This is a genomic window from Streptomyces sp. NPDC048419 (assembly GCF_043200415.1).
Classification (GTDB): Bacteria; Actinomycetota; Actinomycetes; order Streptomycetales; family Streptomycetaceae; genus Streptomyces.
Window position 1 is genome coordinate 1 of the sequence record NZ_JBICXT010000038.1, and the last position, 56191, is coordinate 56191.

Below are 56191 nucleotides of genomic sequence, written 5' to 3' on the forward strand. Positions count from 1 at the left end.
CGACCCCAAGCCGTTCATCTGGACCAAGACAGCCGAAGAGATCCTCGACTCCCTCGCCCGCCTCTGCCGACGGATCTCTGGCGCAGGACACTAGCGTCGAGTCTCATGATCGTATGGCTCAATGGCACCCATGGCGCGGGCAAGACGACGACCAGTGCGCTCGTGCAGCAACTGATCCCAGATTCACGGGTGTTGGACGCCGAGAAGGTCGGCGAGACACTCATGGACATCACGCCGGGGTTGCCCGCCACGGACAACTTCCAGCACTGGCCGCCATGGAGGCCGCTCGTGGTCGAGACCGCCCGACGCGTTCTCGACTACACCGGCGGCACTCTGGTGATTCCCATGACTGTCCTGGTCGAACAGTATTGGCGCGAGATCAGCTCGGGCCTTGCTCAACATGCCATTCCGCTCCGGCACTTCGTCCTCCACGCCGCCCCGGACACCCTGCGCGGGCGCATCGCGGACGACACTGTTCTTGGCCCCGACTCCCCGTTCCGTCTCCAATACCTTGAGCCCTACGCCGCGGCGGCCCGCACGTGGCTGCATGCCGAGGCCGAGGTCGTCGACACCACACACCTCACACCCGCACAGGCCGCCCGGCAGATCGCAGAGGCCGTCAAGAGGTGAGAACGAACGACCCTGCCGGCGTCAAGCCTCGCAGCCGCCAAGCATCCGGCCCGAAGGCCGGAGCATCCTCGAAGAAGACCGGTGATGTCCGCCGCGCGCTCGACGTCGCCCGAGGCCATGCGCAACCGGCCGTTGCGGTGTCCGGGCCGGCGGTCGGGGACGGCGCGGATCGAGGGCCGTGGCCGCGAGTCTGGCTCTGTAACAAAACCCACAACTCAGCAGGCGCTTCGCCCTCACCGGGCTGATGCTGGGACAAGGAGCAACGGCGTCGAGCTGCGGTCCTTGCTGCGCTGGTGACAGCCCCGCGTGTACGGCAAGCACGAAGGGGCAGAACTCATGGAACGACGTGGATCCCTGGACCCTGGAGCCCACCGTGCGTCACGATGCCGATCAAGGCCCGGGAATCGAGCGGGTCGTCGAAGCCCAGAGTGCCCAGATCCACGGCCTGGAATCCAAGGTCGGGCAGCTGGAAACCGCCGTGGAATCGCACGCCGTCATCGATCAGGCGACGGGCGTCCTCATCGCCGTCGGACGACTCTCCCCCGGTGAGGCCTGGGACGTCCTCAGGGAAACGTCCATGAGTACCAACATCAAGCTCCGTCACGTGGCCGAACTCGTCGTCGCCTGGGGCACCACCGGCCACCTTGCGACCGACATCCAGGGTGAGCTGGCGCGGAGGCTGGATCCACCGCGCAGCTGAGTCACCCGCGTCCGCCCCTCCCGCCACGCCCTCCTCGTTGCCGGCAAACACGCACCGGCCGTTCACCGGTCCTCCCGTGACCACCCGACCCAGTTCGGAGACTCAGATGCAGTTCAGTCAACAGGCTCGGACCGGACGCGAGCTGGTCCAGTACGAGAGGGCGGGCGCCTGGATCGTCGTTGCTCACGGCGACTACGACGCCAACTCGATCGCATCCATGGCGAAGGCCCTGGAGACGGCGGCCAAAAAACACTCCCGTGTCGTGCTCGATGCGGCCGGCCTCACCTTCGCGGATTCCACCTTCCTGAACCTGCTGCTCCGCATTCATCAAACGACCGCCCTGTGCGTCGCCTCGCCCGCGCCGCAGCTTCGACGCATTTTGGAGATCACCGGCGCCGACACCGTCCTCGACGTCCGTACGACCATCGAAGACGCAGTGGCATAGCCGCTACGGAACGCTCAGCCTGTCAACCGCCGTCCCGTGTCCGGACGCCGCCCGCAGGACGAACCAACTGGTCCGGCACCCTCGGCTTCGACCTGGCCACTTCTCTGAACCAGTGGCTGGTCACGCTAGGTCGCCGGCTGTCACATTCCTGCGTCAGTTGGCTGGGTGAGGATCTCGCGGCACATCTCGACGCACTCGGAGCAGATCCATACGTTGGGCCCGGTGACCAGGGGGCGCTCTTCACTGCGGGCGTGACCGCAGAACGAGCAGCGGTCCGTCTGTTTCTTGCCCGGCCTGCTGCGGCGGGGGCGGCGGCCGAAAGGGGTGCGCGGGACGTTGATGTAGCAGTGCAGCAGCCGCTTGATGTCGGCCACGTCCACGCCGAGGTCGTTGAGGACGCGGCGGGCGCGGGAGCCGGGGTTGGTGGCGATGACCGCGAGCAGTTGCGGCGTGGTGACGGCGACCGGCGCGCAGCTCGGGGCGCGCTCGGTGGCCAGCTGCTCGGCGCCGGCCAAAGCCGCTTGGGCCTCGGCGGAGAACTCGATCCGGCCTTCGCGCGAGGGTTCGGAGGGGTAGCTGAACAGGCGGTGGCTGGCGTCGCGGATCTTGTCGCGGCTGACGCCGAGCTGCTCGAGGGTGGCGGCGGCCACCCCGTCGGTGAGGAGGCCGAGCAGGATGTGTTCGGTGCCCGCCTCGGCGAGGCGGCCGGCCTCGGCGGCGGCCAGCGCGGCGGCCAGTGCGGCCTCCAGGTCACGGCCTCGGATGAGTCCGACGGTCGGGGGGGTCTGGGCGACACGGTCGGCGTACCGCTGGCGGGCGGCCTGGCGGGAGACGCCGAGGCGTTCGCCGATCACGGTCCACGAGTATCCGGCCTCGCGGGCTTGCCGCACGGCTTGGTCGACAGCCGCATCGGAGCGGCCGGAGACATCACGCGTCAGCGCCAGGACGGCGTCGAGCAGGTCGAGCGGATCGTCACCGATGGCACGTGCGTGGCCTGCCTGGATGAGCTGGTCCACGGTGGGCTCAGAACTCATGGTGACAACGGTAGATTGTCAATCCTGCTGTGACAACCCCCGGTTGTCACGCGTTCTGAACGTGGATGATGCGGCAGATGCCGGTCCTCGGTGCACGTGCTCGGGTCGGCGGCCTGCGCACGGTCGGCCGGCATGTGCAGGGCAGCGCGGGCGGCGCGCAACTCCGCCGCGGCGCTCGACGTCCGCGAGATGCTGCGCGATCAGGTCCGCTCCGTGTACGCAGGGCGCCTCGAGGCAGTCGCGTACGGCCAGCATGGAGCGGGCTACCGCCTCGCACGCTCATGAGCGGGAGTCGCGTCAGGCAAGGACCGCTGCCACTAGTGCGGCAGCCACCGTGAGCACCGCAACGGGCAACATGACCATACGCAGCCGCCCCCACAGGCCCGGCAGGTCACGGCCTGCGCCAACCGGCGCCTGCCCCTGTTCACCTCGTTCCGGTCGGCGCTGACCGCGGCGCCCGCGCCCCTGCCTGGATAGGTCCAGCCAGTAGATTTCGGCCGGCCGAGCACAGACCAGGTTGCCGTCGCCCTCGCTCACACCACTCACGCCGCACCAACGACGGTCCCCCGCCACAGGCGACCAGCACACATCGGCCCGCAATACACCCGCCGCAGAACCGTGATCAGCCCGGTCGACTGTCCGACAAACGCCCCGCGACAACCCCCCGAAGCCTCGGCACGGCGGCACCTGCCGGCCTGAACTGAGCGTGCGGAGGTAGCGGGTTGAGAGCCTGTGCACGTGTTCTGCGGGAAGGTCGCGTTGACCAAGGGAACTCAGTCAGCGTGCGTCTGGCCAGGTGAGTGTCGCCTGGCTGTCCCTGTGCGGCCCGAACGCCCGCAAGGAGTACGGGACCAGCTGGTGGACCGCGCGCACTCCCTGCCACCGTGGTGGTCGGCCTCAACATCGGCGTGCTGCCGCCACCTCCCGCTTCCGTACGGCATTGAGCGGGCCCTCTCGGCGACATTCAGCCGCCTGCGTCACCTCGTTTGGGGATCGGCGACGGAGGCGTGCCACGAGTTCGGTAGTCACCCCAGTCGGCGCACACCCCGCGTAAGTGCCTGCTATCTGGGCTTGCCACCTGTCAGCGAAGGCGCCGGCGTTGCCGGCTCGGCGGGCCCGGCCACCGGGTGAGGTCGGTGGTCGGCTTCCAGGCGCGCAATCTGTTTCGCAGTGAGGGTGATGTCGACGGCGGCGATGGCGTCCTGGAGATGTGCGAGCTTGGTGGCACCGACCAGGGGTGCGCTGACGGTGGGTTTGCTCAGCAGCCAGGCGATGGCGAGTTGGGCCGGAGGCAGGCCGAGTTCGTCGGCGAGGGTGCGCAGGGTGTCGACGGTGTCGAGGTCGGCTTCAGTGTAGAGCTGGTCGGCGAGGAAATCGGTGCTACTGCGGGTGGTGGGGCGTTTTTCGGTGCGGGACCGGCCGCTGGCGAGCAGGCCGCGGGCCAGGGGCTGTAGGGGAGGATGCCGATGCATGCCGTGCCTCCTCTCAGCTGTGTGGGGTGGTGGACACAAACAGCGGGGTGACCGAGAGCGTCAGGTGTGCCGTGGTGCCGTCGCACTCGGCTTGTTGGCGTGCGCCGAAGGCATCGACGACGTGGGCGGTGGGGTGGGGCCACGGCCGGCGCACATGGGTCGGGGGCTGGTCCTCGCCGGTGAAGGCGTCCCCGCCCGTCCACAGCACCTGCACCGGGGCACGTCCCTCGCGCTGCACCTCGAAGGCGAACACCGGCTGTCCGTCATGGCCGTGCCCGACAGCGAGACGGTGGACTGCGGTGGCGCCTTGGAGTTGGTCGGCGAGCAGCGCGAAGGTGTGTGCGGCCGGGCGGTGGCGGGTCAGCTGCATACCTTCGTACTCCATGAGCGCGAGCTTGCCGAAGAGGAAGCCCATGAGGTTGAACCGGTCGCTGTAGTCGGGGATTTCCGGTGCGAGGTTCCAGCAGGCAGTTCTGGTCAGCCCCTCAGCCAGGGCGAGGATGTTGCGGGTGACGATCTGGCGCCGGTTGATGCGGTCCCGCTTGGCCGCCAACTCGGGCGGACAGTCCTCAAGGAACATCTGCAGCTGCGGCGGCAGTTCGGGCGCCTGGGCGCAGAGGGCGCGCATCGTGCGGCGGTCGGGCGGCTCGGCGGCTTCCTCCTCACCGGCCGCGGTGGAGTGCGATTCGGCACCTTCGGCGGTGAAGGCTGCCATCATCGTCTGCTCGAACACCTGCTGGGCCTCGGGGAATTCGAAGAGGGTCGGCCCGTTGTACTCGCCGGCCGCCACGGGCCGCTCGTAGCCGTGACGGCGCATCATCGCGCGTACCTGTGCCACCTGGTTGGGGATCGCGTGCGGGTCGCCGTAGAGGTGGACGGAGAACAGGTCGAAGGCATCCTGTCCGTGGTCAAGGACATGGTCGAAGAACTTGCGGGCGGCGCTGTCCTCTGGGCTTGCCAGGACGTCGTAGCCGCAGCCGCCGAGTACCACGGTGGCCGCCGGGTCGCCGGCGCGCACCGCTTGGTGGAAGACGTTCAGCTGCTCGACATACTCCGCTGCGGTGCCCGCCCATAGCAGGCCGGTGTTGCTCGGCTCGTTGTTGCACTGCCAGTACTCCACGCGTCCCTGGCAGCGGCCCACCAGTTCCCTCACGAACCGCCCGTACTGGTCGACGTTCGTGGCCGGGGAGGAGGGCAGGAAGTCGGTGGGCTGCCGGGTGGCCCACGGGGAACTGGAGCAGACCGTCACCCAGGTCTCGGCCGCTGGGTCGAGCTGATCAAGGATCGCGTCGACGACCGTCCAGTCGAATCGGCCCGGTTCCGGCTCGACCTGGCCCCAGTAGACGTAGACGCGGACCAGGCCGCCGCCGAGCTTGCGGATCTCGGGCACGAAGCTGTCAGGCTCGCCGAACATGCCGTAGCTGATGCCGCGGACTATGCCCAACCGGATCCCGGCCGGGCTCTCAGGTGTGCCCGTCTCCTGCTTCATGGCTTCCGTCATTGCTCCGCCCGCCTTACGTATATGACATATACTCTAGATAGAGACTATATACTCAACGGCGTGAAGGAGACTCCGGACAGCCCGCTGCCGCCCCTGGTCTGGACTCAGCCCACGCCCCGGCGCCGCAGCAGTCCACTGGAGCGGGACGACATCGTGCAGGCCGCCATCGCGCTGGCCGACGAGGGCGGCACGGACGCGCTCACCATGGCCGCCGTCGCCAGGCGACTCGGCTCCTACACGCCCATGGCCCTCTACCGCCACGTGCTCAGCAAGGACGGCCTGGTCGACCTCATGCTCGACCACGTCACCGGCGAGATCCCCCTGCCACCGGAGCCCGGCAACGACTGGCGCGCCGACCTGCGCCAGGTGGCGCTCGACAGCTGGAACATGGTCAAACGCCACCTGTGGTACGCACAACTCGTCCCCACACGCCCCCCGCTGGGCCCGCACATGATGCGCCGAACCGAGTTCATGCTGCAGGTCCTCATCCGCCAGGGCACGACCGTCCAGGACGCCATGACCTACGTGGCACTCCTGGACCGGCACATCTTCGGCAGCGCACAGCAGGAAGCCGAAGAACTGGCCATGCGGCGCCGCTACGGACTGCACACCCCCGAGCAGTTGACCGAAGCGATCACAGCGGCACGCGACCTGGCCGCACAGAGCGGACGCCACCCGGCGCTGACCGCGTGGATGACCACCCCCTCCGGGCCCGGCATGGACGAACAGTTCGCCCTGAGCCTCGGCTTCATCATCGACGGCATCCACAGCCGCCTGCCCGGCCAGGACCGCAGCAGCACGGCCTGATGATCGACGCCCGTTGCCTCTCAGCGTGCTGCACGGGACTACCCCCGGCCGGCCACGACTTCGAGCGCACTGTCAGCCCAGGGTCGCGTGCCCCTCACATCGGCACGTCGAGCGCCCATCCTGGCGTCACCGATGCGGCCGGGCCTCCTTCGCCGTACACGCCCATCCACGTCGACGGCCCCACTTTGAAGCGATCCGTCATGCTTGCTCGCCCGGACACGGCCCAGGCGAGCTGCTGAGCGGGCCGCAGTCATTCGGGGATGACTGCGGCACCGCCCCATGCACAGTCCCGCAGCACGTCCGGAGGAACACGTCACCGCTGGAACCTGAACTGCGTGTGCCCCCGCAAGTCGCTCTCAGGCTGGGTCAACCGGGTGAATCACCGCGGCGCCTCCTGCGTTCGCCGGGTGCTCCTCGCGGGTCTTCCCGGGGGCGGCGCGTTAAGGGGATCGCCGCAGGTAGTGCGGCGGGCATGTCCAGAGTGGGGATGGGGAACTCGGGGTGGAGCCCGGGCCGGCGGCGTTTCCTTGAGGGGCCGGCCTGGTCATAGGTTCCCCTGGTTCGGACTGCGTGCTGGGGGAGCCGCGCTCCGCCTGCTCTGCGTGATCCCGATGGTGTGGGGCGGTGACGTACAGATGAACGGCGCATCGCGTCAGCCGCGCCGCCAGCCGGATGCCGGACCTGATAGTGGTCATGGTCGGCGGCGGATGCGGTACGTCGTGCTGGGCAGCCGTCCTGCGCGCGGCGTCGGGACCGTGGCCCGTGCGCGCAGGGCCGCGACGTCGGTGCGGGGCGCCGAGGACGGCGTGACCGTGCTGCACGGGCTGAGGGTGGGTGCCGCCTATGCGTGGCGGCTGCTGGTTCTCGGGGCGGCCGTGTACGCGGGTTTCGTGATTCTGGGGCGGTTGCAACTGGTCGCCGTGGCATTGTTCCTCGCCCTGGTCATCACCTCCGTCCTGCGCCCGCTCGCCGATCTGCTGGCGCGGTGGCTGCCCAGGGCTCTGGCGGTGGTGGTGAGTGTCGTAGGAAGCCTAATGGTGGTCCTCGGGTTGCTGGCGCTGGTCGGCGAACTGGTGGCGAGCGAGTGGAACCGGCTGGGGCGGGAGTTCAGCGGGGGCATCGGGCGCATCGAACGGTGGCTGCAGGGCTCTCCCTTCCATGTGAGTCCCGCGGTGACGTCGAACCTTCAGGACAAGGTGAACACTTTCGTCTCCGAGCACCGTTCCGTGCTGATCAGCAACGCTGTGAGCGGTGCCGGACAGCTGGTTGAGGTGCTGACCACGGCGGTGCTGGCCCTGTTCTGTTCCCTGTTCTTCATCCATTCCGGCGACCGGTTCTGGCGCTGGTTCCAGGAGTGGCTCCCCCAGCAAGCGCGGGACCCGTGCAACCGCGCGGGCCGTGCGGCCTGGCGGACCTTCGCCGGGTACACGCGCGGCATCTTCATCGTGGCGGCCACCAACGCGGTGCTGGTCGGCATCGCGTTGTTCGTGCTGCGGGTGCCGCTGGCCCTGCCGCTGACTCTGCTGGAGTTCTTCGCCGCGTTCATCCCGCTGGTGGGATCCCCCATCGCGCTGGGCGTGGCCACGGTGGTCGCCCTGGCCGCGCGCGGGCCGGTCATCGCGATCGTCGTGCTCGCACTGATCGTCGTCGTTGGCCAGATCGAAGGCCACGTGCTGCATCCGCTGGTGATGAGCTGGGCGGTCCGGCTGCACCCGGTCGTCGTGGCCCTCTCCGTCATCGCCGGCGGCACCTTGGCCGGGGTGATCGGCGCGGTCGTGGCGGTGCCGATGGTGTCGGTGGCCTGGGCGGTGCACGGCGAACTGCGCACCCGACCTCGCTCGGGTCGACGGCGGCGGGCGCCGGGCTGAGGCACTGGCCCGGCAGGTGCCATCTCGGATACGCCGGTCCCATCCATGTACGGATGACGCCGAACGCGAGTGGCGGGGCCGTCGCCGTCAGAATGCAGCGGTGCTCCACGGGCAACCTCCGTCATCGGTGTGGTCGTCGAGCATCGCGGCTGGGGCCAACCGTGACGAGGAGCAGACGTTGACGTGGTCAACAGTGTCTCGGACGCCTGCGGCTGGGGCCGGTATCACTGGATGGTCTGCCGCATCGGCGCGGAGGTGCGGCGACCGTTCTCGATCTTCTTCAGGACGCCGCCGAGCAGGCCGCCCCGGGCTCCGGGCTCCGGGCTCCGGGCTCCGGGCTCCGGGCTCCGGGGGATCAACCCGCCGTACCAACGGGGAATCGCGCCGGCTCAGCGACACACCAGAACCAAGCGCGCCGCCAGAACTGCCAGGGCTGCCTGCCCGACATTCGCTCGCGAAAGCGCGGCGCGGTTCCGCGGGATAGCTCCATGCCTCGTTCCGCGGAAATGCCCTGAAGCTACGCCCACGGGAGTATGCGCGATACCGACTCTCGGTGGATGATCTCGGTCCGGGACGGGGCGATGCTGTGGGCCGGGACGATGGGCGATCTGCCTTGCTCGCCGCCTCCGCCTCATCCGTGACCGTGCCAGCCGCCTGGGTTGCCGGCCAGTGACAGAACGGGAACTCGCGTGGAAGCCGACCCCCAGGCCAGGCCGACCGAACCGCCACCGGCGGATTCCGACGGCGCACCGCGCACGCTCCCACGGCGCCGTCCGTGGCCCAGGCGGTGGTGGCGACGCGTAACGCTCATCTGCTCCGTCCTGCTCATGGTCGTCACCACGGCGTCCTTGACCTACAACGCGTTCACCGCGAGGCGTGCCCAGCCCCCCAAAGGGCTGCGATACGTGCAGGCCGCCGATATCCGCACCCGGTACCGGACGTGGGGCACGAGCGGCTCGCCCGTCGTCCTCGTCCACGGCGCCTTCGAGCAGGTCGACACCTGGTCACGACTCGCACCGCTCCTCGCGCGCGATCACCGGGTCTACGCCCTGGACCTGACCGGAGACGGCTACAGCGAACGCCGCGGCCCCTACACCGTCGACCACTTCACCCGACAACTCGTGGGCTTCCTCACTGCCATGCACCTCGGCGGACCGGGCGAGCGCCCCCTGCTGGTGGGCCACTCCAGCGGCGCCGCAGTCGTCGCGGACGCCGCCCTGCGCGCCCCAGGACGGATCGGCGGCGTGATGCTGCTCGACGGAGACGCCCTCAACACCGGCGCCGGTCCACCCTCGGCCTTCAAGTACGTGCTGATCGATCCGTACCGCACAAGCCTGCTGCGCCTTGGTCTCGGCGTCGACGGGTTGATCCGCTCCGTGTACGACGCCCAGTGCGGACCGGCCTGCCCGCCCCTCAACGCCGCCGGCTTGGATCAGTGGCGCCGGCCGTTGGAGGTGCCGGGCGCCGAGGCCGCCCTGTGGAGCATGCTCGGCGAGGGCGTGCCCGGCCTCCCCGCCGGCGAGGTGGCCCGGCTCGCCGGCGTGCACATCCCCAAGTCAGTCGTGTTCGGTGCCCAGGACGACGTGTTCAGCAAACAGACCCCGCAACAGACCGCCCAGCGCATCGACGCCCCACCCCCCACCCTCATCCCCGGAGCACGCCACCTGACCATGATCTCCAGCCCTCGGCAGGTCGCGGCAGCCGTGGAATCCCTGGCACGCGTCTCGTGAGCGCGACCGCCTCCAGCCGCCCACACACGGCTCGGCGGTCGGCCTCGATGCGAGCCGCGACAACCCTGGCCTATCCGTGGGCGGACGAGTTCCTCCTCGAGGACGTCCGGGACTCACACGAGGGCATGGGCTACATCGCCGCGGCCCACGCCCGCCAAATCCCGGCTCGCTCCCAGGAATTCGAGGTCTTTCGCGCGCGCCGAAACCCGGAGAGCAGGTCGAAGTCATGATCAAGCACGGCCGTGCCGGCAACGTGCGCGGCGTTCATCGCGGTACGGGACTTGGCTCGGCGTACGGCTGGACGCGTGCCCCGTGTCATCGCTCCTTGACCCTTTGCCGTCGCGGATTGACCGACCACGGTTCGACTGCGCAGACCGCGGCCGCTCTGCCTCGATGACGTCCAGTGCGACGCCGTTCGACGCCATTTGCCGGACCAGCAACAGGAGTGGCAGACCAGGAATTACGTGAGCGACCGTTGAGCCGTGACCGACAACATCGCAGCAGGATCCCCCGCGTCCGACATCCCCTCCCCTGCCGACAGCTATGTCGGCGACCCCGCGGTGCGGGCGGAGTGGGACCAGCGGTACGCCGAGCGACAACAGTTGTGGAGCGGGCAGCCCAACGGTGCGCTCGTGGCCGAGGTCGACGGGCTCACACCTAGGCGTGTGCTCGACGTGGGCTGCGGCGAGGGCGCGGACGCCATTTGGCTCGCGCGGGGCGGCTGGGAGGTGACCGCGCTCGAGGTCTCGGCCGTGGCGCTGGAGCGGGCGGCCGGACACGCGCGGGACGCCGGTGTCGCCGTTGACTGGATGCACGCGGCACTCACCGAGGCGGCGCTCCCGCCAGCTTCCTTCGACCTGGTCTCCGCACAGTACCCGGCTTTGCTGCGCAGCCCCGACGCCGCGGCAGAGCGAGCGCTCCTCGCGGCCGTCGCGCCCGGTGGCGTGCTGCTGTTCGTTCACCACGCGGGAATGGACACCCAGCAGGTGCACGACAGCGGCTTCGACCCGGCCGACTACGTCTGGCCCTCGACGGTCGCCGATCTACTCAACGACGACTGGGAGGTAGAGGTGGACGAGCAACGGCCACGCGTGGCACCCGACGGTGGCGCCGGCGCCCACCACACCGACGATCTGGTGCTGCGGGTGCGCCGGCTGCGCTGACACTCTTGGCTCGCAGCAGTGTTACCGAGCTGCCGGAGCCGGCTCCGGCAGCTCCGGCGGCTCCGGCACACGGTAGGCAGGAGCGATCTTCACCGGGCGACCTCGACCGCACTACGCAGGAATGCCGCAAGCTCAGGGGGTGCACCCTCGCAGGAGCTCGACCAGGCGAGAGCCTCGCCCGCTGCGCACACCGCACCAGGCGTCATCCAGCGGATCAGGTGTCCCCGGCCGCGGGCGGCAGCACTGTTTCAAGCGCCAGACGCACCGCTCCACGAGGCGGCGCACCCTGGCGGATCGCCGTCGTGATCGTCCGGGTCACAGGGTTGGCCAGCTCCCGCGTGGCGACGCGATAGCGGCCCTCGCTCGGCGCTGTCCCCCGGATCATGTGACCGTGATGGCGCCATTAGTTCTCCCGGGCCGAACTGCGCCCGGTTGCTTGGCGTTTGTGCCCCTCGCGCATGGGCAGGACCGCTAGTGCGGTGTCCGCGATGTTCCGCAACGTCTCCGACTCCAGGCCGGCCTTGCCCACCGCCTCGATACCGCGGACCACCGTCAGCAGCAGTGCCGCCAACCGCTCCGGATCCGCAGCACTGTCGATGTCGCCGTGGCGCTGGGCGGCGCTGATCTCCGTCCGCAGCAGGGTCAGCAGCGCCGTCATGGTCTCGGCCGACCGCCCGGCGACCGTCGGATCGTGCTGGGCCAGTTCCGCCGCGCCCTTGGCCAGCAGGCACCCGCGGCGCTCGGTGTCGGAGGCGGAGTTCTCCGCCATCAGGTGCACGTATGCCGACAGCCGGGCCAAGGCCTCTGCGTCCGGGCCACCCGTCAGCCGCCCTTCGGCCACCTCGACGACTGCGGTGCACCAGTCGCCGAACACTCGGTGGAACAGCTTGCCCTTGTCGCCGAATGCGCCGTACAGGCTGCCCTTGCCCAGGCCGGTCGCCTGGGCGATGTCGTCCATTCGGGTTCCTGCATAGCCGGTCGCCCAGAACTGTTCCCGGGCCCGCTCCAGGACTTGGCGTTCGTCGAATGCGCGTGGTCTCGGCATGATCTCAGCCTATCCATTCTTGACTCGATCGTCCATTACTGCCTATGTTGTGGACGATCCATTCCATAACTGAAGGGGTTCAACATGCCAGGCGTGCTGCAGGAGAAGGTGGCCGTGATCACCGGAGGGACCAGCGGGATCGGGCTGGCCATCGCCCACCGCTTCGTTCGGGAGGGCGCACGGGTCTTCGTGACCGGCCGGGACATCGACCGCCTCGAAGCGGCAGTCAAGGAGCTGGGCCCAGCGGCCACCGGCGTACGATCCGACGTCTCGGTCCTGGCCGACCTCGACGCGCTCTACAGGCGGGTCCGCGAGGAGGCCGGACGCATCGACGTGCTGGTGGCCAACGCGGGAATCGTCGCGGACGCCGCGCTCGGCGCCCACACCGAGACGAACGTCGACCTCACGCTCGCCGTCAACGTCAAGGGCCCGCTGTTCACCGTTCAGAAGGCGCTTCCGCTGCTGGCGGAGAACGCCTCCATCCTGGTCGTCGGCTCGAGCAACAGCGTGCGACCCAATGAGCAACTCGAGGTCTACAGCGCCTCGAAGGCGGCGGTGAGCAACCTCGTGCACAACTGGGCCCGACAGTCGCGGGAGCGCCGATTCCGCGTCAACGTGCTCAGCCCTGGACCCACGCGAACCCCTGGCCTGCTGGGCGCCGCGGGGCCGGGCGTCGACCAGTTCGCCGAGGCCGTCGTGCCACTGGGGCGACTGGCCGACGCCGAGGAAATCGCCGAGGCAGCCCTCTTCCTGGCTTCGGACGCCTCGTCGTTCGTCACGGGTGCCGAACTCTTCGCCGACGGCGGCTACACCCGAGCCTGAACGACGGCCGGGTGGTGCGCATCCGCTTGCCTCGAAGCGATGGGGCGCACTCCCGGCCGTGCGTGTGCGTCGTACGAGCCCAGTGCGCTCGAAGCGACGGGAGTGGGGCCGCGGTCTCTGCGCGCGGTCTACCTGGTAGGAGGCGAACGCGCGGCCTCCGTGACTGGTGACCGTCTACCCGCGCTCAGCGCCCGTCTGAGATGCCGCTTGCGGCATGCAGGCACGCTTGCGCCAGTTAGTGCGATCTCGTAATATCCGAAAACGTGAAGTCCGAAAGCGTTTCATCGGGACGGTCGCTGTTGCTGACCTTGCAGCGTGCGACCCACGCCACCTTGCAGCTGATCGCTGCCGAACTCGTCGACCTTGACCTGACCGCCTCCGAAGTCAACGCATTGGCCAACCTCGCCGACGGTCAGGGACGAACCGTGTCTCAGCTGGGGGCCGCAGTGGGCGCCCGACCTACAACGCTGACCAGCGTGCTGGACCGGCTGGAGCGCCGTGGTCACATCACTCGCGGTACGCGAGCCGGTGATCGCCGCTCGGTGTTGATTGAACTCACGAAGTCCGGGCGTGCGACGGCGGCGCTGATCAGCCAGACGCTGGCCGATCTCGAGAGCCGCGCGTTGGAGGGCGTGCCCGCTGAGGCGCGCGCCGGTTTCTACGCCGTTGCGGACGCATTGATCAGGGAGGGGGCATGACCACTGACGATGACGGCGCGGATGAGGGGGCCTCGCCGTTCACCGAGCTCATGGGCGAAGTGATGGCCACCGCCGAGCGGTTCGGACACCGCCAGCACGTTCACCTGACCTGGCTAGCCGTTCGACGATACGGAACCAACGCGGCGGTGGATCTGATCAGCAGCGGTATCCAGCGCACCGCCCGATACGCCGGCGTGCCACAGAAATACAACGCCACCGTCAGCCGGGCCTGGGTCGAACTGGTAGGCCACCACGTGGGCCAGACAGACACGGCCGACTTCGACGCTTTCGCCCACCAGCACCCGGCACTGCTCGACAAGAAGCTGCTCACTCGCTTCTACCGGCCCTCGACACTCGCCGACACCCGAGCCAGGTGGGGCTGGGTCGAACCCGATCTCGCGCCGTTCCCCTGGCAGCGTGCCGACCGGTCCCATCAGCAGGCTTTCAGGAGTTCTTCGCCCACGTAGCCCGGCGACAATTGCGGGTGAGCCTGCGGGTCATGAGTGGGGCGCGGCGAGCCAGTTGGCCTCTGCGTCCGCCTCCGTGCGTGGCGCCCCACAACGTGCGCAGGTACTGCAGGCGGTGCAGACGCGACCGAGGTAGCCAGTGACGGATCGTTCCGATCATGGCCATGAGCTGAACGCTGCGGCGTCCGGTCGGGACCGGAGGACGTCTGCGTTGCGGAGGTCGGCGAAGTCGGCGTGGGCCTGCTCGACGGCTTCGGGGTATGCCTCGCGCTTGGCGTGCTCGGCGAGCGCCCGGTGGATGCTCGCCACCGAGGGGTTCTGCCCCTTCCGCTTGCCGGTAGGGATGATCAGGTCGGGCAGGATCTGCTCGACGGACTCGCCGCCCGCGCGGCGGCGCAGCACGGTGTGCAGCATGTCGTCGGTGATGACCGGGGGCCGGCCGCCGTGCTTGCCCTTGCGGGACGCGGTGTCGAGTCCTTCGAGCGTGGACTCGCGGATGTTCTCCCGCTCGGTCTCGGCCATCGCGGCGAAGGACGCGAACAGCAGCTTGCCGGGCCCGGTGGGGTCGTAGATGCCGGGCAGCGGCCCGGCGAGCATCTCCAGGATGAGGCCGTGGGCGGTGAGGTGGTCAGCGAGACAGTCCAGCCGGCCCGGACCTCGTCTCGTGAGTCGTCGTTCAGCACCGTATGCGTTTCAGGTGACAGATGCTCAGCGATGGCTGAGCCCGTCGGTCAGTCGATGCCTTCGATGATGCGGAAGTCGCGTTCGAATCCGTCGGGGAGGGCCACCAGCGCCTTCTGGTATGCCTCGCTCTCGTATGCCGCGACGGCCTGTTCAAAGCTGTCGAACTCGATCAGAACGACGCGTTGCGTGATTCCGGCCTCGTGGGCGACGACCCGGGCGCCACGGGACAGGACGCGCCCGCCCGCAGCCCGGACAGCCGGACCGGCCAGCTTGTTGTAGGCAGACAGCCTCTCAGGGTCGGAAATGACGGGGTAGACACTGACCCAGTAGCCCTTGGCCATGGAGACCTCCTGTGTTCGGCCGGACATGTCCGACTTCGAATTGACGCTCAGATTGCTCGATCCCGGCGACGGAGCACCGGGCATTTGTGAGGACGTGCTGATCCGGCCTGGTTCGGCTCTGCCACCCGCCGCTGCCGGTTCGCGTCCCGGCGAAGTCTTCCTCAGCTCCCCGGGCGCCTTCGGCGGCGGAGGAACGTGCCGGAGACGGAAACGAAGACCTCCCGGTCGACGGGGTCGGCCATGGCGGGCATTCCAGCCCGTCTGCGCAGGACGAGACGCGGCCTCATCCGAACCTCGCCGGGTGCCCGCCACTCGCTGATGCCATCGGCGTCAGAAGCAGACTGAGGTCGAACGCCGGCGCACTGTGGGTGATGGCACCGACGGATATTCGAGGCGTCTGGATTCATCACGCTGGACACGGTAAGGGCCGTCGCGGAGACCGGAGTCGACGCGAAGTCGGGGCCCTTCCGACCCTCGCAGCGTCACGATGTGCCGCACGTCTTCGATGGGCATGTTGTCCAGCATGATCCACTCGACTCCCGCGCGCAGCGCCTCGATGGCCTGGGCTGTCGCCTCGACCTCCACCTCGACGGCGACACCGCGTGTATTACACGCGTGTACTGCCGCGATCGCGGCGCTCACGCCGCCCGCCGCGGCGATGTGGTTCGCCTTGAGCAGGACCATCGCCGCGAGGTCGAGCCGGTGGTTGCTCACTCCGCCGGCGGCGACCGCGGCCTTCTCGAGCGCTCGAAGAGCGGGCGCTGTTTTGCGCGTGTCCAGGATCCGTGCCGGAAGCCCGGTCACCGCGTCCGCGAGGGCCGCGGCGGCGGTGGCGATGCCGGCCATGCGTTGCAGGAAGTTCAAAGCTGTCCGCTCGCCGGTGATGATCTCTCGCGCGGGTCCTGCCAGCGTGAGCAGGGCCTGCCCGGTGTGGACGCGGTCGCCGTCCTGAACGTGCTCGGTGACGACGACGCCGCTGCCGAGCTGCCGATATACCTCGGCTGGGATCGCCGTGCCGGCGATCACGCCGTCTTGGCGGGCGACGACGCGCGCATGGGCGCGGGTGCCGTCCGGCACCGCCCAGCGGGTGGTGATGTCGTCCTCGGCGCGGTCTTCGGCCAGGGCGCGGCGCACGGCGTCCGCCATGGCGTCGACGGCGACCGCCGTCTGGTGCGCCGCGTGCGGGGCTGGGGCACGGCGTTCGGGGCGAGAGATGCATAAAGCATTCATATAAATATTGTATGCTTCACGCATGAGCCGTCAAGACGCCACTGGTGGCGTGTCCACTGCGATCGGGTCGGCCCTCTACGGGCTGGCCACCAGGGCTGTGAGACGCCTTCCACGCGATATGAGCATCACGTCCGCCGCCACCCTGGCCACCCTGCACGGGACCGGCCCGCGACGCATCACCGATCTGGCCGTGATCGAGGGTGTCACCCAGCCCGCGATGACCGTGCTGGTCCGGGTCATGGAGGAGTCCGGACTGGTCGAGCGGAAGGGCGATCCCTCCGACAAGCGGGTCACGCTGGTGTGTCTGACCGAGGCGGGCGCGTCGTACGTTCGGACGCGGCGCCAGGCGGGCGTCGATGCGTTCGCGCGGCTGATCGACGAACTCGCCGACGACGAGGTCGAGGCCCTGGTGGCGGCGCTTCCGGCGCTGGCGCACCTGGCAGAGCTCGAAAGCCAGGACCGCGAAGGGCCGAAGCGGTGAGAGGGCGCACCCCTGAGCGCTCCGAGGCGCGGCTGCTGGTCCCCGCCCTGATGTTCATCGCCCTGGTCGTGGCGGCGGTCGCCAGCCTCGGGACGCCGCTGATCACGAGTGTGGCCACCACGTTCCACGTCTCGCTCGACAGCGCGCAGTGGACGCTGACCGTGGCACTGCTGAGCGGCGCCGTCGCCACGCCCGTCCTCGGCCGGCTCGGAGCCGGCCCGCACCGACGGGCCACGATCCTCGCCACGCTCGCGATCGTCGTCGTCGGCAGTGCGCTGACCGTGCTGCCGCTGCCGTTCGCGGGGCTGCTCATCGGCAGGGCGGCCCAAGGCGTCGGGCTCGGTCTGACGGCGCTGATGATGGGCGTGGCCCGGGACCATCTTTCCGAGGAGCGCAGCACGACGACGATCGCCCTGATCTCGGTGGTCTCGATCATCGGCGCCGGCGTCGGCTACCCGCTCACCGCACTGCTCGCCGAGATCGGCGGCGTACGGGCCGCCTACAGCTTCGGTCTGTTCGTCACCGCTGTCGCCTTCCTGACCGCGTGGCGTTCCATACCCGCGGCTCCCGAAGGCCGCTCCGCTCACGTGACCGTGACGGGCGCGCTCGTCCTCGCGGGTGGACTGTTCCTCGTCCTGTTCCTGGCCGGCCAGCGGAGCCTGTGGAGCCGTCACCTCGCCATGGCGGTGATCCTCGCCGTCGTCGCCGTGCTCCTGCTGTGCGTCTGGACCGCCTCCGAGCTGCGCAGTAAGGCGCCCCTGGTCGATGTCCGGGCAGTACGGCGCCCGGCGGTCGCCGGAGCGAACATCGCCATGTTCGTCGGCGGAAGCGGCATGTACCTCCTGCTCACGCTCATCACGCGGTACGCGCAGACGCCGCAGAGCGCCGGCTACGGCTTCGGGCTGACCACCTTCGTCGCCGGGCTGGTCCTCGTCCCGTTCTCGGTGCTGGGGTTCGTCGCCGGCAAACTCACGCCCCGGGTTCGGACGCTGATCGACGCACCCGTGCTCCTGGCCGGCAGCGCCGTCATCGTCGGCGGCGGGTTCGTCCTCTTCGCCGCGGCCCGGTCGAACCTGGCCGAACTGCTCGTCGCGATGGGTGTGCTGGGCTTCGGCGTCGGCGGCTTCTCAGCCGCCATGCCCGGCGTCATCCTGGCCGTCACGCCCAAGAGCGAGACGTCGAGCGCGATGAGCTTCAACTACGTCGTCCGCAGCGTCGGGTACTCCCTGGGCAGCGCGATAGGCGGCCTGGTCCTGGCCACCGGCACCGACGCCGGTCATCTTTTCCCGAACGACCACGCCTACACCACCGCAGCGCTGATCGGCATCGCCGCCATGGCGGTCGCCGCCCTGACCGCCACCGCCGCCAACGCCGACCCGAGATCAACCCCACCACGGCCACGGCCAGCGTGCCGAGTCGGGGCCGGTCGTGATCGCGGTCGTCATCGTCGAGGAAGAAGAATCGCTCCAGCTCCGGACGCGTGGGCACGGCGGTGAACGTCCCGTACGCCTCGGTCTGCTCATCGGTCAGAAACTCCACCGGCACGAGCCGGACCGTAGCGAGCGGCGATGAGCAACCGGCGGCTTTCCGTGAACCCCAGAAGCAGCCGGATTTGGTGTGCTGGGGCTGTTGCGAAAGTGGATCTTGTTCATTGATGATCACGTGCTGTGGGACGTGGTGATCTGACGAATGGCCAGTCGGCCCGGATGGAGCCGTTGCTGCCGCAGGGCATCACGCCGGGCCGGCCGCAGGTGTGGACCACGCGGCAGCTGATAGACGGCATACGGTGGCGGACCCGGACGGGTGCTCCCCGACGAGACATGCCCGCGCGGTATGGGCCATGGGACCGGGTCTACGACCTGTTCGGGTGCCCCGGCCCGGACGCGGACGGCCCCGCAAACGTCCGGACCGGGTGCCGGCCGACAAAGCGTACGGCTCCCGTCGCAACCGGTCCCACCTGCGTAGACGCGGGATCAAGGCAACCATTCCGGTACCCGCAGACCTTGTCGGCAACCGGCAGAATCGCGGGTCCCGCGGCGGCCGTCCGCCGAAGTTCGACCGGGACGACTACAAGCAGCGGCACACGGTTGAGGGCGGGATCAATCGCCTCAAGCGCCACCGGGCCGTGGCTACCAGGTACGACAAACTCGCCGTGCGCAAGGAAGCGACCATGTTGATCGCAGCCCTCACTGAGTGGCTGTGACCTGCACTTTCACCTGGCAGTCCGAGGGCTACGTGCCTCTGTAGGTAGCGAGTCGGTGTTTCTCGCTGTTGGGTATGGGTGTGCCGAAGAGCGATGACTACGCGAGAACCCGTGCTCGACTGACCGTCTGGGGCTGCCTTGCCGGGCTGGCTGTGGTCCTGGCTATTCCGATGACCATACTGGTGACCGTCCTCCTGTTCGGGATGCCGACCCCCTAGAGCTGTCGGTTTGCCCCGCGCACACCCTCTCGTTGTACAGGTGGCGGATGGAGTGGCCTGTCAACACCCGTCGCGTTAGTGAGTAGCTGCGCCCCGGTCCAGGACTCGCATGCTGCCTGAGACCGCCGCCTGTTGTCTGCCTGCTTCAAGTGGCGATTGAGGGGTATGCGATTTCGGGCGAGGACAGGGCTGCTTGGGAAGTAAGGCGGACCGTATGGATCAGACCGCGGGTGATGCTGAGCGGGAATCGCTGGTCGGCGAATCCGTTTCGGTTGCGGAGGCGTTCGAGGAAAGCGAGCACATCGCTTCCGCTCGCGCTCTGGCCCGGTCCTTCCTGACGCATGTGCAGGCTGTTCACGGGCTGCCGGTCTCTAGCCGCGCGATGGGCATGGTGCAGCTGGTGGTGAGCGAGCTGGTGACCAATGCCCGCAAGTATGCGCCGGGTCCGTGTCTGCTGACCTTGGAAGTCAAGGACGGCGCCGTTGAGGTGAGTGTGTGGGACAGCAGTACGGCCCTGCCCGCGATCCTGGCGCCGGATCCTCAGCGGGTGGGCCAGCACGGGCTGGAGATTGTGATGGCCGTGTGCCAGAGCTTGCAGTTTCACCGGGAACCGGTGGGCAAGCGGATCACCGCGGCCGTGGTCCTGGCCGATGACCCGGGCGGGGACGTCGCCGGACGTCGGCTGTGACCAAGGTCCGAGCCGGTGGGGCGGATTCCGAGCGGGCCGAACTCGTCGAATGCGAAGACCCGGCCGGGGAAGACTTCCAGGACGTGCTCGATCCGGTCCAGCTTGGCATCGCGCTCGGGGTTCGTGGCTCCCTTCACGTCTTGGTGCGCTGGAAAGTGATACCGCGTCAGGCGAGCAGGCGGCACAGGGCTTCGCGGCCGATGCGGATCATCCGGCCGTGGGCCTTGCGCAGGTACAGCACTGGGCGCTGTTGGGGTACAGCCGATGTGGCCAGGCGCGTTCGGGTGAACGCGCCCGGACGGGAATGCGTGTCGTAATGGGGCAGCGAGGGGTCGGCGTCGAGGCTTGGGCGGTGCGGTCGTCGGCCGGACGGTCGGCATCAGGAGGCTGAAGCGCATGCTTGTTCTGGGCCGTTCGCAGGTCGAGTCCCTGCTCCACATGGATTCGCTGATCGATGCCCTGGCTTCGGCGATGGCGGACCTCAGCGCGGGCCGCGCCTCGGTACCCGACCGTGTCGCCGCTCTGGTGCCCGAACAGGACGGATTCCTGGCGGCCATGCCGGGCTTCCTGCCCTCGGCCGGGATGCTCATGACCAAGCTGGTCTCCCTCTTCCCCCACAACGACGGGGCACACCTGCCGACCCATCAGGCGCTGATCGTGGCGTTCGATCCGGATACCGGCGAGCCCGCCGCCCTGCTGGACGGTACCGCCATCACCGCGGCGCGCACCGGCGCCTGCTCCGCCTTGTCGGCGCGACTGCTGGCCCGCGAGGACGCGAGCGTGCTGGCCGTGCTGGGCACCGGCGTCCAAGCCCGCTCCCACGCCCACGCGATCTGCCGGGTCCGACCGATCCGGCAGATCCGCGTGGCCGGCCGGGACCAGGCGAGAGCCGCCGCCCTGGCCGAGGAACTCTCCGCCCTGCTGGAGGCCGAAGTCCAGGCCGTGGCCGGCTACGCCGAGGCACTCGACGGCGCGGACATCGCCGCCGCGACGACGCACGCCGTCGAACCCGTGATCCGCCGTCCCTGGCTGACACCCGGGGTACACATCACGTCCGTGGGATACAACCCGGCCGGGCGCGAGATCGACGACGCCACCATCGCCGAGGCGCTGGTGTGCGTCGAATCGCGCCAGGCCGTGCTTTCTCCGCTCCCCGCGGGCAGTAACGACCTGCTCACGCCGATCCGCGAAGGCCTCATCACAGCCGACCACGTGCATGCCGAGCTGGGCGAACTCATCTCCGGCAGCAGACCGGGGCGCACCGCGCCGGAGCAGATCACTCTCTACAAGTCGGTCGGCGTAGCGGTCCAGGACGCCGCGGCCGCCGCCCTGGTCGTCGCGGCCGCCCGCCAGCAGTCGATCGGCGAGGAGATCACGCTGCGGTGACGCCGCCACGGCACGCGATCGCCCCACCGCGCGGCGGCCGGATCGGCGACGCGCGGCTCACCGGCTGAGCGCATTCACCCGTACGCGCCTGAGCAGCTAAGCGGTGGGTCAGTGGTCGGAATAGCTGAAGTCGCCCACGGTCCAGGCACTGATGTCCTCGATCGCAACGCGGTACATTCCGCCCGTCTCCGGGATCCCCACCGCGCCCTGCAGAATCCGCGCGAGATGGAAATGCAGATGCGTGGGCGGCCCGTCCTTCTTCGCGGGACCGTCGAAGACCGCGGCGAACTCGCCCAGGTGGGCGGACTCGGTCAGCACCTCCGCCACCCGCTGCCTCCACATGGCTTCGGGAGCCAGTCGACCGGTGATGACAGCACCACCGGTGACCACGGTCAGGGACATCTGACTGCTCTGCCCTGACTCCACAAGGGCGGCGATGTCAACGATCAACTCGTCAGCCTTCAGCATGAGATCAGATTCTATCCACAGCGCTCCCACCGCGCGGCTCGGGTGGCGGCACTACGGGGCAGGACAGGTCTGTACGGTCTCGTCGCCGTCGGCCCCTCACTCCACGCGCCGCACTTGCACTGCGGGCCGGACCTGCCATCTCTAGACCGACCGACGGGGAATACCTCATCGTCGGGTACGCAAAAATCTATGCTCGCCGAAGTAGACATTGGGTGCTTGGATCATTATTGTTTCTCTCGTAGTCGAGATCGAGCGAGGCCCGGCAGACACGAACTGCCAGGCAGCAGTACACGCATGACGGTCCGATGGTGGAGCCTCGAAGCCAGGTTGTTGCACGACGGCGACGGGACTGACGACCGGACCGGGTGGCCCGCAGTGATCAGGGGCCGCCGCCATCAAGGCCGCGGTCGACGCGGTTGCGGTACCAGCAGTGCTGTATCGAGCGGTTGCCTCGGTGAAGGCGTCGGGCTGCGGACGCGCGCGCCGGGGTGCGGTAACAAGCAGTGCGTAGTCCCCGTTTGGTAAGTGATTGGTTCAGAGGGAAGAACGGAGGAGTCGAGCGCCATCCAGGATCGCCCGGGCCAAAGACGTCAGCCCGGGTACCGCAGGACATCGATAGGCAGGTGGTCTCCGGTCACGCATCCGCGATCCTCGCACCCCCGTTGGCATTTCGGGCGGCTGTGCGGAAACAGAAGGCCGGCGCAACAATAGGGCCGGCAGATGGTGTTGCAGTTCCTTCGGGGCCTTGGTGCCGTACGGCACCAAGGCCCCTCGATGCGTTCCACAAAGAGGTGAGACGACAGCGGACGAATCGCTGGACCGACTCGAGGACGACGACTGTCCCGCTTACACGATGGCCGGGCCGCCGAGTTGCATCGCGGCCCGCGCGTGAACTCGTCGACCAGAGCACCCCGATCGAAGCCGCTTGCCGGATCATCATCGGCGAAGACCAGCTCGAAGAAGCCCAGCGCATCAACGCCGAATACCGGCGCACCAGTTGATCGTCCGTGCGATCGGATCGGCAGGGGTCCGGCCCGGCCGCGGCGGCCGAGCCCGCCCTTCCCGTGCCGGATGCCCGAAATCGGACTGGGGTCGGTGAGGGAGCTCTCCCGGATGCCGGTCAGGGAGGAGTCGATGCCCAGCATGAGCGCATGGGTGACCGGCTTCACGAGCGGGACGGCGGGGTCCTGCACGATGAGCACAGCGCAGGGCGGCGTTGGCCTACCGGTCGCCTCCACCGTTGAGGCGGCGGTACTGCCGGCGGGCACACACGGAGCGCGCGGCGTCCAGCGATACCTGCAAGCAGGCCACCGGTACCCACCGACCGGCACACCCTGTCATCCCGAAGGAATGCGGAACTCGAATTCGGGACGGTCCCACGGCACGGCGGGCGGGTTCGCGAACGCGGTCCCGGTCCGCACCGCACCGACGCGGTGGTAGAAGTTCTCGGCGGGCAGGTGCGACACGACCTTCAGACGGTCGATCCCGGCGGCACGGGCCTCGGACTGCATGTGCGCGACGAGTAGCCGTCCAATGCCCCGTCCTTGCACGTCGTCGGCGACGAACAGCAGGTCGAGCTCCGGTGGAGCAAGGATGAGCGAGTAGAACCCGAGGATCCGGCCTCCGTGCTCGTCGGCGCCGACGGCCACAAAGGCGCGGTGGGCCTCGATGTAATCAGGACCGACCCGGTAGCCCGCGACGGCGGCTGCGTACTTCCCCTCGTAGGCGCCTGATCCACGCACGAGGCGTGTGAGCCGTTTGGCATCCCGCGCGACGGCCCTCCGTATCGTGATCGGCTGGCTGATCGGGGATGTGCGTGAACTCATCAGGTGAGTATGTCCCACCAGGGAGCGCCCTCGTCAGGCGGGCCAGCCGCTCGCGCAGGCAAGCACGGGCGCATCGTCCACCTGGTCCACCCCGCGCACACCACGATGGACTGCGCGCAGTGCGGGGCGAGAACCAAGCACGCACTCCCCCTGTACGAACGGACCTTTGCCTGCACCGCATGCGGAGCCCGACCCGCCTGCTGGATGCCGCGCACCAACCGCTCGGCGGTCCCATCGTGCAACTTGAACACACACGTCAGCCGCACCATGCATGATCTGATCGCCACCCGATCATGGCTGACGAACACAGCCTCGACCGGCTCATCTCGCTGGTGAGGATGCGGATGAAGCGGATGCAATGCCGCCCCCGCCACGAAAGCCGTTCGGGCACTCCGGCTCGCCACGCCTTGCGGTCGTCCTCAGGAAGAGTTGCCTCTCGCTTTCAGCGGGCGATCGAGATTGCGAAGGGCGCGAATCCGCTGGATCGGATCACGTGGGGTACGAACAGGATCGCGGCCTCGGCGGCCCGCGCGGTCTCGATCCCGCCGAGGTCCGTGATCCACTCCTGCTGCCAGCTGAGGTCGGCGAGAAGCCCGCGTACGACCCGCTTGGCCTCCGGGTCCTTGCCGGAGAGGAAGGCGGTCGGTGTCTGGGTGAGCGCGGCGGGCGCGGTCATCACCGTGTAGAGCATCGTGTTGAGCGTCTTGACGACGCGCGTGTCGGGGAGAGCTTCTTGAACTTGCTCCGCGAGGCTCGAGCCGGGGTAGAGCAGCTCGGCCGGCAGTCCGTCCGGTCCGTCGACGGTGGCGTTGGAGACGTCTACGAGAATCGTGCCCCGCAGTTCCTCGCGCAGCGCGATGAGCCGCTCCAGCGAGCCGGCGCCCGGGGTGGCGTTGACGACGATCTGCGCTGTCCGGGCGGCGTCGGCGGCAGAGCCTGGTGAGCGGTCCGCCACGGTCACTTCGTGCCCGGCCCGGGTGAGGGCCAGAGCGAGGCTGCCGCCGACGCGGCCGTTTCCGAGAACGGCGATCATGGTCATGCTGATGTGGTCCTTCCGGTGCTTGTGGTTCTCGTGGGAGTCAGCGGGAGAGAGCGGTGACGGCGTCGGCGTGCACGCCGGGCCCGGCGGCCAGGAAGCTCTCGCTCTCCGGGGTCCAGGGGCGGCCCTCGGCGTCGGATATCCGCCCTCCGGCCTCGGCGACGAGCAGCGCCCCGGGAAGCAGGTCCGCGCGGGCCCCGGCGAACTGCCAGAAGGCGTCGATCCGGCCGGCGGCCACGTTCAGCAGGTGCAGGGTGGCGGGCACGGATGTCCGCACCACGAGCGCGTCGAAGAGCATCGCGGTGATCGAGGAGCCGATGCGCCGCACGACCTTCTCGTCCTCGTCCGGCCTGGCCTGGCTCGTGGCCACGAGGCTCAGGCCGAGGTCCGTGGTCCGGGACACGTGCAGCGGGCGGCCGTCGAGGTGGGCGCCGGCGCCGGCGAGCGCGGTGTAGGTCTCGCCGGTCAACGGCAGGTGAACCACGGTGAGCACCGGCTGGTTGTCGCGCACGAGAGTGGCGGTCACCGCCCACTCCGGCAGGGCGTGCAGGTGGTTGACGTTGCCCTCGGCCGGGTCCAGGACCCACCACTCGCCGGGGGGCAGGGCCCCGCCCGCGAGCTCGTCATCCACCAGGCGGGCGTCCGGGCGCAGGAGGGTGAGGCGGGGGCGCAGGACGTCGAGGGCCGCGTCGTCGTTGGCGGCGAGCGCGCGCATCAGCTCTTCGCGGGTCTGGTGGCGGACCACGTCGCCGAACCGCTCCCGCAGCGCCGAACCCGCCGCGCGCACGGCGTCCGCGGTCTGCGTGAGCAGGTCGGCGTCGGACGCGACGCCGGCGGTCGCGGCAATTCCGGTGGGCTGAATCGACTCGGGCATGGCGGTGCTCCCATCTGAGCAGGGGGTGATGAGGCGGACCAGTCGAAAACCGTGTTTCTTTTCGTGCCCGCATCTCGAAGGTAGGAGGGCCCATCGTTAACTGCAAGTGCATGTAAAGCACGGCTAGGATGAGTCTCATGCAATTGGATTTGAACCTGCTCGCCGCGTTCGATGCGCTCCTGGAGGAAGGCAGCGTGGCCGGAGCTGCTGCGCGCCTGCACGTCACAGCCCCCGCGATGAGTCGAAGCCTCGGACGGATCCGCCGTACGACGGGGGATCAGATCCTGGTGCGTACCGGGCGCACGATGACCCCGACGCCGTACGCGATCGCCGTCCGGGAACAGGTGCACGAGCTGCTCCAGCAGGTCCAGGGCGTCCTGGCACCGAGCCGCGAACTCGACCTCACGACACTCGAGCGCACCTTCACACTCCGCTGGCACGATTCACTCGTCGCCCTCAGTGGCCCCGCGCTTCTCGCGGCCGTACGCGAGCAGGCGCCGGGCGTGCGTTTGCGCTTCATCGCGGAATCGAGCATCGACACCCCCGAGCTGCGTCGCGGCGAGATCGACCTGGAGGCGAACGCGAACCGCCCGGCCGCACCCGACATTCGCGCCGAGCGGGTGGCTGAGACCCACCACGTCATCGTCGTGCGGCAGGGGCACCCGCTCACCCGGGTCAAGGCTGTCACCGCCGCGCGGTACGCCGCGGCCGAGCACATCACCGTCTCGCGCCGCGGAAGGCTCGGCAACGCCCTCGACGACGCTCTCGCGCGGCACGGCCTCACCCGACGGGTAGTGGCGACCGCGCCCACCGAAGGGACCGCGTTCGAGTTCGTGCGCGGCTCCGACCTCCTCGTCACCGCCCCCGAATCGACGACGCGTTCCGCGGCCACGGTTCTCGGTCTGACCCTGCTCCCACTGCCGTTCGAACTGCCGCCGGCCGCGGTCTACCTGTCATGGCATCAGCGCTATGACACCGACCCCGCACACGTCTGGCTACGCGATCTGGCGCGGACCGCGTTGGCGCCCCGACGTAACGCGAACCTTTAAAGATCTCCAGCCGGGCTGCAGACCGGCCGTCCGCCCCACGCGTGCCGTACGTGAAGTCGCCATGATGGCATCCCGGGTGCACGAGTACGGCCGCTGTGGCGCTACGGTATGCGGCAGTCGATCGCGCGTTCTACGATCGCTGACCAACAAGGGGGTTCCATGAAGCACCGTCGCCCGCGCCCACGTAGCAGAGTGATCGCCAGAGCGGTCGGTTCGGCGGGTGCGCTGGCCGTCACGCTGGGTGTGGGGATGACGCCGGCGATGGCCGCCGGGAATACGTCCAAAACGCCTACGGCCACCGGGTTCTCGCCCGACGATCCCGAACCGAAGGCGAACTGGGCGCCCGAGAACGACGAGGGGCCGCAGACCCAGAAGTCAGTACGCCCTGAGGCGTTGACGTCCAGCCGCACGGCCGCGTCCCCGCTGCAGCTCAAGATGCCCGCGCCGACAGGGCCGTACAGCGTGGGCATGGTAGGCCTGCATCTCGTCGACTCGTCGCGTACGGATCCGTATGTGGGCGGCAAGCGCGAGGTCATGGTGTCGCTCTGGTACCCGGCCACCTCCACGTCGGGGCACTATCAAGCGCCGTGGCAGCCGTCGATCTCCGGGGCCCATTTCCTCGCCTCGCGCGGGCTGTCGCCGCAGCAGGTGACGCTGCCGAGGACCGCGGGCCATGTCCTCGCCCCGGTGAAGACGTCGCTGGGCAAGCTGCCCGTCCTGCTGTACTCGACCGGGCTGCACTCGGACCGCTCCATGGGCACCGCGCTCGCCCAGGATCTCGCCAGCCGGGGCTACCTCGTCGTCACCGTGGACCACACCCACGACGCCAACGAGGTGCAGTTCCCCGGCAACCGGCTCGAGGTCAACAGGATGCCGTCGGGCTCGCACTCCTCCGACACGCTCAAGGTGCGCGCGGCCGACATCAAGTTCGTCATCAACGCCCTCGGGAAGATCAGCAGTGGCGGCAATCCGGACGCCGGCCACGCGACGCTCCCCGCCGGACTGGCGAAGTCGGTGGATACGTCCCGAATCGGGATGTTCGGCTGGTCGCTGGGCGGCGCGGCGGTCGACACCGCCATGCAGCTCGACAAGCGGATCGATGCCGGTGCCAACCTGGACGGCCAGTTCTTCGGGACGGCGCCGAGCAAGGATCTGGACCGTCCCTTCATGCTCTTCAGCTCGGGCACCCACAACCGCAACAACGACGGTTCGTGGCGCACGCTGTGGTCGCATCTGAAGGGATACCGGGTCGACGTCCAGCTGCATGGCGCGGCGCACCTGTCGTTCAGCGATCAGGAGTGGATGGTGCCGCAGGAGGCGGGCCTGCTCGGGCTCTCGAAGGCTCAACTCCAGCAGCAGTACGGCACGATCGACCCGAACCGGGCGGTCCAGGTCCAGCGCGTCTACCTCGCCGCCTTCTTCGACCAGGAGCTGCGTCACAAGCACAGCACCCTGCTCGACGGGCCCGCCGACAAGTACCCGGAGATCTCTTTCGTCCGTTGACCGGACGAGCCGACCGGACAGTTGCCAGGAGACCTGAAGGGCCGGTTCCGTTCGCGGGCCCGGCCTTTCGGCGTGCCGAGGGGCACGGGTCCGCAGGCGCCGCCGGGCAGGGCTGCCGTTGTCCCATAGGACACATGGGGCGAACATGTGATGTTTATGTGACAGCCGGGGGCTAGGATGTTCGTTCCATCGAACATTCGGGCGCTCGGCGCCAGTTGAGGAAGGATCCGCTCCCCTGCCCTCCGCACCCCGGGCGCCGCGCCGACACCGCAACCGTCGCCGCGCCGATATGCCGATGCTTGGCGGGGTGCGCCCGCCTATAGCCTCACTTGTCGTACTCCTCCTGGTTGTCGCCTTCCTGACCGTGATCGGTATCGACGGCGTCCGCGCCGCGCCCATCCCGCAGGCCGTTCTGAACGGGGAGCAGCAGATCGCCGCGGACACCGCGCAGTCGCTGCGTACCGCGATCGACGCCGAGGCGCGCACGGTCCGCGGTACGGCGCACGCGTACTCGGCGACCAGCACCTCGACCCCCGCGACCACGCTCAAGGCGCTGACCTCTGCCCGGACGACGGTCCTCGGCGGTGCGCTGCTCGACCGGCACACCGGCAAGCTGCTGGCGACCGGCGGCAGGACAGTGCCGCTGGCCGGAGTGAACGCCACAACGGCAGCCGGGCACGGGACGATTGCGCCCCGGCTGGTGACGTCGGGCGGCACGCCGCAACTGCTGTACTTCGCCAGGGTCACCCTGCCCGCGCAGCAGGAGGACCCCGACCAGGACCAGTACCAAGCCCCGGACCGGGCCGAACGGCAGTGGCTGCTGGTGGTCACCGAGGCGCTCCCGGCCCTCGCGGCGTACGGCGACGGACGCAGGGCCGAAGTGCTGGACCCGAGCGGCGCCGCGCTCGCCACCGCGGTCCACGGCACGGCACAACCGGCCGCCGGCGCCGGTGGTCTGCCCGCGGCGGCGACCCGCGCGGCGCACGGATCCGGAAGTGACACCGACGCCTCCGGAAGCCTGCTGGGCGCCGCCACCAGCAGCCGGCGCGCCGTGGCCGGCTGGGCCCAGGTCGCCTCGGCGACCGGTCCGGGCGACACCGACGACCTCGGTCTGGTGGTCCTCACCTCCCACGCGGCGCCCGCCAGGACCGCCGCCGCCGATTACTCGCGCTTCGCGCTCGAGGCCGCCGGGGCGCTGGCCGGGCTCGCGCTGCTGCTCGGGCTGGCACTGCACTTCTCCGTGCAGCGCCCACTGCTGCGGCTGTACCTGTCCGCCGGCCGCCTGGCCCGGGGGGCGAGCCAGGACTGGCCGACCGCGTCGGCGGAGCTGTCCCGGCCGGTTCCGGTGCATGGCTTCGGGGAACTGGCCCGGATCGGGCGGGCACTGGACTCACTGCGCCGGCAACTGCTCGGCGAGAGCGGCCCGCAGGAGTTCCCGGCCCGGCGTGGACCGGGATACCGGGCGCTGGCCGTGATCGGCGTGGTGGTGGTGGGCTGCTGGGCGGCGCCGATGGTCTTCCTGCTGAACCGGGCGGACACCGTGACCGCGGTTCCGGCTGCGGTCCGCGCCGACCAGCAGGCGCGCACCGAGATCGCGACGGGCCGGATCCGGCAGTCCCTCGACCAGTCGTACACCGACCTGAGCGCCGCGGCCGCAAGCCTGCCGGGCGGGAGCCGGGCTGCCCAGACCGAGGTGCTGCGGCGCTGCCTCGCCGACCACAAGCAGTACCGCTCGCTGTATCTCCTTGACCGCTCGGGCGGCATCACGCTGCGGGTGGGCGGCACACCGCTGCGCACCCTCGTCCACGTGCCCGGCGGCGGCGGTATCACCACCGTCAACACCTCGGGCCGGATCCCGGCGATCGCCGCCTACGCCCAGGTCCAAGCCGCCAAGGGCAAGGCCAAGGCGGCCGGTCTGGTCCTGTTCGGCGAGATCGACGTGAAGGCGCTCAACTCCATCCTGCCCAGGCCGAAGCTGGGCAGCGTCTGGGTGACGGACGGCCACGAGAAGGTGCTGGCGGCAAGCGTGGGCTACCGCGCCTTCCAGTCACTGCCCGACTCCGGCCTGTCCCGTCTCGCCCGCTCCACCCAAAGCGCCCCGGGGACTCCGGGCACCGCGACCTCAGCGGTGCACCTCACCTCGTCCGGCCCCTCGGTCGACGCCGCCGCGCCGCTGGCGCAGAGCGGACCGACGGCCCGCCTCGGCTGGCACGTGGTGACCGCGGAGCCCGCGGCAGCGCTCCAGATCCCCGCGGTGCAGGCCGAACAGCGCACCATGCTCGCCGGCATCCTGGGCCTCGCCGTCGGCGCGGCCTGCCTGGGCTGGCTGCACGTCGTGGTGATCCGCCCGCTGCGCGCCGTCGCCGTACTCGTCGAACGGCTCGCCGGCGGGGACCGCCGTACCGTGCTGCATCCGGTCAACCATGACGAGATCGGCTCGGTCACCCGCAGCCTGGAGCTGATCCGCCAGGCCCTGGCGGAACGCGACCGGGCGGCCAGATCCGGTCACGCCGCCGGGGCCTCCCGGTCCCTGCGTGAGAACACCCTCCAGCGGTAGAAGGACGGAATAGACGTGCTCTTCCTCTATGTCATCGTCCTGCTGTGCTGCGCCGGGCTGTGGATCGCCGGAATCGTGGAGCAGCAGCGGCACTTCGCCTCGCTGGAGCAGATACCGACGCGGGTGCTGGTCAACGGCATCCGCGGCAAGAGCTCGATCACCCGGCTGTGCGCCGGCGCGCTGCGCGGCGGCGGCCTGGTCACGGTGGCCAAGACCACCGGCACCGCGGCCCGGTTCATCCACCCGGATGCCACCGAGGAACCGGTGTACCGCAAGTTCGGCATCTCCAACATCGTCGAGCAGATCGGCATCGTACGGCGGGCTGCGACCTACCGGCCGGACGCGCTGGTCATCGAATGCATGGCGGTGATGCCCGCACTGCAGGAGACCAATCAGGAGAAGCTGATCCGTTCCACGATCGGCGTCCTGTGCAATGTCCGCGAGGACCATCTGGAGGAGATGGGGCCCACGTTGGACGACGTCGCCCGCTCGCTCTCCCGCTCGATGCCGGTGGGCGGGGTGTGCGTGACGGCGGAGAAGGAGCGGCTGCACATCCTCCAGGAGGAGGCCGACAAGCGGAACTGCCGTCTGATCTCCGTCGATCCGGAGTCGGTGACCGACGCCGAACTGCGCGGCTTCAGCTGGTTCACCTTCAAGGAGAACGTGGCGATCGCGCTCGCCGTCGCCGAACTGCTCGGCGTGGAACGGCAGACCGCGATGCAGGGCATGTGGGACGCGCCGCCCGACCCCGGGGTGCTGTCGGTGGAGCGCTACGTCACCCCCGAGGGCAAGAAGCTGCGGTTCGCCAACGTCTTCGCGGCCAACGATCCCGAGTCGACGCTGATGAACGTGAAGCAGCTGGAGGACCTGGGCGCGATCAGACGGCCGATCAACGTGGTCATCAACTGCCGCCCGGACCGGGTGGAGCGCAACGGCCAGATGGGCGCCATCGTCCCCGACCTCGCCGCCGAGACGGTGTTCCTGATCGGTCATCCCACCAAAAGCGCCCGCGATGCGATTCCCGCCGGCTTCACCGGGCGAGTGGTCGACCTCGGCGGCGACCGCCGGGACCCCGAGGAGCTGACCGCGTCGATCCTCGCGGAACTCGGCCCGAGCTCCTCGCTGGTGGCGATCGGCAACATCCACGGTCAGGGCGAGCTGTTTCTGGAATGCCTCGCCGAGCTGCCCCTGGACGAATCCGAGGACCTGCTCGACGCCGTTCCCGACGGCGACGGCCTGGACCAGGAGACCATGCAGATCGCCATACCCCGGCTGCCGCGAGTCTCGGTGGCCCGGCCGCCCGAGCCTGAGCCGTACAGCTGGGTGGCACCGCTGGAGACACCGACGTACGCCTTCCGCATCCCCGAACAGCGCGACCTCGCCCGCCGGTTCGCCGCCCGCCATGGCCACTCCGACGACCAGAGCACCGCGGACGACCCGCGCCACTCCCCCGACCGGCACCACTCCTACGATCCGCCCCAGTCCACGAGGAACCAGTGATCCCCGCCAACCTCACCGCACAGACCGCCGCACTCGGGATCGCCCTCGGGCTGGTCTTCTCGCTCGTCTGCTATCTGACCACCAACCTCTCGCCCGGGGGCATGATCACCCCGGGCTGGATCGCCCTCACGCTCGTCACCGACGTGCGGATGGCCGGGCTGATGGTCGGCGTGGCCGCGCTCTCGTACTTCATGACCAAGCTGTTGCAGCGCACCGTGATTCTCTACGGCAAGCGGCTGTTCGCCGCCGTGGTGCTGTGCGCGGTGGTGATGCAGACCACCGTGATGCTCGCCCTCAGCCACGAGTTTCCGCTGCTCTACACGTCCCAGACCCTGGGCTTCATCGTCCCGGGCCTGGTCTCCTACCAGATGGTCCGGCAGCCGCTGGCCGCCACCGTCATCTCGACCACGGCGGTGACGCTGGCCACGTACGTGGTGCTGGTCTCCGGTCTGTTGCTGGGCGCCCTGCCCACCGCCTGACCCGCCCACCGCCCCCTCACCTCACACGTCCAGGAGGATCAGCCATGCACTCCCAACCTGCCGGCAGAGGCAGCCGCCCGACGCGCCGCGCCGTGCTCGGGACGATCGCGGGCGTCGCGGCCGCCGGGGTGGCGGGCGGGTACGCCTGGGACCACCACCGGCACAGCAGCGACGACGGCAACGGTACGGTCGCCGACGGAACGGGCACCGGCCCGAGCGCCCAGGCCACCGGGGCCCACACCTTCGAGCGCCTGTCCGCCCCCGCCCGCACCGTGGTCCGCGCCGCCGACGGCGGCACGCTCGCCACTTTCACCGACGGAGCCCGTACGGCCGTCCTCACCGGGCCTTCCCGCAGCTTCAGCGAGCCGCGGACCACCGAGGCCAAGGTGACCACGGACGCCTGGGTGCGCGTGCTGAAGCACGAATGGCAGCGGGGCATGGAGAAGTCCGCCTCGTTCAAGACCTGGTTCCACAAGACGCTGGCCGACACCAGTCCGGACGTCCTCGCGGTCGCGTTCCAGTACAGCAGCGCGGGAGCGCCCGACAAGCACAACGGTGCCGGCGTGCGCTACGCCGGCACCGCGCACTTCGGCCCGCGCAACGCCGAGGTCAACAACCCGCTGGACTTCGCCTTCCATGACGAGAAGTCCGACTTCTACGACTATCTGGGCCTGCCTTGGACCTTCCCGGACGGCACGCGCGTGCAACCGGACAAGGACCGCTACGGCGACGCCGACTGTTCCGGCTTCCAACGGCTGGTGTGGGGCTACCGGATGGGCATTCCTCTGCACAACACCAACACCAAGGGTGCCGGCCTGCCGCGCCGCGCGTACGCCATCGCCGCCGACGGCCCCGGCCGCCTGGTCATCCCCCACACCGGCAAGCAGCAGGCCACCGACCTGAGCGTCCTGCAACCCGGCGACCTGGTCTTCTTTGCCATCATCAAGGACCGGCCGGACTTCATCGACCACTGCGGCATGTACATGGGCCTCGACGACCAGGGCCGACACCGCTTCTACTCCAGCCGCTCCGCAGCCAACGGCCCGACCATGGGCGACATGTCCGGCCACTCGCTGCTGGACGGCACCGACTTCTACGCCCGCGGCCTCCGCGCGGCCCGCCGCCTGTGATCCCCCCGCCCGTGCATCGCCGCCTCACCTGACCTGCTGATCCGAGGACCACCGCCATGACCGCCATCCCCGCCGCCCGGCCCACCCGAGCGCACCGAGGCCGCCGGACGGCAGGCCGCAGCCCCGGCCTGCCGGAAGACGCCCCGCGCTGGGAGCGCCCGGCGCTCGCCGCAGTGCTGGTCCTCGCCACGGTGCTGTACGCCTGGGGCATCGGGCACGCCGCGCTCCACCCCTTCTACGGCGCCGCGATACGGTCGATGGCGGAGAGTTGGCGCGCCTTCTTCTTCGGCGGGCTCGACGCGAGCGGGTCGATCAGCATCGACAAGCTTCCCGGTGCCTTCTGGCCCGACGCCGTCTCCGTCTGGCTCTTCGGCCCGCACACCTGGGCAGCCGCGCTTCCGCAAGTCGTCGAGGGCGTGCTCACCGTATGGCTGTTGCACCGGATCGTGCGGGGCTGGGCCGGTCCGTTCGCCGCACTGATCGCCGCGCTGACGCTCACCCTCACCCCGGTGACCGTAGCGCTCAACCGGGCCACCATCCCGGACACCGCGCTCACCCTGCTCCTGGTCGCGGCCGCCGGCGCACTGCAGAAGGCGGTGCGCACCGAGCGGCTGCTGCCACTTGTCACCTGCGGGGTCTGGGTCGGCCTGGCCTTCCAGGCGAAGATGCTGCAGGCGTGGCTGGTGCTACCGGTCTTCGCCGCGGTCTACCAACTGGCCGCCCCCGGAACCCGGTTGAAGCGGGCCATGCGCGTCCTGCTGGCCGGAGCGGTCTCCCTGGCGGTCTCCTGCTCCTGGGCGCTGATCGCCTGGGTGACACCGGCCGGGAGCCGCCCCTACCTCGACGGCACGTCCAACAACGATCCGTTCACCCTGGTCTTCGGCTACAACGGCCTCAGCCGCTTCAGCAGCGACACCACCGCATTCGGCGCCGTCGCGGGCACCGCCGCCAGCCGCACCACCGGCAACACCGGCTGGGACATGCTCATCAACCACACGGTCGGCCCGCAGGTCGCCTGGTTCCTGCCGCTCGCCGTGCTCGCCACAGTCCTGGGCATCATGTGGCGCGCCGGGCAACCGCGAACCGACCCGCTGCGCACGGGATTTGTGATGTGGGGTGGCTGGCTGGCCGTGCACACCCTGGTGTTCAGCGCCTCCAACGGCAACCACGCCTACTACACGGCCGTCATCGCCCCGGCGCTCGCCGCGCTGGCCGGCGGCGGCCTCGCGCTCTTCCGATCGGAGTACGAGGCGAAGCACGATCCGAAACTGGAGGCGAAGTACGAACCGGAGGCGGAGCCTGAGGCGGCCGGCCGGCGGCACCTGGCGCTGCCGGCCGCGATCGTGCTCACGGCCCTCTGGTCGTTGGTGCTCGACTGGCCGACCCGATTCGTCTCCTGGCTACTGCCGATCGCCGTGATGCTCGCGCTGTGCGGCGTCGTGGGCCTGTGGAGCCGCGGACCACGCACCTCCCCGCGGATGATCCACACCGCCCTCGCCGCCGGGATGGCGGCCACCCTGGTCGTACCGGCCGGTTGGGCCCTCTCCGGCCTCAACCCGCTCTACGCGGGCGCCGCCACCTCGCCGATGGCCGGTCCGGTCGGCAAGTCGTACTACGAGCACCCCCGCCACGCTCCACTACGGAGAGGGCTCGACCGGCCTAACACCCGTGACACCGCGCTGCTCGACTACCTCACGGCGCACCGCCACGGCGAGAGGTACCTGCTCGCAACCCAGGCCGCCTACACCGCCGAGCCCTTGCTGCGCGCGAAGTCCGAACCCATCCTCGTCATGGGCGGCTTCACCGGGAGCACGCCCTTCCCCAGCGCCCAGCAGATGGGCAGCCTTGTCGCCACCCACCAGCTGCGCTATGCGCTCCTCACCACCCAGCGCCCCACCACTCCCGCCACCACGTGGGTGAAGTCGCACTGCACCCGCATCCGGCCCACCGCCTACGCCCGCCGCACCGACGGCAGCTTCTTCCTCTACGACTGCACCCCCCAGCGGTGAGGCGGCGTCCCCGAAGGCAGGGATCGCGGTCACCGGCCGAGTACCGACGGCCCAACACAGCTGGCGCGCCGCCCGCAGGGAACCCGTGCGCCAGCTCGCGCCAAAGCGCGCTCGTGACTGCAAGGCCGGCGCGCTGACCTGCGCGCGCTGTGGGAGCACCGGCTCGACGGTCGGCCTGGGTGCGTTGCGCATGGTGACCGCGGGAATCGGGGGCATGACCCGTCCGAGGTTTCGTAACGCCCTCAGATCGCCGGTCAGGTGAGGGATGTGGCAAGCCTCTGCGGCGGCCATGGTCAGAGCATGACAGACACCCCCCACCCCAACTCAGTTGGTTCCGCGGACGGTTCCGAGCCCGCCGAGGATCGCGCCGGGGCCACCCGCAGATCCGTGATCACGCGCCTCGGCGGCGCAACCCTTGGCCTGGCCACCGTGGGTCTCGCGGGTTCCGCGCACGCGCAGCCGAGGGCGGAGGCAGGCCGGAGCACCGGCTCCCCCACCCAGGCCGCCACCTGCGTCCTCACCCCCGAACAGACGGAGGGTCCCTTCTACCTGGACCTGGAGACCGTCCGTAAGGACATCACCGAGGGCAAACCCGGTGTGCCGCTGACCCTCCGCGTGACAGTGGTCGACGCCACGACCTGCGCTCCTCTTCCCAACACGGCAGTCGACATCTGGCACTGCGATGCCCTGGGGGTCTACTCCGGGTATGCGGCCGGCGGCTCCACCTCGGACACGACGTTCCTGCGCGGTGTGCAGCTCAGCGACGCCACGGGGATCGCCACGTTCACCACCCTTTACCCCGGCTGGTACGTGGGCCGTGCCCTCCATATCCATGTCAAGACACACGCCGGCGGCACCGTGTCCGGCGGGAAGTACCACGGCGGCCACGTGTCCCACACCGGCCAGCTCTACTTCCCGGAGACGTACAACAGCAAGGTCGCCGCACTCGCCCCCTACCGAACGAACACGACCGCGCGCACGCTCAACGCCCGGGACGGCATCTACCAGCGGGGCGGATCCTCCACCCTGCTGACCTTGGCCCAGGTGGACGGCGACCTCAGCAAGGGAGTCACGGGGACGGTCGTGCTCGGCATCCATCCCGCCACCACGCCCTGACACCAAGGTGAGCGGCGACCGGGGCGGACGGTTGAGCCTTGGCTTGCCGCCCCGGCTACCGCGTTCTGGTATGCGCAGCTGCACCGGCGCTGAAGACGGCGGTTTTCCTCGGGAACTTCGCGGCCAGGAATCGGGAATGAACCCGAGTCGAACCTGTGAGTTATGCGGTGCGGCCTTGGCGAGAAGACCGGCCGGGCGGCCGGCGCGCTACTGCTCCAACAAGTGCCGGCAACGGGCGTTCCGGCGACGAGCAGCCCGCCAGGGCGCCCGCGCGGAGGAGCCGGCCGCGTCCACTGGCCCGTTCACCGATCCGGATCAGGCCACCGCCCCAACCGTTTCGAGCGCCCCGACCCCGGCCACCACGGGTCACAGACACTGTCTGCCCCTGCCCCTCTCGCTCGACTCCTTCGTGGGCCGTCGGCAGGAGCTGAGGCGGCTGCGCACCCTGCTGAGGTCGTCGCGGCTGCTCACCCTGACCGGCACCGGCGGTGTCGGCAAGACGCGCCTGGCGCTGGAGCTGGCCAGGAGGCTACCGAGCGACGCCGGTCGAGTCGACGTGGTGGAACTCGAGTCGCTGCACGACGGCGCCCTTGTGGCGCAGTTCGTGGCCGCTGAGCTGGCCGTGGGTGAGTCGGCGGGACGGACCGCCATCGACGTGGTGGCCCACGCGATCGGCGACACCTCCCGGCTGCTCATCCTGGACAACTGCGAGCATCTGGTCGACCCTTGCGCCCACCTGGCAGCGGCCCTGCTGAGCCGCTGTCCCGAGCTGCGGATCCTGGCCACGAGCCGGGAGGCTCTGCGCGTACCGGGAGAGGTCGTCTTCCGGGTGTCGGAGTTGTCGCTGCCTGCGCCCTGCGGTAACGACGATCCGGCCTCACTGCTGCAGGCCGACGCGGTAAGGCTGTTTGTGGACCGGGCGTCTGCCTGCGCACCCGGTTTCCGACTCGACCGCCGCAACGGCCGGACCGTCGCCGAGATCTGTCGCAGCCTCGACGGTCTCACCCTCGCTGTCGAACTGGCGGCACGCCGGGTCGGGACGCTTCCGCTGAGCGACATCCTGACGGGATTGGACGACCAGTTGTCCCTGCTGGCCGACGGCAACAGGACCGGGCCTTACCGCCACCGTGAGCTGGCCGCCGCGATCGACTGGAGCCACCGGATGCTCGATCCGGTGGAACGGCAGGTGTTCCGGCGTCTTTCGGTTCTCGTCGGCGGGTTCGACAGGGCTACCGCCGAGGCGGTGTGCGCCGGCGGTGGCATCACGGCGCGGCAGATCCTTCGCGTGCTGTGTGCCCTTGAGACCAAGTCCCTGATCGTGCGCGTTTCGGGGGGCGCAACACCTGTACGGTTCCGGCAGCTCGCCGCCATCCGCGCCTACGCCCTGGAACGACTGACCGCCTCCGGCGAACTGCACGCCACTCGGCAGCGGGTCCTGCACTGGCTGAACGCGCTGGCGGAACGCGTCGGCGGCGAGGCGTTCGCCGACCAGGCCGGCGGTTCACTCGCCGCTGAGCGGGACAACCTCGCTGCGGCTTTGGCCGAGTGCACGGAGCACTACGGCGCCTTGCACGCCAGGCCGGCGCTCGAACTCGCCCGGGTGCAGTACCAGCAGGAGCAGCCGTCCGCCGCCCGTACGCTGCTGGCCCGGCTTTTGGACGATCCTGCCGGCCAGGCGCTGGGCGGCTCGGTCCCGGCACTCGCCGCACGCGTGGCCTGCCAGCAGGGGGAACTGACGCAAGCCCTGGATCTCGGTGAACGAGCCGTGGAGGTCGAGCGCACGCGCAAGAGCCCGACGGGCCTTGCCAACGCCCTGGACGCGCGGGCCGCGGCACGGCTGGGCCGCGGCGAGTTCGCCGAGGCTGTGGCGGATCTGCGCGAAAGCCTGGACGTCGTCGCCGTGCTGGGCAACGCCCACAACACCGCCTGGTGCGCCCATCACCTGGCCTGGGCCCTGCTCCAGGCGGGCAGCGAACAGGAAGCGGACGTGCTGATGTCCTGCTGCCTGCCGGACCTTCGGCGACACGCTTCGTGGCGCCAGCTGGCAGCCGCGCTGCACACAGCGGGCGCTGTGCGACTGGCACTCGGTGATCTGAAGGGCGCCGAGAAGCTGTTCGCCGAGGTGCTCAAAATCGTCCCCGGAGCCAGCTTTCACGCGCTGTACCCCGTCGAGGGCCTGGCCATCGTCGCGGCCGAGAGCGGTGAATTGCAGCGCGCCCTGCGGCTGTGTGAGGCGAGTGCCCAGGCGCGCCGTCGCCTTGACACCGAGCCCGAGGCCCCGTGGCGACGCCGGGTGGAGGAGACGGCGGCGCGGGCACGGATCCGGCTGTCCGTAGCCGCACGAGAGGCTGCCGTCAACGGAGCCCGCCGACTACGAGGGGACAAACTCGTCGCCTACGCCCTGCGGGAGAGCAACGACCGCCTGGCAGGCGATGATGCCGGCAGCGCGGTCGCCGGTAAGCAGTTCCCACTCACCGGCAGGGAGTTCACGGTGGCCGACCTCGTCTCCGAAGGACTGACCAATCGCCAGATCGCCGAGAAGCTGGACCTCTCGCTTCACACGGTCGCCTCACACCTGGACAAGGTCCGAGACAAGCTGGGCCTGCGCTCACGCACACAGATCGCTCTGTGGGTGACCGACCGGACGACGAGCCGACCCACCCCCGCACCACCAGATTTCGGGCGAGGTGGCCGCCGGCCCTAGTGTCTCGCGATCTCGGCAGCATTACGTGACGCCTCCACGGCCTCGGCGTGGTCCACGTGATCGCGTTGAACGCGCCGACAGTCCACTTCACCGGTGAGGCTCCAAGGCGCGACGAACGCCAGCGCCGCCTTGCCCGCCTGCACGACGATGTCCCGCTCCCGGCCCGGACCCGTGCACATCCGCCCGATCGCCTGCCCTGCGGCCCGCACCTGGCGCGCCCTTTGCACCGCTGCTCGCCTGACACGCATGCAGTGCAGGTGCCACCGGTTCCCACGGCCTATGCCGAAGCCATCCGCTCACAGCCAGCCATTGCGGCGGAAGGCCCGGTACAGCAGTCCTGCCCCCAGGGCCATCGCCGCGAGCGCGCACGGGTAGCCGTAGCGCCAGTCGAGTTCGGGCATGTGGTCGAAGTTCATGCCGTAGATCCCTGCGATCATGGTGGGGATGGCGAAGATGGCCGCCCAGGCGCTGATGCGGCGCATGTCGTCGTTCTGCCAGGTGCCCACCTTCGCCAGATGGGCGTCCAGGACGGAGCTGAGCAGATCATCCAGGGCGCGGACTTCGGTGTCGGTGCGGGTGAGGTGGTCGGCGACGTCCCGGAAGTACGGCACGACTTGGTGCGGCCAGTCATCCCGCGCCGCGGTGAAGGGCTGCAGGACCGGGACCAGCGGCTGCACGGCGTCGCGGAACTCCACCACCTCCCGTTTGAGGGAATAGATCTGCTCGGTCCGGTCCTCGCGGGCGGGTGAGAACACGCACCGCTCCAGGTCGGTCAAATCCGTCCGTACCTGGGCCGCGGCCTGGGTGTAGGCGTCGGTGATCACATCGGTCACCGCGTGCAGGACGCTGACCGGCCCGAGCCGGGCCATGTCGGGCTGCCGGTCGAGCCGCTGGGCAGCCTCCGCGATGGGGTCCATCGCGCCGTGCCGTACGGTCAGCGCGAACGACGGCCCGAGGAAGATCATCACTTCGCCGGTTTCCACATCGGCGCTCTGCTCGATGAACCACAGCGTCTTCACGGCGACCGCCAGCACGTCGCCGTAGCGCTCCTGCTTGGGCCGCTGATGGGCGTGGACCGCGTCCTCGATCGCCAGGGGATGCAGTTTCAAGTACTCCCCCAGCCGCTGCAGCTCCTCCTGTGCGGGTTCGGACAAGCGGATCCAGGCGAATTCATCCGGCTTCAGCATCCCCAGACGGTCCAGGGTGACTTCACATCCCCCGTCCGCCTGCCGGCAGTCGATGTGCTCGCCCTCACCCGTCTGTTCTCGGTAGATCACACACTCCATGCCCTCTCGGGTGCTTCCGCTGCCCCATTCCATGCTCTTGAGAATGCAAAGGCCCACCACCGTGACGGTGCGGTCGGGCAGAACGCGCGACGCCCCCGGCGCAGCGTGAAACGTCCGGGGGGAAGTCGACCGCCGGAAACGCGCGCCGACCGCCCCGCACCCGCCGCACAGCCAGGAACGTCTTCCACCGTGTCCGCGTGCACCCGGTAATCGTCTACTCGCCCGACGACGAGCGCGGCCGGCCCCTCCGCCCCCGTCACCGCGTCGCTGGACCTGGCCCGTCCCCAGGACCTCCTCATCTCCTGGGTCGACATGAGCCTGGACCATGCCGTCCGCATCTCGGCCGAAATCTCGGCCGAACTCGCCACCGCCTCGAACACTGAACGATCGCGCGAGCAGGCTTCGATGTCCTGATTGACTCGATGCGTGTGGGCACTCGTCAGGCATGAAACTGCATCTTCCGGGGCGAAAAGAACACCGTGGCAGCGACGAGGCCCCCCAGCGTGAGGCCCCGCCGCCCGAGGAAGTGGGCCCCGGCCCCGCGGTCGAGGAGCGTGCCCCGGACACCCCGGCGCAGCTGCCCAAGACGGCCTGGGGGGCAGTACTCAAGGGCAGCCTGCGCGAGTTCAAGGACGACGAGCTGACCGACCGGGCCGCCGCACTGACGTACTACGGCCTGCTGTCACTCTTCCCGGCCCTGCTGGTCCTGGTGTCCCTGCTCGGCCTGGCCGGCAAGTCCGCCACGGACTCGGTGCTGAAGAATCTCCAGCAGTTCACCCCCGGCTCCGCGCGCGACATCATCACCCGGGCCGTCACACAGCTGCAGCACAACGCCGGCGTCGGCTCGGTCATGGCCATCGTCGGCATCGTCTTGGCGCTGTGGTCGGCCTCCGGATACGTCGCCGCCTTCATCCGCGCCGCCAACCAGGTCTACGACATGCCCGAGGGCCGCCCGGCGTGGAAGATCCTGCCCGTGCGGGTCGGACTGACGGCCGTCCTGATGGTCCTCGCCGTCATCAGCGCCCTGATCGTCGTCTTCACCGGCACCCTGGCCCGCCAGGCCGGCAAGACGCTCGGAATCGGCGACACCGCCCTGACGGTGTGGTCGATCGCCAAGTGGCCCGTCCTGGCGATCCTGGTCACGATCATGATCGCCCTTCTGTACTGGGCCACCCCCAACGCCCGGGTGAAGGGGTTTCGGTGGATCACCCCGGGCAGCTTCCTCGCCCTGGTGATCTGGCTGATCGCCTCCGCCGCCTTCGCGTTCTACGTCGCCAACTTCGCCTCGTACAACAAGACCTACGGCACCATGGCCGGCGTCATCGTCTTCCTCATCTGGCTGTGGATCAGCAATCTGGCGATCCTTCTGGGCCTGGAATTCGACGCCGAGACCGTCCGGCAGCGAGCGATCACCGGCGGACTGCCGCCGCACAAGGAGCCCTACACCGAACCGCGCGACACCCGGAAGTGGGACGAGCAGGACCTGCGCCGACTGGATGGATCATGACCGTCGCCCAGCGGGTGACGGACTACCGAGCAGCTCGGGACCGGGGCCTGATCGTTGTTGCCGAGTGCGCCGTGCACCGCATGAGGCGGTCGCTCTGATCGGGGTACTCGCGCGCCAGCGCGGGCCGGACTACCCGGCCCGCAGGAAAGAGAAGGACAGGAGGTGACCGCCATGACGGGCACGCAGCCGTACCCATCCCGGCCCGACCCCAGCCCACACCTCACCGGCCAGGAGCCGGTGAGCGAGTTGGTGCAGCGGGCCTCGCAGCAGCTGACGGAGCTGGTGCGCGGTGAAATGCGCCTGGCGCAGGCGGAGGTGAAGGAGAAGGGCAAGCGCTACGGCAAGGGTGGCGGGCTGTTCGGCGGTGCCGGAGTGGTCGGCTTCCTGATGCTGCAGGCCCTGGTCGCCACCGTCATCGCGGCGCTGGCCGTGCCGTTGCCCGTGTGGGCCGCGGCGCTGATCGTCACCGCCGCACTGGGGGTGATCGCCGCAGTCATGGCCCTCGGTGGAAAGAAGCAGGTCAGCCAGGCCGCCCCGCCCGCCCCGGAGCAGACGATCGAGAACGTGAAGGCCGACGTGGCCGAGATCAAGGAGCGCGCACAGCGATGACCCAGCCACCCCACGACGAGCCCACCGCCACCAGCCCCGAGGAGCTGCGCGAACAGGTCGAGCAGACCCGTACCGAGCTCGGCGAGACCGTCGAGGCGCTCGCCGCCAAGACCGACGTCAAAACACGCGCCCAGGACAAGGCCACGGCAGCCAAGGAACATGCCGCAGTCAAGGCAGGGGAGCTCAAGACCAAGGCCGCCGACCTGGCCCATCAGGCCCAGGACAAGCTGCCCAACCCGGTCAAGGACACGGCCACCCACGCCGCCGAACAGGCCCGCGCGAAGGCAGCCCGGGCCGGCCAGCTCTGGCACGACAAGGCCCCCCAACCGGCACAGCAGAAGACCGCCCAGGCTGCGCAAATGGCCAGGGACAACCGCAATCTACTGCTCGCGGCCGCCGGTGCGGCCGTGCTGGTGTGGCTGACCTACCGCCGAAGGGGGTGACCGGGTTGAAGGCATCGAAACTCGCCTACAAGCCGGTCGGCCTGGCCCTCGGCGCCGTCAGCGGCATGGTCGCCGGCGCCCTGTTCAAACAGGCCTGGAAGATGCTCGGCCACGACGAGGACGCCCCCGACGCAACCGACGAGGAACGCACCTGGAGCGAAGTGGTGCTCGCCGCCACCGTGCAGGGCGCGATCTTCGCCGCCGTCAAAGCCGCCGTCGACCGCGCCGGAGCCACCGCGACCCGCCGCCTGACCGGCACCTGGCCCGGCTGACCCGGCACGCCAGAGGCGGCGGTCGGGCATGGATGGCGGCAGCCTCACCCGCACTGCCCACGCACGGAAGGATCACACGGTCGTGTCCGCTCAGCACGTGATGCCGCCCTGCCCGCGGCAGGGGTCGTCGGCAGGGTTCTGACCACCCGAGGGGCCGCAACCCGGCGACACGAACGCGCCCACGGGCCAGTGCCGCATGGGGCCAGTGCCGCACGGGCCAGTGCCGCACGGGCGCTCTGGCGGCGCACTCCTCAGGCGGGGCGTCGTCGTCATGCGGGGCCGGGGCGCCGGTGATGGGCCGGCCGACCAGCGCTTGCTGACGGCCTCTACCGCGATGAAGGTGCTCGCGCCGGCAGCTTGAGGTCAGCGGAGGGGAACGCAGCGTGCCGTCACGCAACTGCGCCGACCATCGAATTCGATCCGGATCTCCGGCATGTGCCGCTCCCGCTACGTCTTTTCTCGTTGGGCCTCGGGGGTAGGCACGCGTCAGCCGGCCAGCTGGTTGAGCCTGCGGATCTGCTTGTCGAAGATGCCGGCAGGAGCGATGCGGCGCAGTGTGCTGGCGCGTCCGGCCAGGGAACCGGCGGTGTAGCGCAGCTTCGGCTTCGGACCTGCAGGGGTGTGTCGGGCCGCGGACTGTTGGCCTCGAATCCGGTACTGGTGTAGGCGGGTTCGGCAAGGAGCACCCGCCCGCCGTACCCCCGGACCTCGTGGTCCAAGGACTCGGAGTAGCACTCGACCGCATGCTTGGACGCGGCATAGACGGCGATGTAGGGCGCGGGGAGGAACCCGACCACGGACGAGAGGTTGATGATGCGCCCGCGCTTTTGAGCGCGCATGTGGGGAAGGACCTCCTTCACCATGCGCATGAGGCCGAAGACGTTGGTGTCGAAGACGCCCTGAGCCTGCGCGATGGAGGTTTCCTCCGCCACCCCCATCGAGCCGACGTCGGCGTTGTAGACCAGGACGTCGATCCGCCCGAACCGCCCGCTCACCTGCTCGATCTCGGCGTGACCGACGCGTCGCCGGCCACGTCGAGATCGAGGTACGTCACACCGTCGAGCGCAAGGACGCGCGAGGCGTCACGGCTTGTCCCACCACATCGAAGCCCGCCCCGGCCAGTGCGATCGCAGTCTCCTTCCCGATCCCGGATGACGCGCCCGTCACGAGAGCCACCGGTCGATTCGTCGTCATCATGAACCCCAACCCCGTAGAGGAAAAACCGATCGGTTTTCACGTGCAAGCCCAGCACGGTACTGATCCCGGGGCTACGGCCGTGCCGGGGACGCCGCCGACGACCGGGCGGGTGCCCGTCGGGCTGTACACCGGGCCCCGGATGGAGGGCCAGAGGCCCGGTGCGGCGGAAAGCGCTCAGGCGTCCGTCGACGGCCCCTCGTCCGCCCCTCCGGGACGCGCATGCCACGAATCGGACTGATTCCTGAAACGATGCCCGTTATGCAGCAGCTGCCCATCCCCTGCCCCGGCCATCTGATCCCGGACGTCACCGACCGGTTCGATGCCGCCTACCGGGCGGCCAAGGCGCAGCGCGCCGTGTTCGTGGGCATGGAGCGCGAGGGTGAGCGGTGGACGGTGAAGGCGGATGCGCTGACCGCCGGCCCGGGCCATGTCGTCGACGCTGCGGTGAACGTCGCCATGCGGGCCGCCATCACCCACCTGGTCCACGAGCGGGAGGCCGGCTCGGACGCCTTCGCGGGCCCGGTGTACTTCATGCTGCACGGGGTGCCGAGCGAGAAGCGGTCCCGCGAGCTGGCCGCCGCCTTCCACGCCGCCCTGTACGGAGATCTGGGACCGCTGCGCCGTGCGGTGCCCGGCGCTGACGTTGATCAAGATGGTGACGGCGCCGGTTGATGCCTCGGTAACCCCCGATCCGCCCCGCGAGCGTTGAGCCGGGCAGGACGCGTGCACCGTGGTCCGGAGGGTCCCGGCTCTGCTTCCCCACCGTTGGGCCTGGTCCATGGCACATGTCCCTTGACCGCGCCGGCCCGGTAACAGGCCAAGGGACCTCGCAGATCACCCGCTCGGAGCTTTCGAAAGCAGGGTGCGGCGGTGCGGCCGTCGTTGCTGATGCCCAAGGCGGCCAGGGAGATCGAAACTGTCGGGACCCATTTTGGGCCGATCCGGGCGCATGACCCCGACGCGGTCGAGCTGGACGACGATGGGGGCGACGCCCCTGACTGAGCTGGCGCGGGCCATCGGCCCGTGTGTGCCGTCAGGGGCGGGGGAACGCCTGCCCGTCGAGGCGGAAGACGCGCTCGGCGTCGTCGCGATGGGTGGTGTGCAGCTCCCAGTACAGGGGGGAGATCTGCTCGGGCTTGGCCGCCTCCAGGCCGGGAATCACGGAGACGCCGATCGACGAGTCGATGCCGACGTGGGCAGCCTGGATGCCGGTGCCGGCCAGTTCCGTATGCAGGTTCTTGACCCAGTTACGCAGCGCCGCGGCGGCGGCGTTGACGTTGGCCACCCGCGGGTCCGGCCAGATCGAGCCGGCACCGGTCGTGTAGAGCAAGGTGCCCGCTCCGGCCTCGCGCATGGCGGGCAGTACTGCCCGCGTCGCGGTGATGGCGCCGTAGAGCTGGAAATTCATCTCGGTCTCCACGTGGGAGGGCTCGGTTGTGGTCGGAGCGGTCAGGGCGGTGGAGCCGAAGGTGCCGACCGGGGAGTACTCCAGGACATCGATGCGGCTGAACCGTGCGGCAGCGTCTTCGAGCGCCTGGGTCAGTGCGTCGTGATCGAGCACGTTGGCGGGGAACGCGGCGGCGGTGATGCCCTCGGCGGAGAGTTGCCCGACGAGGCCGTCGAGCTTGTCGCGGTTGCGGGAGATCAGAGCGACGTTGAAGCCCCGCGAGCCGAAGGTGCGGGCGATGGCCAGGCCCAGCTGGGGGCCGGCTCCGATGATGGCGATGCTGGTCACAGGAATCCCTTTCGTCATGCCTTGGTGGTGGGAGTGAGAGCCGCGTGCCGCCGGCGCAGGCACCGAAAGCCACGAGCTCCCGCGATCTGGATAGCCCGCTCCATTTTCTATCTGGATAAGCCCTTCCGTTTTCGCTGAGCCACCGTAACACAGGAACTGGATAGGGCTCTCCAGTTGCTAGGATGGCGGGCATGAACCCCCGCATCCCCCGCCCTGACGGCCCCGCCGGCCGGCCGCTGCGCAGCGACGCCGAGCGCAACCGTGAACGGATCATCGCCGCCGCGCGCACGGTCTTCGCACGTGACGGGCTGGACGCCTCCATGGCCTCCGTGGCCCGCGAGGCGGGCGTAGGGATCGCCACCCTTCTCCGCCGCTTCCCCGCCAAGCCGGACCTGGTCGCCGCCGTCTTCGCCGACCGCATGGACGCCTACGCCGAGGCGGCCGCCACCGCCCTCGACAACCCCGACCCGTGGGACGGCTTCACCGGCTACATCGAGACCGCCTGCGCGATGCAGGCCGCCGACTACGGCTTCGCCGACGTCCTGACCACGACCTTCCCCACCGCCAAAGCCCTGGAGCAGCGCCGCAACGAGGCATACGAGGCCATGCTGGAACTCATCCACCGCGCCAAGGCCACGGGCCGGCTGCGCGAGGACTTCGACCCCTCGGACCTGGTCCTGATCCACATGGCCAACGCCGGCGTGGTCAACGCCACCGGCGACGCCGCTCCCGACGCCTGGCGACGCATCGTCGCCCTGCTGATCCAGTCCTGCCAGACACCCGCCCGCGGCCCCCTGCCCCCCTCGCCCGAGCACGAAGCCCTCTACAAGGCCATGCTCCGCGCCGGCCCCCAGACCCCAGCCGCACCCACGCCAGCTCCACACACCAAGCAAGACCAAGACGGGGAGATCAACTGAGCACGATTGCCCGAGCCCCGTGAGCGGGGGCGGGGGCGGGGGCGGGGGCGGCGAGATTCAAAGAGAACCGTCAGCCGACCTTGTCACCGGCTACCGGCTCACACAGTGACGAGTGCAGGGTATGACTCTACGCAGCCGCCCCCACCGGCCCAGCAGGTCACGGCCGGCACCAGCCGACTCCTGGCCCCGTGCGCCTCGCGCCGTGCGGCGCTCACCGCACAGGTCCAACAGGGCCGACGGCGGACGGCGGACGTGCTCAAGCCTGCTCGGTGAGCGTGATCCACAGCTCGCCGACGACGGCATGGCGTGGACGGGTGACCATGAGCGACGCCGTTGGCGATGTCCTCGGCGTCCAGGACCTCGGTCCCCTCGAAGTACGGGTCGATCAGTTCGCCACGGTTCTCCGGCTTGTTGTGCGTGCCCGGTTCGTTCTCCACGGCGCCCGGCTCACGGATCCCGACGCGCACATGGCGCTGGGTGACTTCCTGGCACAGGGACTCGGTGAAGGCGTCCACGACGAACTTCGTGACGTTGTAGACACCGAAGCCATCGCCCGCCACACGCGACGGATCTGACACATCGTCGGGCCCCGCGAAGATTCGGTCAGAAGGTCAGGAGGACCTTGGTGGCGCGGCGCTCGTCCATCGCCTTGTAGCCCTCGGGGGCCCGGTCCAGGGGCAGGGTGAGGTCGAAGACCTTGCCGGGGTCGATCTTGCGGTCCCAGATGAGCTGGATCAGGTCGGGCAGGAAACGGCGCACCGGGGCCGGACCGCCGAGCGTGTGGATGCCGGCGAAGAACAGCCCGATCCCGGGGATGGTCACGTCGTAGTTCACGCCCACATAACCCAGATGCCCGCCGCCACGGGTGGCTCCGACGGCCTGCATGAACGACTCCTGGGTGCCGACGGCCTCGATGACCGAGTGCGCGCCGAGCCCGTTGGTGAGCTCCTTGATCTTCGCGATACCCGCCTCGCCGCGTTCTTCCACAATGTCGGTGGCACCGTCATTGCGGGCCAGCCTCTGCCGCTCGGGGTGGCGGGACATCGCGATGACGCGTTCCGCGCCCAGCTGCCTGGCGGCCAGGACGGCCATCAGACCGACAGCGCCGTCGCCGACGACCGCGACGGTCTTGCCCGGCCCGGCCTCGGCGGCGACGGCGGCGTACCAGCCGGTGCCTAGCACGTCGGAGGCGGCCAGCAGGGCAGGGATCAGCTCGGGTTCGGGCTGCCCGGGGGTGGCGACCAGGGTGCCGTCGGCCAGCGGGATACGGGCCTTCTCGGCCTGAGTGCCGATCCCCGCGTGGACGAACTCGGCGTGTACGCACTTGGACTGGAACCCGGCCTGGCAGATCTCGCACGTGTTGTCGGAGATGACGAACGACCCGACGACAAAGTCTCCGACCTTGACGTTCTTCACGGCCGAGCCGGTCTCCTCGACGACGCCCACGTACTCGTGCCCCATGAGCGTGTGGTCGGCCGGCTCGATACCGCGATACGGCCACAGATCGGAGCCGCAGATACAGGTCGCGGCCAGCTTCACAATGGCGTCGGTCGGCTCGATGATCTTCGGATCGTCGCGCTCCTCCACACGGACGTCGCCAGCCGTGTGCATCACTACTCCACGCATGATGGATTCTCCCTTGCTGGTTGTGCCGGCGCTTTGGGCGCCGGTTCCAATGTCACGAAGGCGCGGGATCACCGCGGCTTACTCCGTTTGCGGGTCTGGCCCCGCCGCGCCCGCTGAAAGGGCCTAACCGACCCGGAGCGCGGCTCCTCGCCGGTGGTCTATGCGGGCGAAGGCGCAGGTCGGCGGCGCTGGATGAGCGCGATGGTGATCGTGGGAATCAGGGTCAGTGCGGCGATGACGGTGCCGACCGCGGCCGGACCCGTGGCCCCCAGCGGAGATTCGAGGGCGAAGCCGGCGACCCAGGAGCCGATGGCGGTGCCGAGGTTGAACGCCGACACGGTCAGCGCGGAGCCCAGGGTGGGGGCCGAGGCGGCAAAGCGGACCGCCAGCGCTATAAGCACCGGGTTCGCGCCGAGCCCGAACAGGCCCAGCAGAGCGACCAGCACGATCGTCGGCGCGGGATGGCCGGCCAGCAGGCAGATCGCCAGCAGCACGAGTGTCGTGACCGCGGGAGCCATGATCGTCGTCGCGCCGGCCTGGGGGTGCTCGCCGTCCTCGGCAGGTTTGACCGTGAGGGCGGTGGAGGCCTCCAGGATGGCCGCGATGCGCGTCTCGCGGGCGCGGTTGAGGTGTTGGGCGACCAGCACCGGCACGGGCAGCGTGGCCGGTTGCCCGCCCAGGAGCGTGCCGAGCCCCTTGATGCCCCCGGCGGAGGAGGCCACCAGCACGGCCGCCCACGCCAACGGCACCCGCGCGTCGCGCTACGCGTGTCACAGCTCCCGGTCAGCGATACGACCGCATTCGGCACTGACACGCGCGGCGTCGCGAGGGGGGCATGGCCGTGCCGCGGGGGACGGCTCTTTTGCAGCGGGCCGGGCCGCCCTGGGGCTGCGCGTCGGCGACTTCGACGGGGATGCGTGCGTAGCTGCGCGGCGTGGTCGTCGGTGAGGTCCTGCACGCAAAAGAGTTCCTCGGAGCGCGGTGGCTCCGAGGAACGGTGGGCTGTGTTCCCAACCCGTGCCCGTCACCGTAGTCCATCTTCGCCAACCGGTGTCGGAAAGCCTTTCAGCGCCGGCGGCAAGGCTGGACGTGGGGCGTGAGGCCGTGCGTGTGAAGGCCTTCGAGGGCGTCGAGAACGACGGTGCGTCGGTACCAGGAGCGCCAGGCGGCCAGGTCGGCGGCGAGGACTTCCAGGGCTGTGTGCTGGATGGGGGACAGTCGGGCGCCGGGTGTGTCGCGGTGGACGGTGATGACGCCGGTGCACGCGCCGGTGTCCTCGCTCAGGGAGGGCTGGGCGTGCAGAGCGTGGCTGCCCAGGGTGAGGGCGGCACGGCCTTGCGGAGTGTGGGCCAGGACGGGGTCGGTGGTGATGTCGGCGACGAAGACGGCCTGCTTGGCGTCGCGGGCCTGTGCGCACAGGGCGGGTGGCTCGCTGACATGGGAGATGCTGTCGCGGTAGGGGGCGTTGAGGGCCGCGTGGCCTTCCAGGATGAGGGCGTCGGCGAGCGCGGGATCGGTGAGGTGGAGTTCGGCCGCGTCGGCTTCGGTGAGGGCGATGGCCTGGTAGGTGACGGCGCGCAGAACGTCCAGCCGGTTGTGGACGTCGATCTCCTGCAGGTTCAACAGATCTTGTGTGGGTGGGGGGGTGTGCAGGCGGCCGGGGAACCAGCAATCCTCGCTGGCCGGCGGCGGAGCGGTGACGATGGCGGAGGCCAGTACCCGCAGGGGCACGTTGTGATGCTGGGAGGCCAGGCGCAGCAGGGTGAAGGCCTGGTCGGCACCCTCCAAGTGGTAGCGCTCGCGAAGCATCCCTTGTGCCATGCCGATGGTGCCGCGGCTGCGTGCCCTGGCGTGCAGTCCGAACACCTCGCTCTGCAACTCCTGCAGAGCGGGTGCCTGCTCCCGCGCCTCGGGGGCGGGATGGACAGGTGCTCCGTGGGCAAGGGCGGCCAGGGCGGCGTCCAGGGTGGGGTACCAGCGCAGTCCGGGCGGCGGGTCGAGGCTGAACGCCTCACGTACCTGCGGTGCGTGCGCGACGATGAGCACCGGCTCGTCAAGGTGACGGGTATGGGTGTCGATGGCGCGCAGCGCCGCCTCGCTGATCAGGGACAGGGCCGTCATGTCGAGGATGAGGCGCCGGCTGGCGGATGCCGCGGCGGCGAGCTGCTCGTCCAGCTCGCCTGCGAAGTCGACGGCGGTGTGGCTGTCGAGCGCGCCGGACAGGCACACGACGGCAGCCCGGTCATCGACCGGGCGCAGGGCGAAGGCGGTGGTGCGGGTCATGGTGACGTCATTCCTGAGCTCGCGTGGTCTGGGAGCGTGCATGACACGGGGGGCCTGTCCTTTCTGGTAGGACGGCCGCCGCCTGACCGTTCAGTCCTTCATGGCCGAGCCGGTCAATGGGCGTCGCGTGGAGGCCACGGCAGCGGTGCGGTGTGTGCACTCGTGGTGGGTCAGGATCGCCAGGAGTTCGGCGCCGGTGGCCGGGGCGTCCGCAGGATGGCGCTTCTGCACGGTCCGCTGCGTGAGCCGGCAGCGGTCGGCGATGTCACGGACGCGGGTGGTGCGGTCCTCGGCGATGACGGCCAGCACCCGGGAGTGATTGGTCGCAAATGTCCAGCCTGCATGCGGTTCCGGCGCTCGATCCATGCCTGCCAGCATAAGCATCTTAATTCACGTAACCCAAAAGCTGCATACAATTTCACGTGTTAGTTGACGTGAAACGCAGTTGGGGTGATGTCGAAAGTCCGTCTCGGGGCCCCCAGCCCGCGCAGAGGCCACCATCCTCCCCGGGCTCTTTTGCGCGGTTTCCGAGGATGTGCCTTGCCATGCCGGCGGAGGGCCCGGAGCCGGAGGCGAGCCTCATGGGCCACGGCCGCGTCCCTGCCCGTAGCCTTCGGCCACTCCTGTTTGCCGAGCGCGGCCCGCGGCACGCCCACCGGCACGTCGTCGTCCCCGATCGTCGCTCCCACGGGGCGGCCCGCGTGCGGCATCGGCGGCTGGGTAGTCGGACGGAACGGCAGAAGGTCATGTGGCGGGTGCTTGCCCGGCCGCGTCATGACGTCCGCGACGAGGTGCGCCTTCGTGGCGGGGGTGGCGGTGCGCCGGAAGTTTCGCTGACGAGAGGTGTACAGCATGCCTGACAGCGTCGCGGCCGAATTCCTACAGCTGATGCAGGCCAGCCACACCGCCACACTCGAGGAACTTCCACGCCTGATCGACCGGCACGCCACCGCGGGTGGCATCCACGACACGGCGATCCTGGTCGTGGACATGCGTGAGACGGTGCTGCGCCAACTCACCGGCGTAGGGCAGGACGCAGGCCACGGCGGTGAGGAGTTCACGGTGCAGGGCAGCCTGCCTGGTCAGGCCTACCAGCGGGTGGATCTGATCGCGGAGTCCGAGCGGCCGGGCGACCGCCCGGGCCGGCGACGGTGGTGGGTGGCCATCACCGACGGCGTGGAGCGCCTGGGGGTGCTGCGGGCCGACACGGACACCGCCGACGAACGGACCCGCCAGGCACTGCGGGATCTGGCGTCGATGACGGCATTGCTCCTGCTGAGCAAGCGTTCCTTCAGCGATTCCTACGCCCGTCTGGTGCGCACCGAGCCGATGAACGTGGCGGCGGAGATGGAGTGGCACCTCGCCCCGCCGACCGCCTACGCCGGTCATGACGCGGTCGTGGGCGCCGTGATGGAGCCCGCTTACCAGATCGGCGGTGACGCGTACGACTACGCCGTGTCCGGCAGCACCCTCCACCTGGCGATCTTCGACGCGATGGGCCACGACACCACGGCCGGTATCACCGCCAATGTGGCCGTGTCCGCCTGCCGCAACGCCCGCCGCCAGGGCTCTTCACTGACCGAGACGAGCCGGCGGGTGGAGGAGACGTTGATCGAGCAGTTCGGTACCAGCCGCTACGTGACCGGCGTGCTGGCCGAGCTGGACATGGTGACCGGCAAACTGGTCTGGGTGAATCGCGGTCACCACCTGCCGATCCTGCTGCGCGACAACCGCTGGGCCACCGAGCTGGCCTGTCCCCCGGCCGGGCCCATGGGCACCAACCTCGGACTGCCCGTGACCGAGCGCACCGAGCAGCTCCAGCCGGCCGACCGCCTGCTGCTGTACACCGACGGCGTCGTCGAGGCACGCGACGCTCGCGGCAGGCAGTTCGGCCAGGACCGGTTCATCGACTTCGTCCGCCGGCACCACTCCGGCCTGCACACCCTGCACGAAACCCTGCGCCGTTTGATGGCAGCCGTGCTGGAACACCCGCGAGGCCGGCTCGAGGACGATGCCACCGTGCTGCTCACCGAGTGGCGCGGGGGACATCAGGAGGCGCTCATCCCTTGAAACGTCTGTGGTCGGCGCCGGACATGTCGTGGCGCAGGGCCGCCCGGCAGCGTGAGAGGCCAGAATGTCGGTCACTGTCCGATTGCGTGGTACGCCGACGTCCAGGTTCTCGGCGAGGGCGACAACTCCCCCGCTGGCCCAGGGCAGTTCGAGGCGATTACGCATCCTCAACTGCTCGTTCACTTCGGCGCGAAGCTCTGACGGCGGCGCGAAGCCCTGACGGCGACGCGAGTTGCCGACCCCTCGCGCCGCCGTCAGCTGTGATCAGCGGAGCCGAGGGTCACACCTCCGCCGGGAAGCGTTCCCAGACGCGGTGCGCGGCCAGCAGCTCGGTGATCTGCCGCAGCGTCGACGTGCCGCTGTCGCCGACGACCACTCCGGGTGCGTCGGCGGGCACGCCGGCCGCCACCAGGGCGGCCTCGGCGCCCTTCCAGCCGCCGATGGCCTTACCGTGCCGAAAGGCCTCGCTCAGCAGCAGGGCGACGCGCGGGTCGTGTCCGGGCCCGGCCCCGTTCGTCAGTGCGGCCTTGGCGTCCCGGGCACCGTACGCGTCGCCGCCCAGCCCTGGCGCACCGGCGACCAGGACGGCGTCGAACTCCACGGACCGGGCGGTGGCGTAGGTCCGCTGCACCGTCAGCTCGCCGTCAGCGCCGTCCAGCACGCCACCGGTCGGGGCGACGACCAGGGGCACCATGCCCGCCTCGGCAACGGCGTCCCGTACGGCGCGCACGCCGTCGAGGTCGCCGTCCGGGCCCGTGACGATGCCGATGATCCGGCCGTCCGTGGGCCAGGTGTGCCCGATCTGGGACAGGGCGGGGCTGGGCTCGGGCTCGCCGAGCGGTACGGTCGGCTGCGGCGCGGGCAGCCCCAGGCCCGTCGCGACCTGTGCGCACAGCTCCGGGTCGATGTTGGCGAGCACCTGGAGCCCGCGCTCTTTGATGGCCTGCTCGTAGCACTTGCCGAGTTCGAAGGTGTAGGCCCCGATGATGTGCTCGCGCTCCACCGGGCTCATGCTCAGCCAGAACCGGCGCGGCTGACTGAAGTGGTCCGCGAACGACTCGGGCGCCTCGCGGACCTTCCGCGACTCCGGTACGGCAACGGGTGTCTCGACGTAGGCACCGAGATCCGCGCCGGCGGTGAACGGGCAGCCGCCGTCGAGGGAGTTGGGCCGGTAGGGGGCGACACCCCGGTGCACGGCCGTCTGGTGCATGCCGTCGCGCAGCATGTCGTTGACGGGGGCGTGGCTACGGTTGACGGGCAGCTGCGCGAAGTTCGGGCCGCCGAGCCGGGTGATCTGTGTGTCGAGGTAGGAGAAGAGACGGCCGGCGAGCAGCGGGTCGTCGGTGATATCGATCCCGGGCACGAGATGGCCGACGTGGAAGGCGACCTGCTCGGTCTCGGCGAAGAAGTTGGACGGGTTGCGGTTGAGGGTGAGCAGCCCGATCGGCTGCACCGGCGCGAGTTCCTCGGGGACGATGTTGGTCGGGTCGAGGAGGTCGATGCCCTCGAAGGTCTGGTCCTGGGTGTCGGGGAAGGTCTGAATCCCGAACTCCCACTGGGGAAAAGCGCCGGCTTCGATGGCGTCGGCGAGGTCCCGGCGGTGGAAGTCCGGGTCGACGCCGTTGATGATCTGCGCTTCTTCCCAGACCAGGGAGTGCACACCGAGCTTGGGCTTCCAGTGGAACTTCACCAGCGTGGTGCCGCCGTCGGCGTCGACGAGGCGGAACGTGTGGACGCCGAAGCCCTCCATCGTGCGGTACGACCTGGGGATGCCGCGGTCCGACATGTTCCACAGGGTGTGGTGGGCGGCCTCGGTGTGCAGGGTGACAAAGTCCCAGAAGGTGTCATGCGCGCTCTGAGCCTGCGGGATCTCACGGTCCGGGTGCGGCTTGCCGGCGTGGATGATGTCCGGGAACTTGATCGCGTCCTGGATGAAGAAGACGGGCATGTTGTTGCCGACCAGATCGAAGACGCCCTCGCCGGTGTAGAACTTGGTCGCGAACCCACGGGTGTCGCGGACCGCGTCGGCCGACCCCCTTGAGCCGAGCACGGTGGAGAACCGCACGAAGACCGGGGTCTCGACGTCCTTGGCCAGGAAGGCCGCCTTGGTCACCGAGGCGGCGGTGCCGTAACTCTGGAAGATCCCATGTGCGCCCGCACCCCGGGCGTGCACCACGCGCTCCGGAATCCGCTCGTGGTCGAAGTGCATGACCTTCTCGCGCAGGTGGTGATCCTGCAGCAGGACAGGTCCACGGGGGCCCGCCTTGAGCGAGTGGTCGGTGTCGTAGCGGCGGTTGCCCTGGGCGTCGGTGAGATGGCTGCCCGCCTGTGCCATCCGTGCCTGGTCGGCGCCGGTCGGCTGCCCGGTCGGTGAGTAGG

The 56191-nt window shown here is 69.6% G+C and carries 48 protein-coding genes and 7 pseudogenes (1 of these 55 cut by a window edge); 35 read left to right on the top strand and 20 right to left on the bottom strand.

Features of this window, described 5'->3' with window-relative positions; translation table 11 throughout:
* The first annotated feature begins 105 nt into the window (after positions 1-105).
* The 3 genes from ACGFYN_RS42615 to ACGFYN_RS42625 all read left to right on the top strand — a co-directional run bounded on the left by ACGFYN_RS42615 (position 106) and on the right by ACGFYN_RS42625 (position 1775).
* Positions 106-630, top strand: coding sequence for an AAA family ATPase (locus ACGFYN_RS42615; RefSeq protein ID WP_393871399.1), 525 nt, complete (start codon positions 106-108; stop codon positions 628-630).
* 346 nt (positions 631-976) lie between these two features.
* Complete coding sequence (locus ACGFYN_RS42620; RefSeq protein ID WP_393871400.1) at positions 977-1330, top strand: ANTAR domain-containing protein; 354 nt, start codon at positions 977-979, stop codon at positions 1328-1330.
* 76 nt (positions 1331-1406) lie between these two features.
* Entirely contained in the window at positions 1407-1775 is a 369-nt protein-coding gene (locus ACGFYN_RS42625) for an STAS domain-containing protein (protein WP_393871401.1), read from the top strand.
* A 140-nt stretch (positions 1776-1915) separates the two neighbouring features.
* Here ACGFYN_RS42625 and ACGFYN_RS42630 read toward each other — a convergent pair whose 3' ends face one another.
* Entirely contained in the window at positions 1916-2809 is an 894-nt protein-coding gene (locus tag ACGFYN_RS42630) for a ClpX C4-type zinc finger protein (protein WP_393871402.1), read from the bottom strand.
* A gap of 132 nt (positions 2810-2941) precedes the next feature.
* On the opposite strand from ACGFYN_RS42630, the gene ACGFYN_RS42635 reads away from it, so the two are divergent.
* Positions 2942-3094 (top strand): hypothetical protein, encoded by a 153-nt coding sequence (locus ACGFYN_RS42635; RefSeq protein ID WP_393871403.1) that lies wholly within the window; start codon positions 2942-2944, stop codon positions 3092-3094.
* Positions 3095-3870: 776 nt separating this feature from the next.
* On the opposite strand, the gene ACGFYN_RS42640 is transcribed toward ACGFYN_RS42635, so the two are convergent.
* Positions 3871-4281 (bottom strand): aldo/keto reductase, encoded by a 411-nt coding sequence (locus ACGFYN_RS42640; protein WP_393871404.1) that lies wholly within the window; start codon positions 4279-4281, stop codon positions 3871-3873.
* Positions 4282-4294: 13 nt separating this feature from the next.
* Positions 4295-5782: a hypothetical protein gene (locus tag ACGFYN_RS42645; RefSeq protein ID WP_393871405.1), complete on the bottom strand. Its 1488-nt coding sequence runs from the start codon at positions 5780-5782 to the stop codon at positions 4295-4297.
* A 60-nt stretch (positions 5783-5842) separates the two neighbouring features.
* On the opposite strand from ACGFYN_RS42645, the gene ACGFYN_RS42650 reads away from it, so the two are divergent.
* The 4 genes from ACGFYN_RS42650 to ACGFYN_RS42665 all read left to right on the top strand — a co-directional run bounded on the left by ACGFYN_RS42650 (position 5843) and on the right by ACGFYN_RS42665 (position 11350).
* Complete coding sequence (locus tag ACGFYN_RS42650) at positions 5843-6589, top strand: TetR/AcrR family transcriptional regulator (RefSeq protein ID WP_393871406.1); 747 nt, start codon at positions 5843-5845, stop codon at positions 6587-6589.
* A 707-nt stretch (positions 6590-7296) separates the two neighbouring features.
* Positions 7297-8457, top strand: a complete 1161-nt coding sequence (locus tag ACGFYN_RS42655) for an AI-2E family transporter (RefSeq protein WP_393871447.1) — start codon at positions 7297-7299, stop codon at positions 8455-8457.
* 827 nt (positions 8458-9284) lie between these two features.
* The gene (locus tag ACGFYN_RS42660) at positions 9285-10187 is read left to right on the top strand and encodes an alpha/beta fold hydrolase (RefSeq protein ID WP_393871407.1); all 903 of its coding nucleotides are present in this window, start codon (positions 9285-9287) and stop codon (positions 10185-10187) included.
* Between the two features lie 482 nt (positions 10188-10669).
* The gene (locus ACGFYN_RS42665) at positions 10670-11350 is read left to right on the top strand and encodes a class I SAM-dependent methyltransferase (protein WP_393871408.1); all 681 of its coding nucleotides are present in this window, start codon (positions 10670-10672) and stop codon (positions 11348-11350) included.
* A 403-nt stretch (positions 11351-11753) separates the two neighbouring features.
* Here ACGFYN_RS42665 and ACGFYN_RS42670 read toward each other — a convergent pair whose 3' ends face one another.
* Positions 11754-12395, bottom strand: coding sequence for a TetR/AcrR family transcriptional regulator (locus ACGFYN_RS42670; RefSeq protein WP_393871409.1), 642 nt, complete (start codon positions 12393-12395; stop codon positions 11754-11756).
* 84 nt (positions 12396-12479) lie between these two features.
* Here ACGFYN_RS42670 and ACGFYN_RS42675 point away from each other — a divergent pair, with 84 nt between their 5' ends.
* The 3 genes from ACGFYN_RS42675 (at position 12480) to ACGFYN_RS42685 (ending at position 14382) form a co-directional block, all read left to right on the top strand.
* Positions 12480-13217 (top strand): SDR family NAD(P)-dependent oxidoreductase, encoded by a 738-nt coding sequence (locus tag ACGFYN_RS42675; RefSeq protein ID WP_393871410.1) that lies wholly within the window; start codon positions 12480-12482, stop codon positions 13215-13217.
* Between the two features lie 263 nt (positions 13218-13480).
* Positions 13481-13915, top strand: coding sequence for a MarR family winged helix-turn-helix transcriptional regulator (locus tag ACGFYN_RS42680; protein WP_393871411.1), 435 nt, complete (start codon positions 13481-13483; stop codon positions 13913-13915).
* A complete protein-coding gene (locus ACGFYN_RS42685; protein WP_393871412.1) occupies positions 13912-14382 on the top strand; it encodes a hypothetical protein in 471 nt (156 codons plus the stop codon). The genes ACGFYN_RS42680 and ACGFYN_RS42685 overlap by 4 nt, the downstream gene beginning before the upstream one ends.
* 156 nt (positions 14383-14538) lie before the next feature.
* Here the strand turns inward: ACGFYN_RS42685 and ACGFYN_RS42690 are convergent.
* From ACGFYN_RS42690 to nadC, 3 genes and pseudogenes are all read right to left on the bottom strand, one after another.
* Positions 14539-15042 (bottom strand): annotated as a pseudogene (locus tag ACGFYN_RS42690) (recombinase family protein); the annotation flags it as partial.
* Positions 15043-15113: 71 nt separating this feature from the next.
* Positions 15114-15407 (bottom strand): DUF1330 domain-containing protein, encoded by a 294-nt coding sequence (locus ACGFYN_RS42695; RefSeq protein ID WP_393871413.1) that lies wholly within the window; start codon positions 15405-15407, stop codon positions 15114-15116.
* A 330-nt stretch (positions 15408-15737) separates the two neighbouring features.
* Positions 15738-16553 carry a carboxylating nicotinate-nucleotide diphosphorylase gene (gene nadC / locus ACGFYN_RS42700; protein WP_393871414.1) on the bottom strand — a complete coding sequence of 272 codons (816 nt, stop codon included), beginning with the start codon at positions 16551-16553 and terminating at the stop codon, positions 15738-15740.
* Positions 16554-16755: 202 nt separating this feature from the next.
* On the opposite strand from nadC, the gene ACGFYN_RS42705 reads away from it, so the two are divergent.
* The 4 genes and pseudogenes from ACGFYN_RS42705 (at position 16756) to ACGFYN_RS42720 (ending at position 20227) form a co-directional block, all read left to right on the top strand.
* Positions 16756-17118, top strand: a complete 363-nt coding sequence (locus ACGFYN_RS42705; protein WP_393871415.1) for a MarR family winged helix-turn-helix transcriptional regulator — start codon at positions 16756-16758, stop codon at positions 17116-17118.
* Between the two features lie 50 nt (positions 17119-17168).
* Positions 17169-18467: pseudogene (locus tag ACGFYN_RS42710) on the top strand (MFS transporter); the annotation flags it as partial.
* A gap of 318 nt (positions 18468-18785) precedes the next feature.
* Positions 18786-19321 (top strand): annotated as a pseudogene (locus tag ACGFYN_RS42715) (transposase).
* Between the two features lie 432 nt (positions 19322-19753).
* Positions 19754-20227, top strand: a complete 474-nt coding sequence (locus ACGFYN_RS42720) for an ATP-binding protein (protein WP_393871416.1) — start codon at positions 19754-19756, stop codon at positions 20225-20227.
* Here ACGFYN_RS42720 and ACGFYN_RS42725 read toward each other — a convergent pair.
* A pseudogene (locus ACGFYN_RS42725) lies at positions 20206-20468 on the bottom strand (IS630 family transposase); the annotation flags it as partial. The gene ACGFYN_RS42720 and the pseudogene ACGFYN_RS42725 overlap by 22 nt on opposite strands.
* Positions 20469-20623: 155 nt before the next feature.
* On the opposite strand from ACGFYN_RS42725, the gene ACGFYN_RS42730 reads away from it, so the two are divergent.
* Complete coding sequence (locus ACGFYN_RS42730) at positions 20624-21613, top strand: ornithine cyclodeaminase family protein (protein ID WP_393871417.1); 990 nt, start codon at positions 20624-20626, stop codon at positions 21611-21613.
* A gap of 108 nt (positions 21614-21721) precedes the next feature.
* On the opposite strand, the gene ACGFYN_RS42735 is transcribed toward ACGFYN_RS42730, so the two are convergent.
* Positions 21722-22081 (bottom strand): hypothetical protein, encoded by a 360-nt coding sequence (locus ACGFYN_RS42735; RefSeq protein WP_393871418.1) that lies wholly within the window; start codon positions 22079-22081, stop codon positions 21722-21724.
* 874 nt (positions 22082-22955) lie between these two features.
* On the opposite strand from ACGFYN_RS42735, the pseudogene ACGFYN_RS42740 reads away from it, so the two are divergent.
* Positions 22956-23082: pseudogene (locus ACGFYN_RS42740) on the top strand (MerR family transcriptional regulator); the annotation flags it as partial.
* Positions 23083-23418: 336 nt separating this feature from the next.
* On the opposite strand, the gene ACGFYN_RS42745 reads toward ACGFYN_RS42740, so the two are convergent.
* A complete protein-coding gene (locus tag ACGFYN_RS42745) occupies positions 23419-23907 on the bottom strand; it encodes a GNAT family N-acetyltransferase (RefSeq protein ID WP_393871419.1) in 489 nt (162 codons plus the stop codon).
* A gap of 60 nt (positions 23908-23967) precedes the next feature.
* Here ACGFYN_RS42745 and ACGFYN_RS42750 point away from each other — a divergent pair.
* Positions 23968-24096, top strand: a pseudogene (locus ACGFYN_RS42750) (zinc ribbon domain-containing protein); the annotation flags it as partial.
* A 253-nt stretch (positions 24097-24349) separates the two neighbouring features.
* Here ACGFYN_RS42750 and ACGFYN_RS42755 read toward each other — a convergent pair.
* Together ACGFYN_RS42755 and ACGFYN_RS42760 are read right to left on the bottom strand one after the other, a co-directional pair.
* Positions 24350-24946: an NADPH-dependent F420 reductase gene (locus ACGFYN_RS42755; RefSeq protein ID WP_393871420.1), complete on the bottom strand. Its 597-nt coding sequence runs from the start codon at positions 24944-24946 to the stop codon at positions 24350-24352.
* Positions 24947-24986: 40 nt separating this feature from the next.
* Entirely contained in the window at positions 24987-25820 is an 834-nt protein-coding gene (locus tag ACGFYN_RS42760; RefSeq protein WP_393871421.1) for an inositol monophosphatase family protein, read from the bottom strand.
* 137 nt (positions 25821-25957) lie between these two features.
* Between ACGFYN_RS42760 and ACGFYN_RS42765 the strand changes: the two genes are divergently transcribed.
* The 9 genes from ACGFYN_RS42765 (at position 25958) to ACGFYN_RS42805 (ending at position 39867) form a co-directional block, all read left to right on the top strand.
* Entirely contained in the window at positions 25958-26869 is a 912-nt protein-coding gene (locus ACGFYN_RS42765; RefSeq protein WP_393871422.1) for a LysR family transcriptional regulator, read from the top strand.
* 192 nt (positions 26870-27061) lie between these two features.
* A complete protein-coding gene (locus ACGFYN_RS42770; RefSeq protein ID WP_393871423.1) occupies positions 27062-28372 on the top strand; it encodes an alpha/beta hydrolase family protein in 1311 nt (436 codons plus the stop codon).
* A gap of 307 nt (positions 28373-28679) precedes the next feature.
* Positions 28680-30929, top strand: coding sequence for a HAMP domain-containing protein (locus ACGFYN_RS42775; RefSeq protein WP_393871424.1), 2250 nt, complete (start codon positions 28680-28682; stop codon positions 30927-30929).
* A 15-nt stretch (positions 30930-30944) separates the two neighbouring features.
* On the top strand, positions 30945-32429 hold the full coding sequence (pgsB, locus tag ACGFYN_RS42780; RefSeq protein WP_393871425.1) for a poly-gamma-glutamate synthase PgsB: 1485 nt from the start codon (positions 30945-30947) through the stop codon (positions 32427-32429).
* Complete coding sequence (locus ACGFYN_RS42785) at positions 32426-32908, top strand: poly-gamma-glutamate biosynthesis protein PgsC/CapC (RefSeq protein ID WP_393871426.1); 483 nt, start codon at positions 32426-32428, stop codon at positions 32906-32908. The genes pgsB and ACGFYN_RS42785 overlap by 4 nt, the downstream gene beginning before the upstream one ends.
* Positions 32909-32952: 44 nt before the next feature.
* Positions 32953-34038 carry an NlpC/P60 family protein gene (locus ACGFYN_RS42790; protein WP_393871427.1) on the top strand — a complete coding sequence of 362 codons (1086 nt, stop codon included), beginning with the start codon at positions 32953-32955 and terminating at the stop codon, positions 34036-34038.
* A 56-nt stretch (positions 34039-34094) separates the two neighbouring features.
* Positions 34095-36047 carry an ArnT family glycosyltransferase gene (locus ACGFYN_RS42795; protein ID WP_393871428.1) on the top strand — a complete coding sequence of 651 codons (1953 nt, stop codon included), beginning with the start codon at positions 34095-34097 and terminating at the stop codon, positions 36045-36047.
* A 300-nt stretch (positions 36048-36347) separates the two neighbouring features.
* Positions 36348-37163: an intradiol ring-cleavage dioxygenase gene (locus ACGFYN_RS42800; RefSeq protein ID WP_393871429.1), complete on the top strand. Its 816-nt coding sequence runs from the start codon at positions 36348-36350 to the stop codon at positions 37161-37163.
* A gap of 175 nt (positions 37164-37338) precedes the next feature.
* Positions 37339-39867, top strand: coding sequence for a LuxR C-terminal-related transcriptional regulator (locus tag ACGFYN_RS42805; protein WP_393871430.1), 2529 nt, complete (start codon positions 37339-37341; stop codon positions 39865-39867).
* Positions 39868-40163: 296 nt separating this feature from the next.
* On the opposite strand, the gene ACGFYN_RS42810 is transcribed toward ACGFYN_RS42805, so the two are convergent.
* The gene (locus tag ACGFYN_RS42810; protein WP_393871448.1) at positions 40164-41153 is read right to left on the bottom strand and encodes a magnesium and cobalt transport protein CorA; all 990 of its coding nucleotides are present in this window, start codon (positions 41151-41153) and stop codon (positions 40164-40166) included.
* Between the two features lie 445 nt (positions 41154-41598).
* Between ACGFYN_RS42810 and ACGFYN_RS42815 the strand changes: the two genes are divergently transcribed.
* The 4 genes from ACGFYN_RS42815 (at position 41599) to ACGFYN_RS42830 (ending at position 43984) form a co-directional block, all read left to right on the top strand.
* On the top strand, positions 41599-42660 hold the full coding sequence (locus ACGFYN_RS42815) for a YihY/virulence factor BrkB family protein (protein WP_393871431.1): 1062 nt from the start codon (positions 41599-41601) through the stop codon (positions 42658-42660).
* A gap of 171 nt (positions 42661-42831) precedes the next feature.
* Positions 42832-43269, top strand: coding sequence for a phage holin family protein (locus ACGFYN_RS42820; RefSeq protein WP_393871432.1), 438 nt, complete (start codon positions 42832-42834; stop codon positions 43267-43269).
* The gene (locus tag ACGFYN_RS42825) at positions 43266-43712 is read left to right on the top strand and encodes a DUF3618 domain-containing protein (RefSeq protein ID WP_393871433.1); all 447 of its coding nucleotides are present in this window, start codon (positions 43266-43268) and stop codon (positions 43710-43712) included. The genes ACGFYN_RS42820 and ACGFYN_RS42825 overlap by 4 nt, the downstream gene beginning before the upstream one ends.
* Before the next feature lie 5 nt (positions 43713-43717).
* Complete coding sequence (locus ACGFYN_RS42830) at positions 43718-43984, top strand: DUF4235 domain-containing protein (protein WP_393871434.1); 267 nt, start codon at positions 43718-43720, stop codon at positions 43982-43984.
* A 486-nt stretch (positions 43985-44470) separates the two neighbouring features.
* Here ACGFYN_RS42830 and ACGFYN_RS42835 read toward each other — a convergent pair.
* Positions 44471-45178, bottom strand: a pseudogene (locus ACGFYN_RS42835) (SDR family NAD(P)-dependent oxidoreductase).
* Positions 45179-45439: 261 nt separating this feature from the next.
* Here ACGFYN_RS42835 and ACGFYN_RS42840 point away from each other — a divergent pair.
* Positions 45440-45853, top strand: a complete 414-nt coding sequence (locus ACGFYN_RS42840; RefSeq protein WP_393871435.1) for a hypothetical protein — start codon at positions 45440-45442, stop codon at positions 45851-45853.
* Positions 45854-46214: 361 nt separating this feature from the next.
* Here ACGFYN_RS42840 and ACGFYN_RS42845 read toward each other — a convergent pair whose 3' ends face one another.
* A complete protein-coding gene (locus ACGFYN_RS42845) occupies positions 46215-46916 on the bottom strand; it encodes an SDR family NAD(P)-dependent oxidoreductase (protein ID WP_393871436.1) in 702 nt (233 codons plus the stop codon).
* Between the two features lie 191 nt (positions 46917-47107).
* On the opposite strand from ACGFYN_RS42845, the gene ACGFYN_RS42850 reads away from it, so the two are divergent.
* The gene (locus ACGFYN_RS42850; protein ID WP_393871437.1) at positions 47108-47833 is read left to right on the top strand and encodes a TetR/AcrR family transcriptional regulator; all 726 of its coding nucleotides are present in this window, start codon (positions 47108-47110) and stop codon (positions 47831-47833) included.
* A gap of 320 nt (positions 47834-48153) precedes the next feature.
* Positions 48154-48408, top strand: a complete 255-nt coding sequence (locus ACGFYN_RS42855) for a hypothetical protein (protein WP_393871438.1) — start codon at positions 48154-48156, stop codon at positions 48406-48408.
* Positions 48409-48436: 28 nt separating this feature from the next.
* On the opposite strand, the gene ACGFYN_RS42860 is transcribed toward ACGFYN_RS42855, so the two are convergent.
* The 4 genes from ACGFYN_RS42860 to ACGFYN_RS42875 form a co-directional block, all read right to left on the bottom strand.
* On the bottom strand, positions 48437-49459 hold the full coding sequence (locus ACGFYN_RS42860) for a zinc-dependent alcohol dehydrogenase family protein (protein ID WP_393871439.1): 1023 nt from the start codon (positions 49457-49459) through the stop codon (positions 48437-48439).
* 158 nt (positions 49460-49617) lie between these two features.
* Positions 49618-50208 (bottom strand): chemotaxis protein CheB, encoded by a 591-nt coding sequence (locus tag ACGFYN_RS42865; protein WP_393871440.1) that lies wholly within the window; start codon positions 50206-50208, stop codon positions 49618-49620.
* A 316-nt stretch (positions 50209-50524) separates the two neighbouring features.
* Positions 50525-51742, bottom strand: a complete 1218-nt coding sequence (locus ACGFYN_RS42870) for an ANTAR domain-containing protein (RefSeq protein WP_393871441.1) — start codon at positions 51740-51742, stop codon at positions 50525-50527.
* Positions 51743-51832: 90 nt separating this feature from the next.
* On the bottom strand, positions 51833-52108 hold the full coding sequence (locus ACGFYN_RS42875) for an ArsR family transcriptional regulator (protein WP_393871442.1): 276 nt from the start codon (positions 52106-52108) through the stop codon (positions 51833-51835).
* A gap of 486 nt (positions 52109-52594) precedes the next feature.
* Between ACGFYN_RS42875 and ACGFYN_RS42880 the strand changes: the two genes are divergently transcribed.
* Positions 52595-53812 carry a PP2C family protein-serine/threonine phosphatase gene (locus tag ACGFYN_RS42880; RefSeq protein ID WP_393871443.1) on the top strand — a complete coding sequence of 406 codons (1218 nt, stop codon included), beginning with the start codon at positions 52595-52597 and terminating at the stop codon, positions 53810-53812.
* Positions 53813-54092: 280 nt separating this feature from the next.
* On the opposite strand, the gene ACGFYN_RS42885 is transcribed toward ACGFYN_RS42880, so the two are convergent.
* Positions 54093-56191: the 3' portion of a catalase gene (locus ACGFYN_RS42885; RefSeq protein WP_393871444.1), read on the bottom strand. Its footprint extends 181 nt past the window's final position; only the last 2099 of its 2280 coding nucleotides appear in the window; its start codon lies off the right edge, out of view; it ends in the stop codon at positions 54093-54095.

What these genes read in the sequence shown, in the direction of transcription:
- ACGFYN_RS42615 (WP_393871399.1), top strand. Translation starts at nt 106, where the DNA reads ATGATCGTATGGCTCAATGGCACCCATGGCGCGGGCAAGACGACGACC.
- ACGFYN_RS42630 (WP_393871402.1), bottom strand. Translation starts at nt 2,809, where the DNA reads ATGAGTTCTGAGCCCACCGTGGACCAGCTCATCCAGGCAGGCCACGCA.
- ACGFYN_RS42635 (WP_393871403.1), top strand. Translation starts at nt 2,942, where the DNA reads ATGTGCAGGGCAGCGCGGGCGGCGCGCAACTCCGCCGCGGCGCTCGAC.
- ACGFYN_RS42640 (WP_393871404.1), bottom strand. Translation starts at nt 4,281, where the DNA reads ATGCATCGGCATCCTCCCCTACAGCCCCTGGCCCGCGGCCTGCTCGCC.
- ACGFYN_RS42645 (WP_393871405.1), bottom strand. Translation starts at nt 5,782, where the DNA reads ATGACGGAAGCCATGAAGCAGGAGACGGGCACACCTGAGAGCCCGGCC.
- ACGFYN_RS42655 (WP_393871447.1), top strand. Translation starts at nt 7,297, where the DNA reads ATGCGGTACGTCGTGCTGGGCAGCCGTCCTGCGCGCGGCGTCGGGACC.
- ACGFYN_RS42660 (WP_393871407.1), top strand. Translation starts at nt 9,285, where the DNA reads ATGGTCGTCACCACGGCGTCCTTGACCTACAACGCGTTCACCGCGAGG.
- ACGFYN_RS42670 (WP_393871409.1), bottom strand. Translation starts at nt 12,395, where the DNA reads ATGCCGAGACCACGCGCATTCGACGAACGCCAAGTCCTGGAGCGGGCC.
- ACGFYN_RS42675 (WP_393871410.1), top strand. Translation starts at nt 12,480, where the DNA reads ATGCCAGGCGTGCTGCAGGAGAAGGTGGCCGTGATCACCGGAGGGACC.
- ACGFYN_RS42685 (WP_393871412.1), top strand. Translation starts at nt 13,912, where the DNA reads ATGACCACTGACGATGACGGCGCGGATGAGGGGGCCTCGCCGTTCACC.
- ACGFYN_RS42695 (WP_393871413.1), bottom strand. Translation starts at nt 15,407, where the DNA reads ATGGCCAAGGGCTACTGGGTCAGTGTCTACCCCGTCATTTCCGACCCT.
- nadC (WP_393871414.1), bottom strand. Translation starts at nt 16,553, where the DNA reads ATGGCGGACGCCGTGCGCCGCGCCCTGGCCGAAGACCGCGCCGAGGAC.
- ACGFYN_RS42705 (WP_393871415.1), top strand. Translation starts at nt 16,756, where the DNA reads ATGAGCATCACGTCCGCCGCCACCCTGGCCACCCTGCACGGGACCGGC.
- ACGFYN_RS42720 (WP_393871416.1), top strand. Translation starts at nt 19,754, where the DNA reads ATGGATCAGACCGCGGGTGATGCTGAGCGGGAATCGCTGGTCGGCGAA.
- ACGFYN_RS42730 (WP_393871417.1), top strand. Translation starts at nt 20,624, where the DNA reads ATGCTTGTTCTGGGCCGTTCGCAGGTCGAGTCCCTGCTCCACATGGAT.
- ACGFYN_RS42735 (WP_393871418.1), bottom strand. Translation starts at nt 22,081, where the DNA reads ATGCTGAAGGCTGACGAGTTGATCGTTGACATCGCCGCCCTTGTGGAG.
- ACGFYN_RS42745 (WP_393871419.1), bottom strand. Translation starts at nt 23,907, where the DNA reads ATGAGTTCACGCACATCCCCGATCAGCCAGCCGATCACGATACGGAGG.
- ACGFYN_RS42755 (WP_393871420.1), bottom strand. Translation starts at nt 24,946, where the DNA reads ATGACCATGATCGCCGTTCTCGGAAACGGCCGCGTCGGCGGCAGCCTC.
- ACGFYN_RS42760 (WP_393871421.1), bottom strand. Translation starts at nt 25,820, where the DNA reads ATGCCCGAGTCGATTCAGCCCACCGGAATTGCCGCGACCGCCGGCGTC.
- ACGFYN_RS42765 (WP_393871422.1), top strand. Translation starts at nt 25,958, where the DNA reads ATGCAATTGGATTTGAACCTGCTCGCCGCGTTCGATGCGCTCCTGGAG.
- ACGFYN_RS42790 (WP_393871427.1), top strand. Translation starts at nt 32,953, where the DNA reads ATGCACTCCCAACCTGCCGGCAGAGGCAGCCGCCCGACGCGCCGCGCC.
- ACGFYN_RS42795 (WP_393871428.1), top strand. Translation starts at nt 34,095, where the DNA reads ATGACCGCCATCCCCGCCGCCCGGCCCACCCGAGCGCACCGAGGCCGC.
- ACGFYN_RS42800 (WP_393871429.1), top strand. Translation starts at nt 36,348, where the DNA reads ATGACAGACACCCCCCACCCCAACTCAGTTGGTTCCGCGGACGGTTCC.
- ACGFYN_RS42810 (WP_393871448.1), bottom strand. Translation starts at nt 41,153, where the DNA reads ATGGAGTGTGTGATCTACCGAGAACAGACGGGTGAGGGCGAGCACATC.
- ACGFYN_RS42815 (WP_393871431.1), top strand. Translation starts at nt 41,599, where the DNA reads ATGAAACTGCATCTTCCGGGGCGAAAAGAACACCGTGGCAGCGACGAG.
- ACGFYN_RS42820 (WP_393871432.1), top strand. Translation starts at nt 42,832, where the DNA reads ATGACGGGCACGCAGCCGTACCCATCCCGGCCCGACCCCAGCCCACAC.
- ACGFYN_RS42825 (WP_393871433.1), top strand. Translation starts at nt 43,266, where the DNA reads ATGACCCAGCCACCCCACGACGAGCCCACCGCCACCAGCCCCGAGGAG.
- ACGFYN_RS42840 (WP_393871435.1), top strand. Translation starts at nt 45,440, where the DNA reads ATGCAGCAGCTGCCCATCCCCTGCCCCGGCCATCTGATCCCGGACGTC.
- ACGFYN_RS42850 (WP_393871437.1), top strand. Translation starts at nt 47,108, where the DNA reads ATGAACCCCCGCATCCCCCGCCCTGACGGCCCCGCCGGCCGGCCGCTG.
- ACGFYN_RS42855 (WP_393871438.1), top strand. Translation starts at nt 48,154, where the DNA reads ATGAGCGACGCCGTTGGCGATGTCCTCGGCGTCCAGGACCTCGGTCCC.
- ACGFYN_RS42860 (WP_393871439.1), bottom strand. Translation starts at nt 49,459, where the DNA reads ATGCGTGGAGTAGTGATGCACACGGCTGGCGACGTCCGTGTGGAGGAG.
- ACGFYN_RS42870 (WP_393871441.1), bottom strand. Translation starts at nt 51,742, where the DNA reads ATGACCCGCACCACCGCCTTCGCCCTGCGCCCGGTCGATGACCGGGCT.
- ACGFYN_RS42875 (WP_393871442.1), bottom strand. Translation starts at nt 52,108, where the DNA reads ATGGATCGAGCGCCGGAACCGCATGCAGGCTGGACATTTGCGACCAAT.
- ACGFYN_RS42880 (WP_393871443.1), top strand. Translation starts at nt 52,595, where the DNA reads ATGCCTGACAGCGTCGCGGCCGAATTCCTACAGCTGATGCAGGCCAGC.